Raw genomic sequence first — 56,920 nt, 5'->3', positions numbered from 1 at the left:
AAGCTGACGCTGATGTCTTCGAGGGTCAGGATGGTGCCGTGGCGGGTGTTCAGGCCCGGACCGGCGCGTTGGCCGAGGCCGATGACATCGCGGCTGGTGCCGGCGTCCTTGTTCGGCTCCACGGGGAAAAACGCCGGTTCGAGCATGAATTCAGCGGTCGCAGTGACTCTCATTGTTCACCTCTTTTCTTCAGCAAGCCGATCACGCCCTTGGGCAGGTACAGGGTCACGACGATGAACAGCGCGCCGAGGAAGAACAGCCAGTATTCCGGGAAGGCCACGGTGAACCAGCTCTTCATGCCATTGACCACGCCGGCGCCGAGCAACGGACCAATCAAGGTGCCGCGACCGCCGAGGGCGACCCATACAGCTGCTTCAATAGAGTTGGTCGGCGACATTTCACTTGGGTTGATGATGCCCACCTGCGGCACGTACAACGCACCGGCCAGGCCGCACAGCACCGCGCTCAACACCCACACGAACAGCTTGAATCCACGCGGGTCGTAGCCGCAGAACATCAGGCGGTTCTCCGCGTCGCGCAGGGCGGTCAGCACTCGGCCGAACTTGCTCTGCGCCAGGCGCCAACCGATGTACAGGCTGGCCACCAGCAGCAGCACCGTGGCGAAAAACAGCACCGCGCGGGTGCCAGGTTCAGTGATGCCAAAGCCGAGGATGGTGCGGAAGTTGGTGAAGCCGTTGTTGCCGCCAAACCCGGTTTCGTTGCGGAAGAACAGGAGCATGCCGGCGAAGGTCAGGGCCTGGGTCATGATCGAGAAATACACGCCCTTGATCCGCGAGCGGAAGGCGAAGAAGCCGAACACCAGCGCGAGCAATCCTGGCGCCAATACCACCAGACACATGGCCCAGAGAAAGCTGCTGGTGCCGGTCCAGTACCAGGGCAATTCGCTCCACGACAGGAACGTCATGAAGGCCGGCAAGCCATCGCCGGAGGCCTGGCGCATCAGGTACATGCCCATGGCATAACCGCCGAGGGCGAAAAACAGGCCGTGACCCAGGGACAGCAGGCCGGCATAACCCCAGACCAGGTCCAGCGCCAGGGCCACGATGGCGTAGCACAGGATCTTGCCCACCAGGGTCAGCGTGTAGGCGGAGACGTGCAGCGCACTGTCGGCTGGCAACAGCGAGAGCAGCGGCAACGCCAGCAGTAAAGCGAGGATTACAGCGCCGACGGCCATCGTGACTTTCGGGCCGGCTTTTTGTGTCGCGGTAACGAGCAGGGGCTGGTTCATCAGTCGATCACCCGTCCTTTCAGTGCGAAGAGGCCTTGCGGACGTTTCTGGATGAACAGAATGATCAGCGCGAGGATGAGGATCTTGCCGAGCACGGCACCGATTTGCGGTTCGAGAATCTTGTTGGCGATCCCAAGGCCGAACGCGGCCAGAACGCTACCGGCCAGTTGCCCGACACCGCCGAGCACCACCACCAGGAACGAGTCGATGATGTAGCTCTGACCGAGGTCCGGGCCGACGTTGCCGATCTGGCTGAGCGCCACGCCGCCGAGGCCGGCAATGCCCGAGCCGAGGCCGAAGGCGAGCATGTCGACGCGCCCGGTGGGCACGCCGCAGCAGGCCGCCATGTTGCGATTCTGGGTGACGGCGCGCACGTTCAGGCCCAGGCGCGTCCTGTTGAGCAGCAGCCAGGTCAGCACCACCACGAACAGCGCGAACGCGATGATCACAATGCGGTTGTACGGCAGCACGAGGTTGGGCAGCACCTGGATCCCGCCCGACAACCACGCCGGGTTGGCCACCTCGACGTTCTGCGCGCCGAAGACCAGGCGCACCAGCTGGATCAGCATCAGGCTGATGCCCCAGGTGGCGAGCAGGGTTTCCAGCGGGCGACCGTAGAGGTGGCGAATCACCGTACGCTCCAACGCCATGCCGATCGCTGCGGTGACGAAAAACGCCACCGGCAACGCAATCAGCGGATAGAACTCGATGGCCTGCGGGGCGAAGCGCTGGAACATCAACTGCACCACGTAGGTCGAGTAGGCACCGAGCATCAGCATCTCGCCATGGGCCATGTTGATCACACCGAGCAGGCCGAAGGTGATCGCCAGTCCCAAGGCGGCGAGCAGCAGGATCGAGCCTAGGGACATGCCGCTGAAGGCCTGGCCAAGGAGTTCGCCAACTAGCAATTTGCGTTTGACCTGGGCGAGGCTGGTTTCGGCGGCGGTGCGCACATTCGCGTCGGTTTCAACGCCCGGCTCCAGTAGATTTTCCAGGCGGGTACGGGCCAGCGGATCGCCGGTTTCGCCGAGTAAACGGATGGCGGCGAGTCGCACGGCCGGATCGGCGTCTACCAGTTGCAGATTGGCCAGGGCCAGGCTGAGGGCGGCGTGAACGCTCTCGTCCTTCTCGCCCGCCAATTGCTGGTCAAGGAATTTCAGCTGCGCGGGTTTGGCGCTTTTCTGCAATTGCTGCGCGGCGGCCAGACGGATTTTGGCGTCGGCGGCGAGCAATTGGTGGCTGGCCAATGCGGTGTCGATCAGACCTCGCAGGCGGTTGTTCAGGCGCAAGGTTTTCGGTTGGCCGTCGATGGTCAATTCGCCTTGTTGCAGGGCGTTGATCAGCTCGATTCGGGCCGGATCGGGCTGCGCGGCCCAGTTTTCCAATAGTTTGGCTTGCTGCACGGGATTGGCGGCGACGAAGACTTCGGCGTCACCGGCGTGGGAGGCCATCGGCAGCAAAAGTGCAATGGCAAGGATGAAGCGGTAAAGGGCGGTGGGCATATGTATGGCCTTGCGCGGACTAAATGTGGGAGCGGGCTTGCTCGCGAAAACGGTGTGTCAGTCACATTGATGTTGGATGTGCCGCCGTCTTCGCGAGCAAGCCCGCTCCCACAGGGATTTGTGCTGGCCTCAGGTACAGAAGCCAGCATCCAGCGATCAGTTGCTCTTCACCGCATACTCCGGCTTCTTGTCGTTGCCCGGAATGAACGGGCTCCACGGCTGGGCGCGGATCGGCCCTTCGGTCTGCCACACCACGTTGAACTGACCGTCGGCCTGGATCTCGCCGATCATCACCGGCTTGTGCAGGTGGTGGTTGGTCTTGTCCATGGTCAGGGTGTAGCCCGACGGCGCGGCAAAGGTCTGGCCGCCCAGGGCTTCGCGGACCTTGTCGACGTCGGTGGACTTGGCTTTTTCAGCGGCCTGCGCCCACATGTGGATGCCGACGTAAGTGGCTTCCATCGGGTCGTTGGTCACGGCTTTGTCGGCACCCGGCAGGTTGTGTTTCTTCGCGTAGGCTTTCCAGTCGGCGACGAATTTCTTGTTCGCCGGGTTCTCCACCGACTCGAAGTAGTTCCACGCCGCCAGGTTGCCCACCAGTGGCTTGGTGTCGATGCCGCGCAGTTCTTCTTCGCCCACCGAGAACGCCACGACCGGCACGTCGGTGGCTTTCAGGCCCTGGTTCGCCAGTTCCTTGTAGAACGGCACGTTGGAGTCGCCATTGACGGTCGAGATGACCGCGGTCTTGCCGCCGGCCGAGAACTTCTTGATGTTGGCGACGATGGTCTGGTAGTCGCTGTGACCGAACGGGGTATAGACCTCTTCGATGTCCTTGTCGGCCACGCCTTTGGAGTGCAGGAACGAACGCAGGATCTTGTTGGTGGTGCGCGGGTAGACGTAGTCGGTGCCCAGCAGGAAGTAGCGCTTGGCGCCGCCACCTTCTTCGCTCATCAGGTATTCAACCGCCGGGATCGCCTGCTGGTTTGGCGCGGCACCGGTGTAGAACACGTTCGGCGACATCTCTTCGCCTTCGTACTGCACCGGGTAGAACAGCAGGCCGTTGAGTTCTTCGAACACCGGCAACACCGATTTGCGCGAGACCGAAGTCCAGCATCCGAACACCACGGCGACCTTGTCCTGGGTCAGCAGCTGCCGGCCTTTCTCGGCGAACAACGGCCAGTTCGACGCCGGGTCCACCACCACCGCTTCGAGCATCTTGCCGTTCACGCCACCCTTGGCGTTGATCTCGTCGATGGTCATCAGCGCCATGTCCTTGAGCGACGTCTCGGAGATCGCCATGGTGCCGGACAACGAATGCAGGATACCGACCTTGATGGTCGCGGCGGCCTGGACTGTCCAGGTCATGCCCATCGCGGCAATGCTTGCCGTGAGTGTGAAAGCCTTGATCAAGCTGCGACGCTTCATTGTGCGATCTCCATGAACTTATGAATTTTTTGATTGGCAGATGCGGACTACTGAAGAGGCTTTAGCAAAGGCTGTGCCCGGTCGGAAAAAGGCAGGGAAATGTCGTGTTAGAGCGGTTGTGCGGATATTTTGCGCACCATCAAGGCACGCGGCGGACGTGCTGGTGCGTTGAGATGCGCCAGATTGGGGCGTGATGAGGAGGGAGGACGGGCAAGCACGGTTCGTTGCTTGCCCAGGTATCGCTCAGGCTGCCGAATCGGGTTCAGCTTGCCGGTTGAGGCGTCCCAACAGGAGCTTGTCCAGCACCCACACCACCACCAGTGATGCCCCCACCAAGGGGAAAGCTACGGCCAGGGCGAACATGATCACCATCGCGGTTTTCCATTTCGGCAGGTCGTGACGCAGCGGCGGCACACCGAATTTGCCTTGCGGACGACGCTTCCACCAGATCACCACGCCGCTGACCGCACTGAGCAGAATCATCAGGCAGATCAGCAGGACGATGATCTGGTTGAGCGTGCCGAACATCTTGCCTTCGTGCAGCATCACGCCGATTTCCGTGGCGCGGGCGACGGCGCCGTAGTGCTCGTAACGTACGTCGGCGAGCACGTTGCCAGTGTATTGATCGACATGCAGGGTGGCGTCGTTGCGTGGGTCATCGGCGAACACGGCGATGGTGAACACGCCGGTGGCCGTGGTCGGGAACGTGATGCTGTAGCCGGGCTCGACCTTGCGTTGCACGGCGATGTTCTGCACGTCCTGCAGGCTGATGGTCGGCGCGGCCGGACCGGATGGCGCTGCACCGTGGGCCATGTGTTCGGCGTGGTCGCCGGACATGGGCATCGGTGTATTTTCCATGGCCCACGGCACGGTCTGGCGGGTGGCGCTGTTTAGACTGCGCGCTTCGACGTCGGACTTGGGCACGTTATCCCACATCGCTGCCGGAAAGACGTTCCAGACGGCGGCGTACTGTTGGCCCCAGAAGCCGGTCCAGGTCATGCCGCTTAGCAGCATTACCAGCAGCAATGAGGCGCCCCAGAAACCGGTGACGGCGTGCAGGTCACGCCACAGCACCCGGCCTCGACTGCTCAGGCGTGGCCAGAGAATGCCCGCGGCCTGACCACGTGGCCACCACAGGAACACCCCGGACACCACCAGCACCACCCCCCAACCCGCGGCCAGTTCCACCAGTCGGTCACCGACGGTGCCGATCATCAGCTCGCCATGAATCGCCCGCGCGACCGCCTGCAGGTTCTTCTTGGCGTCTTGTTCGCCGAGGATGTCGCCGTGGTAAGGGTCGACGAACACGTTCAGCTCGGTACCTTCGTTGAGCACGACAAACTGGGCACTGCGCTCGGCGTTGATCGGCGGCAGGTACTGTTTGATCGTGCCTTGTGGATACGCGTCTTTCACCCGCTTGAGCAGGTCGTCGGCTGGAACGGTGTGGTGGCCGGCCGGGACGTTGAGCAGGCTGCTGTACATCAATGAATCGAGCTGCGGCTTGAACAGGTAGATGGTGCCGGTCAGCGCCAGCATCACCATGAATGGCGCAACGAACAATCCGGCATAGAAATGCCAGCGCCAGGCCAGGTTGTAGAAATTCACTTTGGGCTGTTTCATCACGTGTGCTCCGCTTGGCTTGGATCTTTTAGTTGTTTGTTTGCGGTTGCTGCGCAACCGATCGCGAGCAAGCTCGCTCCTACAGGGGAGCGGGCTTGCCTGCGGGGCTCTTAAAAGCTCATATCCACCTTCGTCCAGAGCGTGCGCCCCGGTTCCTTGATGGCTTGCGGGTCATTGGCCGGGTAGCCGAACCCGGCGTTGCCGGCCAGGTTCAAGTGTTCGGCGTAGGCCTTGCCGAACAGGTTGTCGATGCCGCTGCTGACCTTCCAGTGCTGGTTGATCCGATAGGCACCGTTGAGCGAGAACACGCCAAAACCCGGGGTCTTGTCGAAGTCCTTGCCGACCACGTTGCCTTTGTTCTGGTCGATGCGGTTTTGCGCGGCAACCACTCTCCACAGTGCGCCGGCGCTCCAGTTGTCTTCGCTGTAGGTCAGGCCGAAACGGGCATCCAGCGGCGGCATTTGCGGCAATGCACTGCCATCGCTGCTGTTCTTGCCCCAGGCGTAGGCCAGGGTGGCGTCGGCTTTCCAGTGTTCGGTAAGTTTGTAAGCAGCTCCCAGTTCGCCACCCATGATTCGCGCGTCGATGTTCTCGGCTTGCGAAGTCATCCCCATCATCCCGGGCGTGTAGTTGAACAGGATGTAATCGCGCACCTGGCCGACGTAAGCCGAGGCCCAGGCATCGAGGTCTTCGGTCTTGTACTGCAGGCCGAAGTCGAGCTGGGTGGTTTTCTCCGGCTTGATCGAATCGAAGGCATTCACCGATCCGGCGGGGCCTGAGTTGGGCGAAAACAGCTCCCAGTAATCCGGGAAGCGTTGGGTGTGACCGAGGCCCGCGTACAAAGTAGTCGGGCTGTCGGCGAGGTCGTGTTCGTAGCGAATGAAACCGCTGGGCAGCGTGTCGGCACGTGTGTCGTCAGCGGTTGGATTCGGGCGGGTCATCATCCCCGAACCGAGGGTTTGCCGATAATCCTTGGCCGAAGCGCGGTCCAGTCGTGCGCCGGTGATGAGTCGGTCGCGATCGGCGGCGTACCAGGTCAGTTCGCTGAACACCCCGTAGTTGTGGAAGTCGGCGTCCTTGGTGTACGGCTGGTCCTTGTAGGTGTCGATACCCATGGCGCTGCGTTGGCGGTGTTCGTTGGTCTGCGCATCGATGCCGCTGATCAACTGTACATCGGCCCAGCGCCAGGTGGCCTTGATTCGCGCGCCGAGGGTACGACGGTCGACGTTGGACGCCATGGGGCCGGCCATCATCCCTGTGCCAGACGGCGTGCGCAGGGTGTAGTTGTCCATCACATGGTCGGCGTAGTTGTAATAGACCTGCGCCTCGAGCTTTTCCAGCACGTCGCTGATGTTGGACTTCTCGAAGCGCAGCCCGAGGCTCTCGCGCTTGAACTGCGAACCGTCCATGCCGCGTCCGGCGTAACGCGCCTCGCCATCACCCTTGCCGGCGGTCAGCTCCAGCAAGGTATCGGCGTCCGGGGTCCAGCCAAGCGCGACGTCGCCGTTCCATTTGTCATAACGCGATGCCACGGTGTCGTTGTTGCCATCCTTGTAGTCGTCGGCCTGGGCGGTGTTGCCGATCACCCGCACGTAGCCCGACGGGCCGCCGGCAGCGGCGTCCACCACTTTGTCGAAACGGCCGTTGGAACCGGCCAGCACACTGGCGTTCACCCGCGTGCCGAGTTCGCCGAAACTTTCCGGTTCGCGATCGAAGAGGATGGTACCGGCCGAAGCCCCCGGTCCCCAGAGCACGGTTTGCGGGCCTTTGATGACGGTCAGCTTGTCGTAGGTTTCCGGGGAGATATATGAAGTCGGTGCATCCATCCGCCCAGGACAGGCGCCGAGCATCATGCCGCCGTTGGTGAGGATGTTCAGGCGCGAGCCAAACATGCCGCGCAACACCGGGTCGCCGTTGGTGCCGCCATTGCGCACCTGGGCGAAGCCCGGAATGGTTTTCAGGTAATCGGAACCGTCGCTGGCCGGCACAGGCTGGCGCGGGTCCTTGGGGTTGGTGACGATGGTCAGAGGCGAGCTCGGGGCAATGGCGGTAATGACCGTCGGGCTCAGTTCTTCACTATGACCTGCGTGTTCATCGGCCAGCGCGGAGGGCGCCAGCAAGGCACCGCACAGGAGGGCGGTGGCGTGCCTGAATCGAATGCTGGATTCGTTCAGGGCACGGGAGGCCTGGGCAACGCTCAGGCATGGGACAGCAGAAAACCTGGACATGACAATTTCCATCGAACAGTCGTAAACGACACGGCCGACAACCTGAAGCTGTTCGCTAAACCGTGTGAAATCAGAGGTGATTGTTTACGCGACGACGGGCGGGGCGCGGGTGCGGGCGCCGGGGAAGAAGGTTTGCCGGGCATGGCCCAGGCGCGGGGATGGGGTGGTGAAAGTGTTGGCGGGCGGGGTGTCGAACGCGGTGAACGAGCCGCCACCGGTGAGCGCCGGGCAGTTGAACAGCAGGCTGCAATAGCCGCATTTTTCCCAGAGTGCATGGTGCCCGGACGCAGGCGGGCAATGCTCGGCAGCCGCTGGTGCGCCGTGATCGGCGTGCTCCATCGCCGACATGTCCATGCTCATGTCCATCGACATGTTCATGGAGGTCGAGGCGTGCTGATCCATCGGCATCGACTGAGAAATCAGCGGACCGATAAAGATCATCAACATGGCGAACAGGCTGATCCAGCTGCCGCGCGTCAGGCTCAATGGCTGACGACGGTGGGCGGATGTCCTGGTGCCTGGCGGGCGCATGGGCGGCCTGAGCTCAGTGGGTTACTGAACGTGTGCGTGCTTTTGCGTGGCCTCGGGCGCCTGCTTCTGCACCGCCACTTCGACAGTCACGTCACCGGACTTCTCGAAATGCAGGGTAAGAGGGAAGCGCTTGCCATCGCTGAGCAGGCTGCGGTCTTTCAACCCCAGCAACATGACGTGGTAGGCCATCGGTGCAAAGGTGACGTCGCCGCCGGCGGGGATCTCCACGCTGGGCACCTGCTGCATTTTCATCAGGTCGTTTTGCATCAAGTGCTCATGCAGTTGCGCTTCGCCCGAGATCGGTGAGTCGACACTGAGCAGGCGGTCGGCTGTGTTACCCGCGTTATGGATCACGAAATACGCGGCGACGTTGGGTGCATTGGGCGGCAGCTCCTGCGACCACGGGTGAGCGATTTCCAGTGCGCCGACCTTGTATTCGTGGGCATTGGCAAAGCAGGCAGGCAGCAGCAACGCGGCCAGAACGATGAGTCTGTTCAACATGGCAGTTCTCCAGGTGATTCAAAACGCAGGTCAATTGCGAGAAGTCATCACACCAGAGGGGAGGCGCGGGGGTTGAGGCTGGGCCATTGCTGGCGGGGTGTCGGGGTGTTGAGGGATGGGGGCGGCAGGCTTCGATTTGACTCGAAGTGCGCGAAATACAGCTGCGGCTCATGCCCGGGCAACGCCACCAGTGGCGCGGAGCCAGAGCAGCACCAGCAATGCTGCATGTTGGAGTGATCGTCGCTTTGCGGTTTTTTCTGCTCGATGTCGCCGAGGGATATTGCCACCATCCTGGTGCCGCTGGACGAGCAGAAACTGCCCCACAACAATTGTTCGGCTGGCGACTTCGCCGCCTGCGCCAGCGCTCCGGTCATCGGCATGGCGAGCATGTTGAACAGCACTGCAAAGCAGGCGATCCAGGCAATTGCAAGCCGTTGTCGGGACATGGGACAAATCCGGTGGGTGGGCGATCAGGCGCGGCTATTTAGCCTGATCAGGGCCGATAAGTAAAAAGACTGCGTGCGGTGTGGTGTCGCAGCCCAATCAGACAGCGATGGCATGCAAACGCAGGCCCAAGGCTTTCATAACCTTCATGATAGTCGCGAATTCGGGATTGCCACTGCTGCTCAGCGCTTTGTAAAGGCTCTCGCGTCCAAGGCCGGCATCACGGGCAATTTGTGTCATACCCTTCGCTCGGGCTATATCGTTCAGCGCTGCACGTATCAACACACCGTCGCCAGCATCCTCTTCAAAGCAGGCGTCCAGATAAGCCGCCATTTCTTCCGGTGTTTTGAGAAACTCGGCGGCGTCAAAACGGGTGAATCGTTCGGCCATGATTTACTCCTCACTACCGATGTTTTGTGCCATTTGAATAGCACGTTTGATATCTCGTTTTTGAGTCGATTTGTCGCCCCCGATCAACAGTAAGTAAATCACTTCATCTTTGCGAGTGAAGTACAGCCTGTAGCCAGGGCCGTAATGAACACGCATTTCATGAACGCCAGCGCCTACGGATTCACAATCACCAAAATTTCCATGCTCGGAGGCTCGAAGTCTGGCGATTATCCGAGCTTTGCCGATGGTGTCCCTCAGTGAGTTGAGCCAATCGGCAAATATTCGGGATCGTTCAAACTCGATCATAGTGGATCGTATTCCTTGGGATACATTGTGGCAAGCAACTCTTTTCTCGAGGCGAACCCATTCATCCCTGTAAATGGTGGGTGCGCTTGATGGGATCAGGAGGAAAAGGACTATAGGGTTAGAGCCCTGATGTGGAAAGTCAGATCTGTCCGAGAGTTTTGCCGGCAAAATCGCAGGGTTCAGTAGCGCTCAGGAATTGTCTGACGTCGACAGGGCAACCAGCATATCTGGCACCGACCCAAACTCCCGCTCTACCACCGGCAACTCCGGCCGCTTCAATATCAGTACCGGCAAGCCACGCTCGCGCGCCACATCCAGTTTCGGTTCAGTAGCGCTACTGCCGCTGTTTTTGCTGATCAACACGTCGATGTTGCGACGTTCGAACAGCTCGCGTTCATCGTCGATCAGGAACGGTCCGCGTGCGCCGATCACTTCGCAGCGTTCATTGCCGGGATAAACGTCCAGCGCGCGCAGGGTCCAGAATTGCTCCGGTGGAATCTCGTCCAGATGTTGCAACGGCTCGCGGCCCAATGTGAACAGCGGTCGCCGGAAGGGCTTCAGCGCTTCGATCAGTCCGGCCCAATCGCTGACCTCACGCCAGTCATCACCGGCCTGTGGTTGCCAGGCCGGACGGCGTAGCGCCCAGCAGGCGATGCCGCTCAAACGGGCGGCCGTCGCGGCGTTTTGACTGATTTGGGCGGCGTAGGGATGAGTAGCATCGAGCAACAGATCAATCCGTTCATCGCGGACGAACTGAGCCAGGCCTTCGGCGCCGCCATAGCCACCCACGCGCACCTGGCAGTGCAAATCCGTCGGCACCCGACCGATACCGGCCAGGCTATAGATGTGTTGCGGCCCCAGGGTTCGGGCAATCGCCAGGGCCTCGGTCACGCCGCCGAGCAACAGAATGCGTTTCATTGAAAAGCTCCCGCATGGCCGACGATCCCGCCTTGGCGATCGATGGCAAACACTTCGACCTGAACCTGCGCCGGCACCACGCTGCGGGCAAAGTCCAGGGCGTGTTGGCACACGGCATCGCCGAGGGCGATACCTGCGGAGCTGGCCATGGCCAGGGCCTGTTGACTGGTGTTGGCTTCGCGGATGCCTTGCTGCAAGGCGGCATCGGCGCCGATTGCGGCGGCCCATTCGGCCAGTTGTGGCAGATCGATGCTCGAATGCCGACTGTGCAGGTCCATATGCCCCGCCGCCAGTTTGCTGATCTTGCCGAAGCCGCCGCAAATGCTCAGTTTATCCACGGGCACCTTGCGCAGATGCTTGAGCACTGCACCGACGAAATCGCCCATTTCGATCAGGGCGATTTCCGGCAGGTGGTAGACCCGGCGCATGGTGTCTTCGCTGGCGTTGCCGGTACAGGCGGCGATGTGCAGATAGCCGTTGGTCTTGGCGACATCGATGCCCTGGTGGATCGAGGCGATGTAGGCCGCGCAGGAAAACGGCCGGACGATGCCGCTGGTGCCGAGGATCGACAGGCCGCCGAGAATGCCCAGGCGCGGGTTCATGGTTTTCAACGCCAGGGCCTCGCCGTCCTCGACGTTCACCGTGACCTCGAAACCGCCGCTGTAGCCCAGCTCAACGGCGAGCAGCGTCAGGTGATCGCTGATCATCTTGCGCGGGACCGGATTGATTGCCGGCTCGCCGACGCCCAACACCAGTCCCGGGCGGGTGACCGTTCCGACACCTCGCCCGGCACTGAAGCGAACACCTGGCTCGTCCAGTAGACGCACCTGGCTATAGAGCAGTGCACCGTGGGTCACGTCTGGATCGTCCCCGGCATCCTTGATCGTCCCGGCCTCTGCGCCGTCATCGATCAAGCGGCAGAACTCCAGGCGCATCTGCACCTGCTTGCCTTTGGGCAGGACGATTTGCACGGCGTCCGAGCTTCCACCACCGAGCAACAGGCGAGCCGCCGCCAGGCTGGTCGCGGTGGCGCAGCTGCCGGTGGTCAGTCCGCTGCGCAGCGGGGCAGGTTGTTCGGCGGTTTCGTCACGCATCGAAAGGCTTCGTCACATCCAGCAAGGTAATGGGCAACGCCTGGCGCCAGGTATCGAAGTCTCCCAGTGGTTGCGCCTGGGCGATATGGATACGCGTCAGTTCGCCACCGTGTTGTTCGCGCCACGCCATCAGGGTCATTTCACTTTGCAGCGTGACCGCGTTGGCGATCAGCCGGCCGCCGGGTTTGAGCGCTGCCCAGCAAGTGTCGAGCACGCCTTCACGGGTGACCCCGCCACCGATGAAAATCGCATCCGGGCTTTCGAGGCCTGCCAGTGCTTGCGGCGCACTGCCGCGAATCAGTTGCAGGCCGGGCACGCCCAGAGCGTCTCTGTTGTGCTCGATCAGTTGTTGGCGCCCGGCGTCGGCCTCGATCGCCAGCGCACGGCAACCCGGATGGGTGCGCATCCATTCGATGCCGATCGAACCGCTGCCGGCGCCGACATCCCACAACAATTCACCGGGGACCGGTGCCAGGCGGGCGAGGGTGATGGCACGCACGTCGCGTTTGGTCAGCTGGCCGTCATGCTTGAATGCCGAGTCGGGCAAGCCGGCCAGGCGGGACAGGCGCGCAGTGGCGGGATCGGCAACGCAGTCGATGGCGATCAGGTTCAAGTCGGCGATCACCGGGTCGAGCCAGTCGTTGGCGATGCCGTCGATGCGACGCTCGGCTCCGCCGCCCAGATGTTCGAGGACGGTGATACGACTTGCGCCGAAACCGCGTTCACACAACAACCGGCAGATTTCACCCGGGCTTCGGCCATCGTTGCTCAGTACCAGCAGGCGAACACCGCTAGCCCAGTGCGCGTTAAGCGCGGCGACAGGGCGGGCGACGACAGAAAGCGTGACCACGTCCTGCAGGGCCCAGCCCATCCGCGCGGCGGCCAGCGAGCAAGACGAGGGGGCCGGCAGGATCAGCATCTCATCGACAGGCAGTTGTCGGGCGAAGCTGGCGCCGACGCCAAAGAACATCGGATCGCCACTGGCGAGGACGCAGACAGGCTCGCCGCGTCTGGTCAGTACCGGGTCGAGGGAAAACGGGCTGGGCCATGACTGCCGTTCACCCCGGATGCAAGCCGGCAACAGATCCAGCTGCCGTTGACCGCCAATGATCCGCGAAGCGCCCAATAGAGCATGTCGGGCGTTTTTACCCAGGCCCTTGAAGCCGTCTTCACCGATACCTACCACTGTCAGCCAGGGGGTCATGCTGTTCCTCATTTGCAAAGCGAAGCTGTCATCACCGCGCTCAGGCCTGTGTCGACCTGCACGGGTGCGCATCATAGCGCGGTGTTGATTGCCGTGGCCTGCGGTCAGTCGGTGAAATCGCTGCGCGGGGCGTCATCCTCTATTCCTTCGCAAGTCGAACTTGCTCATGAGGATTTCGCGACGTTTCTTGTCGATGAGTGCTCTTTTAGCGTCGAGTTTGTTTCTGTCCAGTTTCAGGTAAGCCCGTTGTTGAATGATTTTTGAAGCCTGCCCCTCCCAATCGAAGAACAGAAAAGCGCTTTTTTTTGCATAACTCACCAACTCCAGATTGAACACGGCAATTTCCAGGAAACCCTTGGCGTCGTAACGTGCAGGCATGACCTGAAATCGCTTTCCCATCAGGCTTTCCGTATCCAGGGAGTAGAGTGCCGGTTTATCCGGTTTCAATGCGTCGAGCGTGTCGATCATGGCGTTGCCCTGGCGGCTGTCCGGCATGGCCTGGGCGCTTTGTACCAGGAAGTCCGCGACACTATTGGAGACGTCGTGACGAATGCGGGTGGAAATGCTGTCCTCGAAGATCCACCAGCCGAGGAAATTCAGCGTTTTGACATATTCATCGAGCCATTGTGTCGAGTCGGTAAAACGACTGCAGATCATATCGGCGGATCGAGTGGCGATCTGTGTGCAATGGGTCATGTCGTCAAAGTCTTGCAGCGAGAGTTCTCCAATGCACGAAATCAAATTGGGGCCGGTTAACAGGCCCGCTGGGGTTTTATTATCCATATGCAACTCCTGACAAACATCCTTGTTGGTCACTGCAAAGTACAAGAGCCCCCGGGCAGTTGAAAATTTCTCGGCGTGTTAATTTGATTCTTTCTGTAAGTACTTGCGTTTCGTCGTCAATCCACTCGGTCTTTTCATCCGGCTGGATAAAGCAGGCATAATGCCGCTCTTCGTCCCGTTACCGGTCATCCCGTGAATTCACCTCAAGCCTCCAGTCCTTTGCGCCCTTCGGCCTGTCCCGGGTTGTTGCGTGTCGTCCAGGCGCTGGATGGCGGAATTTGCCGGATCAAACTCGACGGTGGCTCCCTGCGCGCGGACCAGGCCGTGGCTGTCGCTGACGCTGCCCGGCTGTATGCCGGTGGCGTCATCGAAGCGACCAACCGGGCGAATTTGCAAATCCGCGGGATTGGTCAGCAGACGCCGGCGTTGATCGAGAGCCTGCTGGCCGCTGGACTTGGCCCCACCACTGCCCTTGGCGACGACGTGCGCAATCTGATGCTGAGCCCCAGTGCCGGCATCGATCAGGACATGCTGATCGACACTCGGCCGCTGGCCCGGCAAATTCTAAACAGCTTGCAAACCCATCCGCGCTTCCATGAGTTATCGGCCAAGTTCGCTGTGCTGCTCGATGGCGGTGAAAGTCTGGCGATGCTCGAGCATCCACATGACCTGTGGTTGAGCGCGATTGAGCGCAACGGCGAGGCACTGCTGGTCTTCGGTCTTGCCGGGTGTCCTGTCGACACACCCGTCGGCGCGGTATTGCTGGGCGATGGACATCGCCTGGTGGTGGCCGTGCTGGAGTTGTTTCTGGAACTCGCGCGGCCGGACCAGACCCGAATGCGCCATCTGCTGGCCGAACATTCGCGCCCTTCGTTGCTGCAAACGCTGGCCGGGCGCGTACCCTTGCTCGACATCGGACAATGGCAAGCCCCGGCTCGCCGTTCCGGTCAACCCATCGGCAGTTTTCCACAACGTCAGGAAGGCCTGATGTACGTCGGAGCCATGCCACCGCTGGGGCGGCTCGACCCGACGATGCTCAAGGGGGCGGCCGAGCTCTGCGCAACTCTGGGTGACGCCAGCCTGCGCCTGACGCCGTGGCAAAGCCTGTTGCTGCCCAATATCCGTCACCAGGATGCCGCGCTCGTCATCCAACAGTTGCAGGCGCTGGGTTTCCTGGTCGACCCCCGTGAGCCCCTGTGCTCTGTGGTGGCCTGCACCGGCTCGGCCGGTTGTGGCAAAGGGTTGGCGGATACCAAGGGCGATGCGCGGCAACTGGCGGCACGGCTGCACGATCAGCCGGAGCGGCAGCAGGTGCACTTGTCGGGTTGCCCGCGCTCCTGTGCATGCGCCCATACGGCGCCCGTCACACTGCTGGCGACCGGTACCGGTCACTACGATCTTTATTTTCGCGATGCAGCGTTGCCGGGTTTCGGCGCGCTGCAAGCACGCAATCTCACAATTGAAGCGGCTGGCGCATGGCTTGATGCCCGCCCACGGAGTCCCCTTGATGCTTGATTACATCCGCGACGGTCAGGAGATCTATCGCAACTCTTTCGCGATCATTCGCGCCGAGGCCAACCTGGAGCGAATCCCGGCTGATCTGGAAAAACTCGCGGTCCGGGTGATCCACGCCTGCGGTATGGTCGAGGCGATCGATGGCCTGCAGTTTTCCGCAGGCGCGGGCAAGGCCGGGCGCGATGCGTTAGCCGCGGGGGCGCCGATTCTGTGCGATGCGCGAATGGTCTCCGAGGGCGTGACCCGCGCGCGCTTGCCGGCGAACAACGAAGTGATCTGCACCCTGCGCGATGACAGCGTGCCGGACCTGGCCCGTGAGCTGGGCAACACCCGCTCGGCCGTGGCGCTGGAGCTGTGGCGTCCCTACCTGGAAGGCAGCGTGGTGGTAATCGGCAATGCGCCGACTGCCTTGTTCTACCTGCTGGAAATGCTCGACGCCGGTGCCCCCAAGCCTGCCCTGATCCTCGGTTTCCCGGTGGGATTTGTCGGCGCCGCCGAGTCCAAGGCGATGCTCGCGGCGAACAGTCGCGGCGTGCCCTTTGTGATCATGCAAGGCCGCCTGGGTGGTAGCGCCATGGCTGCCGCCGCCGTCAATGCCCTCGCCACGGAGATCGAATGATGCAGCAACCAGGACGTTTGATCGGCCTTGGCGTCGGCCCCGGTGATCCGGAACTGATTACCGTCAAGGCCCTGCGCCTGCTGCGCGAATCGCCGGTGGTGGCGTATTTCGTTGCCAAAGGCAAAAAGGGCAATGCCTTCGGCATCATCGAAGCGCATCTGCAGGATGCGCAGACACTGCTGCCACTGGTCTACCCGGTCACCACCGAGGCCTTGCCGGCGCCGCTGTCCTACGAGCAGGTGATCAGCGATTTCTACGATACCGCTGGCGAACAACTGGCCGCGCATCTCGATGCCGGTCGTGATGTGGCCGTGATCTGCGAAGGCGATCCGTTCTTCTACGGCTCCTACATGTACCTGCACGACCGCCTGGCCGAGCGCTATGAGGCCGAAGTCGTGCCGGGTGTCTGCTCGATGCTGGGCGGCGCCTCGGTGCTCGGTGCGCCACTGGTGTACCGCAACCAGAGCCTGTCGGTGTTGTCCGGCGTGCTGCCGCACGAAGAGCTCAAGCGCCGGTTGGCCGATGCCGACGCCGCGGTGGTCATGAAGCTGGGGCGCAATTTCCCCAAAGTCCGCCAGGTGCTGGAAGAACTGGGCCTGGCCGGGCGAGCGCTGTACGTCGAGCGCGCGACCATGGCCAACCAGAAGATCGTGCCGCTGGATCAGGTCGATCCGCTGTCTTCGCCGTATTTCTCGCTGATCATCGTTCCCGGTGAAAGGTGGCAAGGCTGATGACTCGTCCCGTCCCGGCGATTGTCATTCTCGGCAATGGCAGCCTCGCTACCGCACGCAAGATCCAGCAGTTGTACCCGGGCGCCCTGATCCACGGCCTGGCCGAACGGGTCGACGGTGCTGACCGCCTCTACCAGGAGTTCGGCGCAACCCTGCGTGAGCTCTATCAACAGGACACGCCGATCATCGCACTGTGCGCGGCCGGCATCGTGATTCGCACCCTGGCGCCGCTGCTGCTGGAAAAGGGCGCGGAGCCGCCGGTCCTGGCGGTTGCCGAAGATGGCAGCGCGGTGGTGCCGCTGTTGGGCGGCCTGGGCGGCGTCAATCTGCTGGCCCGGGAAATTGCCCAAGGGCTGGGCGTGGCGGCGGCGATCACCACCAGTGGCGAGCTGCGCTTCGGCACCTGTTTGCTCAACCCGCCAAGCGGCTATGCATTGGCTGACCTGGAGCTCGGCAAACGTTTTGTGTCCGACCTGCTCGGCGGCGAACCTGTACGGATCGAAGGTGAGGCACCTTGGCTCGCGCAAGCACAGTTGCCCCAGGATCAGCAGGCGAATCTGTCGATTCATGTCAGCACCGCCGAGCGCGAACCTGCGGCCAATGAGTTGCTGATCTATCCAAAAAGCGTCGTAGCGCTGGTGAGCGACGACGTTGCAGACCTGCCCGAGGCCATTCGCCAGGCTTTGCGCCGGGCGAAAATTGCGCAGCAATCCCTGGCGTGCCTGTTGGCCAGCGATCAGATGATGGGTAATCCGACGCTGCATGATGTGGCGCTGGAGTTGGGTGTCGCGCTGCGGTTTACGGCAGCGAACAGCGTCGAGGAGGTGATCGGGCTCCCCGTGGTTCTGCACACCGATAACGGAATTACCCTGGCGGTCGCCGAACAGCCGCTGGACGTCACGCTGATCGGTCGTCCCCGCGGGCGCCTTGCCGTCATCGGCATCGGTCCGGGTGCTGTCGAGTTGATGGTGCCGGCGGTCAAGGCTGAACTGGCGCGTGCCAACGACGTGCTCGGTTATGAAACCTATGTGCGCATGGCGGGCCCTTATCGGCCAGACCAGGTGTTGCACTGCACCGACAACCGTGAAGAAATGCAGCGCGCCCGGCATGCCTTTGAGCTCGCTGTGCAAGGCCGCAGCGTGGTGGTTGTGTCTTCCGGGGATCCCGGCGTATTTGCCATGGCGGCGGCGGTGCTCGAAGCACTGCATGAATCCGGCGACCCGGCCTGGCATCAGGTCGACCTGGAGATCCTGCCGGGTGTCTCGGCCTCACTGGCGACAGCCGCCCAGGCGGGAGCACCGCTGGGGCATGACTTCTGTGTGCTGTCGCTGTCGGACAACCTCAAGCCATGGGAAATCATCGAGAAACGCCTGGACCTGGCGGCGCAGGCTGATCTGGCGATGGCGTTCTATAACCCGATCTCACGGTCACGGCCGTGGCAGTTGGGGCGCGCACTGGAGGTCGTCGCCCGGCACCGTGCAGCCGATACACCGGTGGTGCTGGGGCGCGATATCGCCCGTCCGGGACAGACTTTGCGGGTAACGACCCTCGGTCAATTGACGCCGGATCAGGTCGACATGCGAACCATGGTGTTGATCGGTTCATCCACGACTCGAGTGTTTCCACGCTTGCATGGGGTGTCATGGGTGTACACGCCACGAAGTTATGGTGACAAGTTGATCGACATCAAATAGGCATTTCTGTTTTCAAATTGAATAACATTGGATCGCCCGAGTCGTTGGCTCGGGCGATTTTTTGTCTGGCTTCAAGTTATACACATATGGTCATTAGTGCAGTTTGTAGGCGGCGGTGCAGTGGGTTAGATTCGTTTTGCCCAGGAGGGCGCTAAACGAAACTAATAAGGATTGTTTGATATGTTAAATAATGAAGGTTCTCTGAGTGTAGAAGAAAGTAATGACTTGGTCGGCTGGCGTATTGCGCGGCGCCAGTCCCTGATGCCGAATGTTGCCCGAATGCAAAAGCTGGCCACCGTGGAAGTTTCGAGTCCTACCAAGGAGCTCGATGCTGTTGTCCTTGGGAATACACTTGTCGGTTACGGCGACAATGTGTCACTCGAGAACATGGAGATTATCGAAAACATCATCAAGTTTTCGAAGATGGAGGCGACCCTGGAAGTCCCGGGTGATAAAAAGCCTAAGGAGTGGCATCGTGCATTTCTAAATTGCATGGAAGATCTGGGCTGCTACGTTCCCGACAGCGGTTATGTCGAGCACAGTCGCAGTGCTGTGCAGCTGACGATGGCCAACATCGTCACAGACATTATCAAGTCGGGTATCGATGCGGCAAAAGCGGCCATTCCTGGTGCGACGGTATTGGGCGCGGTCGCGGATTCCACCCTGGATGCGCTGAAGAAGGAGCCCGAAACCATCAAGGTTTTCAACTATGAAGTCACGAAGACCAAAGGTGTCAAACTGGCGATATTGCCCTGCGAGCAACTGAAGAATGGTCTGGTACTGATCATGTTGTCGTCCATCGACAGCAATGCCGACAAAGACGATGGCAAGGTGGTTTTTTTAGACTGGAAGACATCGGACCTGAATACTTTTCGCGCCGCCTCTTTTGTCACTTTCAACCCGCTTCGTTATTCTCACGTCAAACAAGAAATTGAAGCAGTGCTCGGTCTGCACCAGAGCACGCAGTTGGTAAAACGGTTTCAACGCCGTAAACGCACACAATAATCAGCAGGCCCAGAGGTTACTGACCTCTGGGTGTGCTGGAGCATTCAGGGCACCAGGTAACCCTTCACGCCCGTGAATATAATCTGCGCCGCCAGCGCACACACAAACAGCCCCATCAATCGGCTGACTATCTGCAAGCCTTGGTCGCCGAGTATGCGTTCAATACGGTTGGACAGGTACAGCACCACCCCCACGGTAAAGCTGGCCAGGGCAATACTGACGATGGCCGTGAGTTTGTCGTCCCAGTGCGGCTGACTCACGCCCATCACCAGCAAGGCGCCAATGGTGCCGGGGCCGACGGTCAGCGGGATGGTCAGGGGGACTATGGTCACGTCCTGTTGCACGTTGTCGGTCTGCACCGCCGATTTGCCTTGGGCCATGCCCAGCGCCGAGATGAACAGCACACTGCCGGCACCGATGCGGAAGGCGTCCACGGTGATGCCGAACACGCTGAAAATTACCCGCCCGAACAGGTACAGCAAGACGCTGGAGACCAAGGTGGCAATGGCCACTTTCCAGGCCAGTCGACGTTGTTCCTTGCGCGAATAACCGCGGGTCAGGCTGATGAAGCAGGACAACACGAAGAACGGGCTGTAGAGCACCAGCATCTTCAAGTAAACGCTGAACAACACGTGGAGCATGGGGCAGGCTCACTGGCGAGGGAAGTCGAGTGGGAGTCTAACAGGCGCCGTGGAGTCTGTCGGCTCAGGACGTTGGCGTCGTCGTGCGGTTCTGATCGCGCTGGGCAACCCAGTGTTCGATCAATTCGCGCAACTGCGAGAGCTCGACCGGCTTGGCCATGTGTCCGTCCATTCCGGCCTGGCGTGCCCGCTCCTTATGCTCGGCGAGGATGTGTGCGGTCAACGCGACCACCGGGGTGCGGGTCCGCTGATTGCCGACTTCCCAGGCACGCAGCTGCTGGGTCGCTGAAAAGCCGTCGAGGATCGGCATTTCGCAGTCCATCAGCACCAGGTCGTAACGCTGCGCCTTCATCGCCACCAAGGCTTCTTCGCCATTGCTGGCGGTGTCCGGTTGCAGGTTGAGCTTGCCCAGCATGCCGCGGATGACCTTGGTCGAAATGCTGTTGTCTTCGGCCACCAGAATGCGGAAATCGCTGGGCACCTTGATCGGCAACGGCGGGCCGGATGGCGAGTGTTGCGGGACCGCGAGCCCTTTGTTGCGCTGGTTCAGTTCGTCGGCCAGGGTGGTCTTGAGGGTATAGCCGGCCACGGGTTTGGCCAGGATGCGTTTGATCCCCGAGTTGCGCGCGATGATCTTGCTCGGCGCATTGCTGATGCCGGTCAGCATGATGAGCAGGATGTCGTGGTTCAGGCTCGGGTCTTCCTTGATCTTGGCAGCCAGTTGCATGCCGGTCATGCCGGGCATGTTCTGGTCCAGCAGGACCACATCGAAGTAGTCACGCAGGTGCGCCTTGGTGCGCAACAACGCCAACGCTTCCTTGCCCGAGGGTACGGCGCTCACGTTCAAGCCCCAGGCGGTGCACTGCTGCACCAGCACCTTGCGGCAGGTGTCGTTGTCATCCACCACCAGTACCCGTGCACCCTGCAGCGGGCCATCGAGGTCCGAGGTCGGATGCTCCAGGCGGTCAGGGTCCAGCGGCAAGGTCAGCCACAAGGTACTGCCCTGGTTGTTGCCACTCTTGATGCCGAATTCGCCTTGCATCAGGCGAATCAGTTGACGGGCGATCACCAGCCCCAGATTACCGCCCAGGTGGTTGGTCGAGAGGAAATGCTTGCTGTGCAGTTCGGCGTGCATCAGCGCGTCGCGCTCTTCGGCGTCCATCGGTTCGCCGCTGTCTTGTACGGCGATGCGCAGGCGTGGATGGCTGCTGCGTTCGTCGAGGGCGACGACGATCAGGATCTCGCCTTCGTCGGTTTTCTTCAGGGCGTTTTCCAAAAGGCTCAGCAACGTCTGGCGCAAGCGCGTCGGGTCGCCACTGATCACGCGCGGTACTTGTGGCTGGATGAAGCTGATCAGCTCGACGTTCTGCTGCTCGGCCTTGGCGCGGAAGATGCTCAGGCAGTCTTCGATCAGGGCGTTGAGATCGAACTGCACATCATCCAGTTCGATCTGTCCGGACTCGAGTTTGGAAATGTCGAGAATTTCGTTGATCAATGTCAGCAGTTCGTTGCCGGCACTGTGGATGGTCTGCACATAATCGCGCTGCTTGACCGACAGCGGCGTGCCCAGCAGTAACTCGGTCATGCCCAGCACGCCATTCATCGGCGTGCGGATCTCATGGCTGATCTTTGCCAGGAACTCGGCCTTGGCATTGACCTCGGCGTTGCTGGCCGCCAGGTCGCGACTGATACTGAAACGAGCTTCGGTAATACTGCGCTGGCGTTCGCTCAGGGCAATGCTCATCAACAGGCCACTGATGCAGATGAACACCAGCAGGGTGGTGATCAGGTCATGGGGTTCGATCAGGGTCAGCCCCAGCAAGGCGGGCAGGATGATCAGGGTGCCAAGGTTGAATACCACCATGGCCGCCACGAACAGCCGCGCCGGGCGATAGCCTTTTTGCCAGTGATAGGCGCTGACGAACAACATGCTCAGGCCGGCCAGTGCGACCAGTGCGTAGGTGATGATGTTCAGCGGCAGCGTGTTGACGAACAACAGCAGCAGGCTGCAGATCATGATGAACAGGATGTCGCCCACCAGCAGCTTGTTCAGCGGATGCGGGCCGAGGGGCTTGAAGAAACGATAGGCAAATATCAGGCCGCTGGGGGCCGTCAGCAGCAAGGCGAGGTAGGCACCGGGGGTTTGCACGGCTTGCCAATCCGGGATCCAGGGGCCCGCCAGGTTCAACAACAGCACCAGGCTGAGCATCAACAAGGCTTCGCACACCGCCAGCCAGACACTGCTGGTCGAACGGGTATAGGCATAGCGGATGAGGTTGTGCAGGATCAGCATGGCAATGCAACCCAACAGCAGCCCGTAGACCAGCGTCTGGTTCTGATTGGCCGCGGTGATGACCGCCGATTGCAAGGTGATGTAGGGCCTCAACTGGTGTTCGGAAACCAGTCGCAGGTAAACGTCCAGGGTCTTTTCGCTTTGCGGCAACGGCAGCATGAAGTCGCTGCTGGGCAATGGGCGGTCTGCCAGCGGTTGCTCGTTGCCTGTATGGGATTGCTCGATCAGCTTGTCGCCGTCAAACACATACAGGTTGAAGTGCAGCAGATCGGGTGCGAACACCCGCAGCAATTGTTCATGCTTGCCCGGCGCAAGCTTGAAACGCAGCCATAGCGCACCCTCGGGCTCGGCCGCCGTGAGGTGGTCGAGTTCGATGGGGCTGAATTGATTGGTGTAGCGGGCGGAGCGGATATCGCTCAGCTGCAGGTCGCCCTGTTCGTCGAGCAATACCGCCCAGCCACTGCCTTGCGCGGCCTGGGCCGGGAGCATGCAGAGCAAGGTCAGCATTGTGACGGTTAGAGTTATGGCAATCCTGAGCCAGCGCACGGCGAAATCCTTTCGTAGGTTAATGCCAGAATATAACTATGCGCGGCGCCGCAATAGCCAGGCAAGGGCTGCAAGCCCCTGCCTGTCGTTATGTTGCTTATTCCTGTTCGCCACGCTCGCGGGCAATGGCGCGGTAGCCAATGTCCTTGCGATAGAAACAGCCTTCCCAATCGATCTTGGCCGCCAGTTTGTAAGCCTGCTGCTGGGCGGCATCGACGCTGGCGCCCATGGCCGTGGCGCAAAGCACGCGGCCACCGGCGGTCACGACTTGACCGTCCTTGAGCGCGGTACCGGCGTGGAATACTTTGCCTTCCACTGCCGCGGCTGCATCCAGGCCATTGATGGCCACACCCTTGGCGTAGTCACCAGGATAGCCGCCTGCCGCCAGGACGATGCCGACGCTCGGACGTGGATCCCATTGCGCTTCGACCTTGTCCAGTGCCTGCGCCAGGGCGGCTTCGACCAGCAAAACCAGGCTCGACTGCAAACGCAGCATGACCGGCTGGGTCTCCGGGTCACCGAAACGGCAGTTGAACTCGATGACTTTCGGGTTGCCCGCCTTGTCGATCATCAGGCCGGCATACAGGAAACCGGTGTAGACATTGCCTTCCTCGGCCATGCCGCGCACGGTCGGCCAGATCACCAGGTCCATGACGCGCTGGTGCACTTCGCTGGTCACCACCGGGGCAGGGGAGTAGGCGCCCATGCCGCCAGTGTTCGGGCCGGTGTCGCCGTCGCCGACGCGCTTGTGGTCCTGGCTGGTGGCCATCGGCAAGACGTTCTTGCCGTCGACCATGACGATGAAGCTGGCTTCTTCGCCGTCGAGGAACTCTTCGATCACTACGCGCGAACCGGCATCGCCGAACGCATTGCCCGCGAGCATGTCACGCACCGCGTCTTCGGCTTCGGCCAGGGTCATGGCAACGATCACGCCTTTACCGGCGGCCAGGCCGTCGGCCTTGATCACGATCGGCGCGCCTTTTTCACGCAGGTAAGCCAGGGCTGGCTCGATCTCGGTGAAGTTCTGGTAGTCGGCGGTCGGGATCTTGTGGCGAGCCAGGAAGTCCTTGGTGAAGGCTTTCGAGCCTTCCAGCTGGGCAGCACCGGCGGTCGGACCGAAGCAGTCCAGGCCACGGGAGCGGAACAGATCGACTACACCGGCGACCAGCGGCACTTCCGGGCCGACGATGGTCAGGGAAACGTTTTTCTCGGCAAAATCCGCCAGTTGCTCAAGGGCCAGTACGTCGATGGCGACGTTCTCGCACTTGGCTTCGATGGCGGTGCCGGCGTTGCCCGGTGCCACGAACACTTTCTGCACCCGTGGATCCTGGGCTACTTTCCAGGCCAGGGCGTGTTCACGGCCACCGCTGCCAATGATCAAGACATTCATTTCAAAAACCTCGGATGACGCTAATTCTGTTGAGCGCCGCTGGGACGCTTTCCTGTGGGAGCTGGCCTGCCGGCGATGCAGACAACTCGGTTTATCCACTAAACCGAGGGGATGCTATCGCTGGCAGGCCAGCTCCTACAGTGGGTCGTGAGCTTAGTGACGGAAGTGGCGCATGCCAGTAAAGACCATCGCGATGCCGGCTTCATCCGCCGCAGCAATCACTTCAGCATCACGCATCGAGCCACCTGGCTGGATCACCGCGGTGATGCCAACCTTGGCCGCATTGTCCAGGCCGTCGCGGAACGGGAAGAATGCATCGGAAGCCATCACCGAACCGGCTACCTGCAAACCAGCATGTTCTGCCTTGATCGCAGCAATACGCGCGGAGTTCACGCGGCTCATCTGGCCTGCGCCGACACCGATGGTCTGACGGTTCTTGGCGTAGACGATGGCGTTGGACTTCACGTACTTGGCGACTTTCCAGGCGAAGATCAGGTCGTTGATTTCCTGCTCGGTCGGTGCGCGCTTGGTGACGACCTTGAGGTCATCGGCGCCAATCATGCCGATATCGCGGCTCTGTACCAGCAGGCCACCATTGACGCGCTTGTAGTCCCAGGCAGCGGCGCGATCGGCCGACCACTCGCCACAGGCCAGCAGGCGTACGTTGGCCTTGGCAGCGACAATGGCACGGGCTTCTTCGCTGACGCTCGGGGCGATGATCACTTCGACGAACTGACGCTCGACGATGGCCTTGGCGGTCTCGGCGTCCAGTTCGCGGTTGAAGGCAATGATGCCGCCGAACGCGGATTCGGTGTCAGTGGCATAAGCCAGGTCGTAGGCCTTGCGGATGCCGCCTTCGGCGTCCGGGCTGACGGCCACGCCGCACGGGTTGGCGTGCTTGACGATCACACACGCCGGCTTGACGAAGCTCTTCACGCATTCCAGCGCGGCATCGGTGTCGGCCACGTTGTTGTACGACAGTTCCTTGCCTTGCAGCTGGGTCGCGGTGGCAATGCCAACTTCGGCAGGCTTGGCTTCCACGTAGAACGCCGCGCTCTGGTGCGGGTTCTCGCCGTAGCGCATTTCCTGGGCCTTGATGAACTGGCTGTTGAAGGTGCGCGGGAACTCGCTGCGACCTTCCGTGCTGAGGGTGTCAGCAGCCTGGTTCACGGTGCCCATGTAGTTGGCGATCATGCCGTCATAGGCGGCAGTGTGTTCGAAGGCCTTGAGCATCAGGTCGAAACGCTGGGCGTAGGTCAGGCCGCCGGCTTTGAGGTTCTCGAGGACGCTGGCGTAGTCGCTGGCGTTGACCACGATGGCCACGTCCTTGTGGTTCTTGGCCGCCGAACGCACCATGGTCGGGCCGCCGATGTCGATGTTCTCGATGGCGGTCGGCAGGTCGCAGCCAGGCTTGTTGATGGTGGCTTCAAACGGGTACAGGTTGACCGCTACCAGGTCGATCGGCTTGATGCCGTGTTCGTTCATGATGGCGTCGTCGATACCGCGACGACCGAGGATCCCGCCGTGGATTTTCGGGTGCAGGGTTTTCACCCGACCGTCCATCATTTCGGCGAAGCCGGTGTAATCCGCGACTTCCACTGCGGCAACGCCGTTGTCCTGCAGCAGCTTGAACGTCCCGCCGGTGGAGAGGATCTCGACACCCAGGGCTTCAAGCTCCTTGGCGAATTCGAGGATCCCGGTCTTGTCGGAAACGCTGATCAAGGCGCGGCGGATCGGCAGGCGGGTAGTCTGGTCGGTCATCTCAATTTCCATCAAAAGCAAAGGAAGTCAGCAAAAAAGGCGACCGGTCTTACGCGGGCGCCTTTCTGGTTTGATTGAATGCTTACAGCAAATCGTACTGCTTGAGTTTCTTGCGCAGCGTGCCCCGGTTCAGTCCGAGCATCTCGCTGGCCTTGGTCTGGTTGCCCTTGACGTAGTTCATCACGCACTCGAGCAGGGGAGCCTCGACTTCGGAGAGCACCAGGTTGTACACGTCCGTGACGGCAGCGCCCTCAAGGTGGGCGAAATAATTGTGCAGCGCCTTCTCGACACTCCCGCGAAGGGTCTGGCCTTCTTCGCTTGGCGTATTGAGGTGCTGTTTCAAATTCACGTTGTCGCTCACGGGTGCAGTTCCACTCACTAAAGTCTCGGTCATCATCGTCATGCGGCCACCCCTTTTGCGTCCCCTGTCAGGCTCTTGAACCGTCCGGCAAAGAAGCCCTGGACGTTGGCGCATTGTGCTTCCGTATCTTCCAAACGATTGAAGTGGGCGCGAAACTCCCTGGCGCCCGGCAAGGTTGCGAGATACCAGCCCACATGCTTTCGAGCAATGCGTACGCCCATCACGTCTCCATAGAAGGCGTGCAGCGCAGCCAGATGCTCTAGCAGAATGCGTTCCACCTCGATCAGGTCCAGCGCCGGGAGCTTCTCGCCGGTGCGCAGGAAATGGTCGATCTCGCGAAAAATCCATGGCCGCCCCTGGGCGGCCCGGCCCACCAGCAGGCCGTCGGCACCGGTCGCGTCGAGCACGTACCGGGCCTTCTCTGGCGAATCGATATCGCCGTTGGCGAAGACCGGCATCGACACCGCCTGCTTGATCGCGGCAATGGTGTCGTACTCGGCCTCGCCGGTGTACAGGTCGGCACGGGTGCGGCCATGCACCGCCAGCGCCGTAATACCGGCCTGCTCGGCGATCTTCGCCACCGTCAGGCCGTTCTTGTTGTCCCGGTCCCAGCCGGTACGGATCTTCAGGGTAACCGGCACATCGACCGCAGCCACGACGGCCTGCAGGATCTCGGTGACCAATGCTTCATCCTTCAACAGTGCGGACCCGGCGGCCTTGTTGCAGACCTTCTTGGCCGGGCAGCCCATGTTGATATCAATGATCTGCGCGCCCAGCTCGACGTTGGCCCGGGCCGCATCCGCCAGCATCTGTGCGTCACCACCGGCGATCTGTACCGAGCGTGGCTCGGGATCACCTTCGTGGATCATGCGCATGCGAGACTTGCGGGTGTTCCACAGACTCATGTCGCTGGTGACCATTTCCGAGACTACTAGCCCCGCGCCCAATCGCTTGCACAGCTGACGAAAGGGTTGGTCGGTGACACCCGCCATCGGGGCGAGAATCAAGCCGTTGTGTAATGTGTATGGACCGATGCGTACCGCCGACATAGGACTTCCCTGTTGTGGGGCCGGATCATGAGAGTTCGAAAAAGGGTTGGCATGATACCCGCTCTCGATGACTGGATAAAGGCTGAATTGAACAAAATCTGAACAGTTATTCTGTTATCGCCAGCGGTTTGGTCCGCGCGGGCAAAGTCAGAAAGCCGTCGTCAATCGCCGGCCAGTGAATCGATTCACTCGGGCGAATGGAAGCTCAGGCTGTAATTCACCGCCTTGGCGCCTGGGTCGAGGATGTCCAGAGCGATGTGAATGGGCGTTTGCGGAGGCATTTCCACCCGGCCTTCGAGGTCGCCATTGAGGTACTCGCCGGGTTTGAAGCGGCGGCTGGCGATCAGGTGGCCATTGAGGTCGGCAAAACGCAGCTCCAGCAACGGGAAGGGCTGCGAGAAGGTGGCACGGTTGTAGATGATCGCATCGACCACCAGGGCGCCACTGAACTCCGGGTGGCTTCGGACCACCAGGTTACTGCTCTTGATTTTCGCGATGTCGACCTTGGAGGGCACCGTGCAGCCGATTTGCGGGCACAGTTGCTGGAACCAGGGGCGGTACTGGTCCTGGCGCGCCAGTTCGTCGAAATGATAGGCGACATACTGGCCGACGAGTGCGCCGGCGCCCAGCAGTACCAACAATAGCCAGAGCAGCCGGCGACCCCAGGGTGAGCGACGTTTTTGCCAGTCCAGTTGCAATGGGTCGTCGGTCAGGTCCTGCAGCACTTCTGCACGAACCCCGGGTTCGCTGCGCTTGCGTGGCGGCTCGATCGACGGCAGGTCGTCGTCGATCGCTTCGGTTGCTGTCAGGCGTGGGTGATGCGCTGGGGTGTCGAGCGGATCGTTCAGGCGCAGTTGCGGGGGCTGCGGTTCATCGTCCAGATCCACTGGTTCCAGTGACAGCGACGGCTCGGTGCGCTCGGTTTTGCTCGGCTCGCTCGGTGGCTCCGGGGTATCCAGTGCGTCGAGCGTCTCGAGGGTATCAAGTGTGTCGGCCGCTTGGGCGCGATCGGCAGCCGATTCGCTGAACAGGCTGTCGGGCCAGGAGGCTTCGTCGTGCTCGGCGCTGTCGCGGCGAGCACTGAGCGTGTCTTCGCGGTGCCGGCCGAACTCGGTGGTCGGCTGGATTTCCCGCTGTTCAAGCCGGGCGAGTTCCTCGTCCAGGTCGAGGCTGTCCAGGTCCAGCTCGGCGGCGCTCCATTGTTTTTGACTGATGGCGCGCGGCTGTGGCGGTTCGACAGTCTCCCGGGGTGCCGGCGTCGGCACGGGGGCTTCCTTGCCGGCCTGCTCCAGCAGTTGCTTGGCGGCGTTGAACACCTGCAGGCATGAGCCACAGCGAACAACCCCGCGCGCCACGCTCAATTGGGCATGGTTGACGCGGAAGCTGGTTTGGCAATGCGGACACTGGGTGACGAAGCTGTCGGTCATGCGGCAATCCGGTAGATGCAGACGCCCATTCTAGCGCCGACGGCCAGTGATGCGCACCCAGCCATCGCGATTGGCGATCGGGTCCAGATCGAAGTCCTTGGCGTAGGCGGCGGCCACTTCGTCGCCTTGCTCGGCGAGGATGCCCGACAGCGCCAGTCGACCACCCGGCTTGACCAGTCCCGACAGCTGCGGCGCCAGGGAAACCAGCGGGCCGGCGAGAATGTTGGCCACCAGCACATCGGCCTGGACCTGCGGCAAATCTTGCGGCAGATACAGAGGGAACAATTCATCGGCGATGTTATTGCGCCCGGCGTTGTCGCGGGAGGCTTCCAGTGCCTGGACGTCGATGTCGGTACCCACGGCCTCTTTGGCACCCAGCAGCAGGGCGGCAATGGCCAGGATCCCCGAGCCGCAGCCGAAATCCAGCACGTTGCAGCCTTTGAGGTCCTGGCCGTCGAGCCATTCCAGGCACAGTGCGGTGGTCGGGTGGGTGCCGGTGCCGAAGGCCAGGCCCGGATCCAGCAGCAGGTTTACCGCGTCTGGCTCGGGGGCGGCGTGCCAGCTCGGCACGATCCACAGGCGCTGACCGAAACGCATCGGCTGGAAACCGTCCATCCAGCTGCGTTCCCAGTCCTGGTCTTCGATCACTTCGCTGTGATGCTCGGGCAGCGGGCCGCCAGTCAGCAACTCAAGGTGGGCCAGTACCGGGCCAGGCTCGGTACCACCTTCGAACAGCGCCAGCAGGTGGGTGTGGGACCACAGCGGCGTGGTGTTGAGTTCAGGCTCGAAGATCGGCTGGTCCTCGGCGTCCATGAAGGTCACCGACACGGCGCCCACTTCAAGGAAAGCGTCTTCGTAGGTTTCGGCTTGTTCTGGGCTGATGGCGAGGCGTACTTGCAGCCAAGGCATGGCGGGCACCTTTGAAAAATATTGATTGCAGCCTAGCGGGCTGCGAGAAGCGCGCAAGTTTACGCGAGCGCGGGGCTTTTGTGGGAGTGGCTTGGTCCCAAGCATCAACACATACCCTGTGGGAGCGGGCTTGCTCGCGAAAGCGGTGGGTCAGTCGGCATCCATGTTGGATGTGCTACCGCATTCGCGAGCAAGCCCGCTCCCACAGGGGATGTGTGTTGCTTGATGAAACGTTCAGAAACAACAAAGCCGCCCGAAGGCGGCCTTGTCGATCGGGTCGAAGCTTAGTGCTTCTCGCCAGCCAGCTTGTGCTCGAGGTAGTGAATGTTCACGCCCCCTTTGCAGAAGCCTTCGTCGCGGGTCAGGTCGCGGTGCAGCGGGATGTTGGTCTTGATCCCGTCGACCACGATCTCGTCCAGCGCATTGCGCATGCGCGCCATGGCTTCGTCACGGGTTGCGCCGTAGGTGATCAGCTTGCCGATCAACGAGTCGTAGTTCGGCGGAACGGCATAACCACTGTACAGGTGCGAATCGACGCGAACGCCGTTGCCGCCTGGAGCGTGGAAGTGCTTGACCGTGCCTGGGCTCGGCATGAAGGTTTTCGGGTCTTCGGCGTTGATCCGGCATTCCAGCGCGTGACCGCGGATGACCACGTCATCCTGGGTGAACGACAGCTTGTTGCCGGCGGCGATGCTGAGCATCTCCTTGACGATGTCGATACCGGTGACCATTTCCGAAACCGGGTGCTCTACCTGGACACGAGTGTTCATCTCGATGAAGTAGAAGCGACCGTTCTCGTACAGGAACTCGAAAGTACCTGCGCCACGGTAACCGATGTCGATGCACGCCTTGACGCAGCGGGCGAAGACTTCCTGGCGAGCCTTCTCGTCGATGCCCGGTGCCGGCGCTTCTTCGAGAACTTTCTGGTGACGGCGTTGCAACGAGCAGTCGCGGTCGCCCAGGTGGATGGCGTGGCCCTGGCCATCGGACAGGACCTGGACTTCCACGTGGCGCGGGTTGGTCAGGAATTTTTCCAGATAGACCATCGGGTTGCCGAACGCTGCGCCCGCTTCGGAGCGGGTCAGTTTCGCCGAGGAAATCAGGTCTTCTTCCTTGTGCACGACGCGCATGCCGCGACCACCACCGCCGCCAGCGGCCTTGATGATCACCGGATAACCCACTTCGCGACCGATGCGCAGAGCGGTTTCCTCGTCTTCCGGCAGCGGGCCGTCGGAACCCGGAACGGTTGGAACGCCAGCGGCGATCATCGCGTGCTTGGCCGAAACCTTGTCGCCCATCAGGCGGATGGTTTCAGCTTTCGGGCCGATGAAGGCGAAGCCGGAGTTCTCGACCTGTTCGGCGAAGTCGGCGTTTTCCGCGAGGAAACCGTAGCCTGGGTGAATGGCGGTAGCGCCAGTCACTTCCGCCGCGGCGATGATGGCCGGGATGTGCAGGTAGGAGTGGGCGGCCGATGCCGGACCGATGCAGACGGACTCGTCTGCCAGGCCCAGGTGCATCAGTTCCTTGTCAGCCTTGGAATAAACGGCGACGGTCTTGATGCCCATCTCTTTGCAGGCGCGCAGAATCCGCAGTGCGATCTCACCGCGGTTGGCGATCAGAACTTTTTCCAACTTCGCAGTCATCAAAGGCTCTCCGCGGTTCAAACGATGGTGAACAGCGGTTGGTCGTACTCAACCGGCTGGCCGTCTTCGACGAGGATGGATTCGATCACACCGCTGGTTTCAGCTTCGATGTGGTTCATCATCTTCATGGCTTCAACGATGCACAGGGTGTCGCCTTTCTTCACGGTCTGGCCGACTTCCACGAAGGACGGCGAGGTTGGCGAAGACTTGCGATAGAACGTACCGACCATTGGCGAACGGGCAACGGTGCCGTTCAGCACTGGCGCGGCCGGGGCAGCAGGGGCGGCAGCGGCAGCCGGAGCGGCGGCAGCGACAGGCGCGGCAGCTGGAGCAGGCATTGGAGCCGGTGCGTAGTACTGCTGAGCCGGGGTCTTGCTATGACGGCTGATGCGTACGGACTCTTCGCCTTCCTTGATCTCGAGCTCGTCGATGCCGGACTCTTCCAGCAATTCGATCAGTTTCTTAACTTTACGGATATCCATGAATCATCAACTCCCAAGGGTCGGTCAGGGGCGTTTAACGCTTGTAGTTCAAGCTGTAGCCTGTTTTTCAAGCTGCTCTAGTGCAGCCTCCAGGGCCAGTCGGTAACCGCTGGCGCCAAGGCCGCAGATCACTCCCACCGCTACGTCGGAGAAGTAGGAGTGATGGCGGAAAGGTTCGCGTTTGTGCACGTTAGACAAATGCACTTCGATGAATGGGATGCTCACCGCCAGCAGCGCGTCACGTAATGCGACACTTGTATGCGTAAAAGCTGCTGGGTTGATCAGAATGAAGTCCACGCCTTCGCTGCGGGCGGCATGGATGCGGTCGATCAATTCGTACTCGGCATTGCTTTGCAGGTGCAGCAAATGGTGGCCGGCTTCGCGGGCGCGGCGTTCCAGGTCCTGGTTGATCTGCGCCAGCGTCGTGGCGCCATAGGTGCCCGGTTCGCGGGTGCCGAGCAGGTTCAGGTTGGGTCCGTGCAATACGAGTAGCGTGGCCATCGACTGTTCCTTGGTTATCCGTGTGCATTTGTCAGAACCCGGCGACTATGCCGCAAAGCCTTTGTGACTGTCCAGTTCTCTGCAATAGCCAGCACGATGACCGATGTTTGCGCGAAATATATGACCGCGTGATTAAATCCGGTCATTCGCCCTGGCGACACGTTCGGCGAAGTCCGCCGCATTGATTTCGCCGATCACTCGCACATCGGCGCGTTCGACACCGTCCTTGCCGAAAAACATCAACGCCGGAGGGCCGAACAGCTTGTAGCGATCCAGCAGGGCGCGTTGTTCGGTGTTGCTGGCGGTGATGTCGAAGCGCACCAGGCGATAGCCCTTGAGGCGTTCGACGACGATCGCGTCGTCAAGCACCTGGCGTTCGATGACTTTGCAGCTGATGCACCAGTCGGCGTACCAGTCGAGCAGCAGCGGGGTCCCGGACGCCTGGGCTTGTGCGAGCACGCGGTCGAGTTCTGCCGGGGTAGTGATGCTTTGCCAGGCGCTGGGCTGTTGCGTGGGCTCGTTGCCAACCACCATGGACGGCTGGGCGATCGGGTTGAACGGGTCGGTCTGACCGCTGAAGGCGCCGTACCAACAGGACAGCGCATAAAACAGCAGGAACATCCCGAGCAACTGCCCCAGGCGCTTTCGCGGCGGTTTATAGACGAACTCCAGTGCGCCCAGGAACAAGCCGACGCCAGCGGCCAGCAGGCCGATGAGCAGCAAGGTGATCTGCCCCGGCAAGACCCGGCTGAGCAAGCCGATCGCCAGCCCCAGCAACAGCACGCCTATCGCATTTTTCACGTAGATCAGCCAGGGCCCGCTTTTCGGCAGCCAGGCGGCGCCGCCGGTGGCTACCAGCAACAGCGGGGCGCCCATGCCCAGGCCGAGCATGAACAGCTTCAGGCCGCCCCCCAGCGCATCGCCACTGGCGCTGATGTAAAGCAGGGCACCGGCCAGCGGTGCCGAGACGCAAGGCGAAACCAGCAGGCTGGAGACCACGCCCAATACTGCAGCGCCCCACAGCGAACCGCCTTCGGTGCGGCCGGCAATGCGGTCCAGCCGACTGCTGATGGCGTGGGGCAGTTTCAGTTCGAAGACGCCGAACATGGCCAGGGCGAACAGCGCAAAAAACATCGCGAACGGCACCAGCACCCAGGCCGATTGCAGGCGCGCCTGCAGGTTTAGCTGGGCGCCGAACAGGCCCATGAGTGCGCCCAGCAAGGCAAAACAGGCGGCCATCGGCAACACATAGGCCAACGACAGATTGAAACCACGCCAGCCGCCGACCTGACCACGCAACACCACCCCGGAAAGGATCGGCAGCATGGGCAGCACGCAGGGGGTGAAGGTCAGGCCCAGGCCGGCCAGGAAAAACAGCGCCAGTTCGCGCCAGCTCCAGGCCTGGTTGGTGCTCTGGCCGCTGCCGTCGATGCTCAGGCGTTCGGTTTCGGGTGGATAACACAGGCCTTTGTCGGCGCAGCCCTGGTAGGTCACGATCAGCGTGAAGGCGCGTTGGTCGGTGCGCGGCAGTTCCACATCGAGCACGCCGTGGTAGACCTCGACGTCGCCGAAGTACTCATCGTGTTTCTGTTCGCCCTTGGGCAATTGTGCCGGGCCGAGGCTGACATCGGCCGGGTCGGCGCGGAACTGGAAGCGATGCCGGTAAAGGTAATAACCCTCGGTGGCGACGAAGCGCAATTTGATCGATTGCGGTGTGCTGTCCACCAGGCTCAACTGAAAGGCTTCGCGCACCGGCAGGAAGTCGGCGCTGTTGTTGATCGAGCCCAGGGTCGAACTGGGGCGACTCTCCAGCAACCCGGCGGCGGTGGCCGGCAGGGCGAGCACTAGAAGCAGCAGGCAAAGCAAACGGCGCATGACGATCTCGCGTATCGGAATTGGGGGGATGATAGCGGACAGTGGACGGGTGTGCAGTGCGGGTAATCCTATGGTGCATGTTCCGACGCTATCGCCGGCAGGCCAGCTCCCACAAATATTGATAGTGCCCAAAAGATCTGTGGACGGCCCTTATCCTGTGGGAGCCAGCCAGCCTGCTGGCGATGGCGGCCTGTCAGACGCGGAAAGCCTGGACGGCTGTATGCAATCGCCCACCCAACACCAACAGATTCTCCCCTTGCTCGCGCCCCTGGCCGATACGCAGCAGGTTATCCCCACCCAGTTGGTGAATACGCTCACTGTGATCGCGAATCTCGCTGACGGCACCGCTCTGCTGGGCGGTGACATCGGCGATGCGCACCGCGGTGTCGGAGATGGTCTGGATCGCCCCGACGATCTTATCCAATGCACCGTCCGCCGCCTGGGCCTGGTTGGCGGTGGCTTCGGCGTGTTCGACCTGGGCGCGCATGCCTTCGACCGATTGACGCGCTGCGCTCTGCAGGCCGGCGATCAGGGTCTGGATCTCGGCCGTGGCCCCGGCGGTGCGTTGTGCCAGCGAGCGCACCTCTTCGGCCACGACGGCAAAGCCGCGGCCCATTTCCCCGGCCCGGGCCGCCTCGATGGCGGCGTTCAGGGCCAGCAGGTTGGTCTGGTCGGCAATCGAGCGGATCACCGTCAGCACGCCACCGATGGTCGCGGACTCTTCGGCCAGGTGCTCGATCATCTGCGCATTGCCTTGCACCTCTCCCACCAGCGCATGCAGGCCGGTGAGGCTCAGGCCAATGACTCGCTGGCCGTGTTCGACCGCCTGGCCGGCATGGCGACTGGCATCGGCGGCCTGGCTGGCGTCGCCGGCCACTTGCTGGATGGTCGCTTCCAGTTCGCCCAGGGAGTCGCGGATCATCGCTGTGTCACCGGCCTGGTGTTCGGCGCCGCTGTGCAGGTCATTGCTCAGCTCGGCCAGGGTTCGGCTGCTGCCGGCGACCTGTTCGGCGTTGAGACGAATGGTCCCCACCAGGTCCACCAGATAGGCGCGCAGGCGATTGAGCGAGGCTTCGATGTCATGCAGTTCGCGGTTGGTATTGCCCAGCTGAATGTCGCGGCTGAAGTCGCCTTCGGCCCAGGTCGACAGGGCCGGGGAGAGTCTGGTCAGGGTTCGCGCCAGTTTGCGTTGCAGGGTGTCGATCAGCAGGGCGATCAGCAGAATCAGGCCGATCATCACCCCCTGCATCAGCCGCACTTCACTCTGGATCTGCCCGTGCTGGGCGCGCACCACCGGTTCCAGCCCGGCGATGGCCTGTTGCACGGCGGCGATTTTCAAGTGTGTCGCGGCGCTGAGTTCGGCACGTTTGTGGATTTGCTCGCGAGTGCGCGCCAGTTCCGCCGGGTAACGGCTGAGCAGGCTGTTGAGCTCACGCTTGAAGCCGACGCCGGCATCTTCGGCCGCGGCTTTCTCGGTGTTTTCCAGGCCCATCATCGCAGCGAAATCATCGGTGTTCGATTCACCGCTGGCCGCCACGCCCAACAACGGCAGGGCGTCCAGTTGTTCGGCCTGGCTGCGGATGTTGGCGACTTCGCGCTCGACATCGGCGGCCAGTTCGCTGCGACCGCTGCTGACCAGTTTGTCCCGAGCCAGCGACAGCTTGCCCAGGTGCTGGGAAGCCATGAGCAGTGGGGTCAGGTAGCTCGCGTTGCCACTGGCGTACTGGCTGAGTTGATCAAGGCTGGCGCCCAGCTCTCGTTCAGCCTGCAGGAGCAGGGCCTGCGGATCGCCCGCGAGCTTGCCGGCGGCCAGCAGATCGGTTTTGCCGAATTCGTCCAGGTTGGTCAGGCTCGGGCGCAAGGTGTCCGCCAGGGCCGGTGGCAACTCGTCGAGTTCCTTGTGCAGTGTGTCGATGGCCTGGCTGGCGCTGCTCAAGCGCAGCGCATCGCCGCTGGCGAGGTAATCGACAATGTTGCGCGCCACGTCACTCTGGAACTGTTGGGACAACCCCAAGTAGCGCTCCATCAACAGATAGGGGCGTTCGAGGGCCTTTTGCGACCACCAGAGTGTCGCTCCAAGGGCCACGCACACGGCCACCAAAAGAAGGGTGTTGAGATTGGTCAACAGTTTCAGGCGCATCAAGGACTACCAAAGGCGGAATGGTAAGTGCCTGAAGTTATTGCGTTTCTGTTACAGGGTTGTGACCGTATCGGTCTCTTCCGATAAAAAAGTGGCACTTTGCCTTGAAGGCCGGGCGGCCTGCACCCGGTTGCGTCCCGCGCCTTTGGCACGGTACAGCGCCTCGTCCGCCTGGCTGGCCATCAGCAGGCTGTCAGAGTCTTCGCACAGATCCACCACCCCGGCGCTGAACGTGCACCAGAGATCCTGGGGTTGCGCGGGATAATGAATTTCGGCAAAACGCTGACGGATTTCGTCGAGCACTTTGCAGGCCGCTTCGAGGTCGGTGTCGGGCATGACAATAGCGAACTCTTCACCACCGTAGCGGCCGATGAAGTCGGTCTTGCGCAAGCGTTGCTTGAGGAACAGCGCCAGGCTCTTGATCACCCGGTCGCCCATGGGGTGGCCGTGGCTGTCGTTGACGCGCTTGAAGTGGTCGATGTCGAGCATCGCAAAGCTCAGCGGCTTGCCCTCGCGGCGAGCGCGAAAGCTGCAGTCTTCAAGCAATTGCAGGATATGCGTGTGGTTGTACAGGCCGGTGAGGCTGTCGCGTACCATTCGCGCCTTGAGGTTGCGAGCCCGTGCCGCCCGGTTGCGCACGGTGGTGATCAGGTGCCGTGGCTTGATCGGTTTGGTGAGGAAGTCGTCGCCGCCCTCGCTCATGGCGTCGAGTTGCTTGTCGAGGTCGTCCTCGGCCGAGAGGTAAATGATCGGCACGCTGACATAACGGTCGTTATGGCGAATCACCTTGGCCAGTTCGGTACCGGTGCAGGCCGGCATGTACATGTCGAGGATGATCAGGTCCGGTTGAAAGTCCGCCAGCTCGGCCATGGCCTGGATCGGCTCGATCAGGGTCCGGGTAATGATCCCCGCACTGTTGAGCAGGCGTTCGGTGTGCAAGGCCTGGGCGCGTGAATCGTCGATGATCAGCACTTTATACGGCTCGTACTGGGCGACGCAGGTCAGGACTTCGATTTTTTCCAGCAGGCTCGACGCTTCAAGGGTGCCGGTGAGGAACTCCTGGCCGCCGGCGCGCACGGCGGCGAGGCGGGTCGGGGTGTCGGTTTCATGCAGGCTGAAAAACAGCAGCGGCAAACGCTGGTCGAGACCTTCCTGGGCTTCGGCCGCCAGTTTCAGGCCGACGCCGGGGCCGCTGAAGTCGACGTCCATGACGATGGCCGCTGGCAGGCGCTCGACCATCGAGGAGCGGAAGGCCGCCACGCTCTCCAGGGACTGGGCGCTGAGCCCGAAAAACTCCAGCTGCTTGGCCAGTCGCTCGGCACGGTCATGATCCTGCAGCATGACGTAGATCGGTTTGCGTAACGGCGGCAGGAACGTCTGGTCGAGCTGGTCGCCATGGCGCAGGCCGGTGCGCGACAGGCGTTGCATCAACCGGTTGAGGTCGCTGATCAGGCCGCTGCTGAGGCGTCCGCGATTGGCGTCGACAGCCTCCAGGGACTGGCCGATGTGGCGCGCCAGCTGTGAGTGTTCCGGTTGTTCGAAGCGTTCGGCGAAACGCAGCAGGCGCAGGTTGGCCTCGCTCAGTTCCGCCAGTTCCTGGGTCGACCATTCAGTGCGCTGCAGGCGCTGCCATATCTCAAGAACCTGACGTGCTTGATGAATTACCCGCTGGGCAAAGTGGTGCTTGAGGCGCTCGCGGCTGGGCTCTTCTGGCTCGGTCATATCCTGACTACTAGTTAGGGGGCAAGCTGAGGTCGACTGGTGGCTCTATGCTAGCATCTCTTTTCTGTTACATGAGTGTCGTACGTTAATAATCTTGGGCATCCATCTATTTAGTTTCTGACTGGTCGGTCGCCAATTGGCTGCTGATACTTGCAAAGGTCCCGTCAGCCACGGGTTTGGCCGGCTTCGAGTTGAGTCCTGAGGTTGTTGGCACCGGGCTGCGCGGGTCACGTATCCGTTGCTGGAAGCCAGGCAGTTTTTCGTCTTTTATGGGCTAAGGGATTCCCTTAGAAGGCATTGGATAAATTTCGCTGTAAAGCCATCCGCGGGTGCCGGGCAAAGGCACGTTGTTGTATGGTTGTGGTCGAAACGATGAACTCAAGTAATTGAAAGGATATCGCCATGCTGGACTGGAAAAACCGCGCCGGTAGCGCGCCTGAACGTGCCGCTGAACCGAAGTCGGCTACCCGCAGTTATCTGGGCGGCCTGTTTTTCAGCCGGGCGCTGGCCACACTGATTGGTATCTACCTGCTGGTGACGATTGCTCTGGGTTGGTACTGGAGCGCGGAACCTGACCTGTTTCCGGTACAGCAGAATGCGCAACTTGCTGCCGAACGGGACGGCAAGCAGATGGTGGTCGGCTACACCACGGTGGAAACCCTCAAGAGCGTCGCCGGTACCCTGCTGAACAAGCCAGGCGGCTACATTTCCAACGACCGCCTGCCGCCGGGCCTGTGGATGGACAACATGCCGAGCTGGGAATATGGCGTGCTGGTGCAGGTGCGCGACCTGAGCCGTGCGCTGCGTAAAGACTTCGCCCGCTCGCAGTCGCAGTCCACCGAGGACGCCGACCTGGCCAAGGCCGAGCCGCGTTTCAACTTCGACAATAAAAGCTGGGTGCTGCCTTCCAGTGAGTCCGAGTTCCAGGAAGGGATCAACTCCCTGACCCGTTATCAGACTCGCCTGTCCGATCCGAACCAGAAGAGCGCGTTGTTCTTTGCCCGTGCCGACAACCTGAACAACTGGCTGGGTGACGTCGGTACCCGCCTGGGTTCGCTGTCGCAACGGCTGTCGGCCAGCGTTGGTCGGGTCAAGCTCAACACCGCGCTGAAAACCGAGGTCATTACGCCGGGGCAGGTGCCGCAGGTCGACGAAGAAATCGTCGAAACCCCATGGCTGCAGATCGACAACGTGTTCTACGAAGCCCGCGGCCAGGCCTGGGCCTTGTCCCACCTGCTGCGCGCCATCGAAGTCGACTTCGCCGATGTGCTGGCCAAGAAGAACGCCACGGTCAGCGTGCGCCAGATCATTCGTGAGCTGGAAGCGTCGCAGGAAGCGGTCTGGAGCCCGATGATCCTCAATGGCAGCGGCTTCGGCGTGCTGGCAAACCACTCGCTGGTAATGGCCAACTACATTTCCCGGGCCAACGCCGCCGTGATCGATTTGCGTCAATTGCTGAATCAGGGCTGAGCCATGGCCGATAGCTCCATCGATAACGCGCTCGAGGCCGCCCATCGGGCGGCCTCGGATGCCGAGCAGATCGCCTGGGTCGACGAGCAGGACAACCTGCTCGGCGCACTGGTGCGTTCCGACCTGCGCGAGCGGGGGCTGATCGGGCGCGGCACCTACATCATGTTGTTCAACTCCACCGGTGAGCTCTGCGTGCACCGGCGCACCCTGAGCAAGGCGATCTACCCGGGTTACTGGGACGTGGCGGCGGGCGGCATGGTGCTCGCCAGCGAAACCTACGCGGAGTCGGCCGCTCGGGAGCTTGAAGAAGAGCTGGGCGTGAGCGGGGTGGAGTTGACCGTGCATGACCACTTTTTCTTCGAGGACACTGGCAATCGACTCTGGTGTTCGGCGTTTTCGGCCGTGTGGGACGGCCCGCTGGTCCTGCAACCGGAAGAGGTGCTGGAAGCGTGCTTCATGCCCGTTGAGCAAGTGCTGCGCGATATCGAGCAAAAGCCTTACTGCCCGGACTCTTTGGCCGCCTTGAAGCGCTATCTTCGTGCCCGTGGCGAAGACGTCGCAAAAGAGGCATAAATTGGCGCCGATTGGCTCTTAGCAATCGGCGTTTTTGCCGTTACACTGCGCGACCTTTTCAAACTGAACCGGTATTGCTGGTTGTTGTTGTAGGAGCGAGCTTGCTCGCGAAGAACGCAAGGACGACGCGTAACCCGATTACCCGCATTATCGTTGACGTCCATTGCGAGCAAGCTCGCTCCTACAGTTGGCGTCATCGTTCGTGAGCAATTGCGTTTCAGCAATGTTGTACCGTTTCAGTAGCGCTGCCCCTGCCTGAGTGGGGCTTCGCGGTCGATGGCACCTGCCCAGGTTGCCGCGACCAGTCTTTGTCCTCCCAAGAGGATTGCCGGTGGCCAAAAAAGCCGCATCCTTCGCCGCCCTTGGTGGCCTGGTATTTTCCACCGACGCAGGTCGTCATTGCCCGGACTGCAGTAAACCGGTGGACGCCTGCATCTGCAAACAGACCGTTATCCCGGCCGGCGACGGCATCGCTCGCGTGCGTCGCGAAAGCAAGGGCCGTGGCGGCAAGACGGTGACCACCATCACCGGCGTGCCGTTGACGGAAGACGCGCTCAAGGAACTGGCCACGACGTTGAAAAAGCGCTGTGGTACCGGTGGAGCGTTGAAAGACGGGATCATTGAAATCCAGGGCGATCATGTCGAGCTACTCTTGGCTGAACTGATCAAGCACGGTTTCAAGGCGAAGAAGTCCGGCGGCTAGCAGCCTCTGTGAAAACCACCCGCGGCTTGATCCAGACCTGCCCACCTGCAGGTCTGGCGTCGTCACCATGGTTTTCACAGAGCCTGTTCATGACCGGTTTCTAAACTCACTGCGGTCGGCGAGGTCTATCCCTTCGTTGACGAACCGTCATTTTCATTCTTTAGACTGCGCCGGCCTGAATCCAGGCGACGCACTATGACTTCTTTATAGGGGACTTCAATGTCCGTACGACGCACACGCAAAGACGATGGCAGCCAATGGACAGTTGCGGACAGCCGCAGTGTTTACGGGATTCGCCATTGGGGGGCCGGGTATTTCGCGATCAATGACGCCGGTCGCGTCGAAGTTCGTCCCAACGGTCCGAGCAGTTCACCCATCGATCTGTTCGAGCAAGTGGACCAGTTGCGCAAGAGCGGCCTGTCCTTGCCATTGCTGGTCCGTTTCCCGGACATCCTGCAAGACCGCGTGCGTCAGCTGACCGGTGCGTTCGACGCCAACATCGAGCGCCTGGAATACCAGAGCAAGTACACCGCGCTGTACCCGATCAAGGTGAACCAGCAGGAAGCGGTGATCGAGAACATCATCGCCACCCAGAACGTCTCCATCGGCCTGGAAGCCGGTTCCAAGCCTGAGCTGCTGGCGGTGCTGGCGCTGGCGCCGAAGGGCGGCACCATCGTCTGCAACGGCTACAAGGACCGCGAGTTCATCCGTCTGGCACTGATGGGCCAGAAGCTTGGCCACAACGTGTTCATCGTGATCGAGAAAGAATCCGAAGTCGGCCTGGTGATCGAAGAAGCCGCCTCGCTCAAGGTCAAGCCACAGGTCGGCCTGCGAGTGCGCCTGTCGTCCCTGGCGTCGAGCAAGTGGGCGGACACCGGTGGCGAGAAATCCAAGTTCGGCCTGTCGGCGGCGCAACTGCTGTCGGTGGTCGAGCGCTTCCGCACCGCCGGCCTGGACCAGGGCATTCGCCTGCTGCACTTCCACATGGGTTCGCAGATCGCCAACCTGGCCGACTACCAGCACGGTTTCAAGGAAGCGATCCGTTACTACGGCGAGCTGCGCAACCTCGGCCTGCCGGTGGATCACATCGACGTCGGCGGTGGCCTGGGCGTGGACTACGATGGTACGCACTCGCGTAACGCCAGCTCGATCAACTACGACATGGACGATTACGCCGGTGTCGTGGTCGGGATGCTCAAGGAGTTCTGCGACGCGCAGAGCCTGCCGCACCCGAACATCTTCTCCGAAAGCGGCCGCTCCCTGACCGCCCACCACGCCATGCTGGTGATCCAGGTGACCGACGTCGAGAAGCACAACGACGACGTGCCGCAGATCGAGAACAAGGAAGCGCTGCCGGAAACCGTGCAGTGGCTGGTGGACCTGCTGGGCCCGACCGACATCGAGATGGTCACCGAAACCTACTGGCGCGCCACGCACTACATGAGCGACGTGGCTGCCCAGTACGCCGACGGCAAACTGACCCTGGCCGAAAAAGCCCTGGCCGAGCAATGCTACTTCGCCGTGTGCCGTCGCCTGCACAACTCGTTGAAGGCGCGCCAGCGTTCCCACCGCCAGGTGCTGGACGAACTCAACGACAAGCTGGCCGACAAGTACATCTGCAACTTCTCGGTGTTCCAGAGCCTGCCGGACACCTGGGCCATCGACCAGGTACTGCCGATCATCCCGTTGCACCGCCTCGACGAAGAGCCTCTGCGCCGCGCGGTGCTGCAGGACCTGACCTGCGACTCCGACGGCAAGATCAACCAGTACGTCGACGAGCAGAGCATCGAGACCAGCCTGCCGGTGCACTCGTTGAACGAGGGCGAGGACTACCTGCTGGGCGTGTTCCTGGTCGGCGCCTACCAGGAAATTCTCGGCGACATGCACAACCTGTTCGGTGACACCGACTCGGTGAACATCTACCAGAATGCCGACGGCAGCATCTATCACGCCGGTATCGAGACCCACGACACCATCGAAGACATGCTGCGTTACGTGCACTTGTCGCCGGAAGAACTGATGACCCACTACCGCGACAAGTGCGCCAGTGCCCGCATCAGTGCCAGCGAGCGCACCCAGTTCCTCGATGCGCTGCGCCTGGGCCTGACCCGTTCGTCTTACCTGTCTTCCTGAGGTAAGCACTGCTCTCATCAGGCTGTCTGAAAATTTACCGTTTGCGTCGGAAATTTCAGATGGCCTGGTGCGACATTTCTCTTTTTTCCAGCGAAAAGGACCGCGTCTCGGCTATCCAAGCTATTTCGTCCTCTTTTCGCGTAGGCCTTTTCCTAAGTTGTATTTCGCCTCTCTACTCGGCCATGTCTCTCGGCGAGAATCCCCGGCTGTCCCTCCTGTAGAGAAACGCCCATGGTCGATCCAGTCAACGAGCCGTCATTTCGTCTGGACGTAGCAGGTCTGTCCAATGCCTTCGAAGTTCTGTCCTTTGCCGGTAGAGAATCCATCAGCGAACCTTTCGTGTTCGACGTGGACCTGCTGATCGAAGACCCGACGCTCGACCTCGCCGGCTTGCTGTACCGCTCGGCCTCCTTGCTTTTCGGTCCGGCGGGAAACGCCATCCATGGACAGTTGCATGAGCTGGTCCAGCGCGATCACGGCCCGGGGATCAGGCTCTGTCAGGTGCGGCTGGGGCCGAAACTCGCCTGCCTTGCCCAGCGCTTCAGCCAGCGTATTTTCAGCGACCGCTCGGTGCCGCAGATTCTTGATCAGGTACTCAGGGAGCACGGCATCGTCGATCAGGATCGGCGCTTTGAACTGGTTGGCGATTACCCGCCGCGGGATTTCTGCACGCAGTACCGGGAATCGGACCTGCAGTTTGTTCAGCGCTTGTGCGCCCAGGAGCGATTGCACTATCACTTCGAACACCGGGCTGACAGGCATTGCGTGGTGTTTGGCGAGGGTTCGGGGGATTTTCAGTTCGCTGAAGCGGCGCTTTTCAGTGTGGAGTGTGGGGAACCGGCAGTGCGTCGTTTTGAGCTCAAGCGCTGCACCGATGCCGCGGTGCAGCGCGTGGCGTGTGGCACTGACCTGTCAACGCTGCGCAGCGGCCAGTACATGCCGCTGTCCGGGCATCCGGTTGCCGAATGGAACCGGCCGTGGCTGGTGACCCATATCGAGCATCAAGGCGCCCAGGGCGCGAGCCAGACCTACAGCAACCAGGTACGGGCGCAGCATCGGGTATTGCCCTTTGAATCGCCCCTCAGTGCGGTGAAGCCAAGGATGCACAGCCTGCAACGGGCATGGGTCGTGGAAGTCGACATGCCGCCCCCTGATCCATCCAGGCCAGTGGCGGTGCAGTTTGACTGGCTTTATCAAGGGGAGGGCGCGGCGCCCAGCCATTGCTGGTTGCCATTGGCTGCTGCGAGTGGCGCCCGGTTGGCGCAAGGCACGGAGGTGGTGGTGAGCTTCACGGAAGGTGATCCGGACCAACCGTTGATTACCGGGTTCCTGCAAGGTCCCGCCAGTGTCGAGGCAGTCGAGGAACAGGATACGGTAGCCGCCACCACGGTTGTCGAAGATTGTTCGCTCGACGGCGTGCAGCAGTGGCTGGGTTCGGGCGAGCCGCTGATGCTGCTGTGCCTGCTGCCCGGTGGTGGCAGTTTCAATCATTGCGCGCAGGCGCTGTGCATCTGCCGCACGGCGACACGCCTTGGCCAGAGCGGTGCGGCATGACGGTGGTCCAGGCGCCCGATGCGAGCCCGCAATGGCTATTGCTGGACATGCCCGGCGCGCCGCAGGCCGGTGTGGCCCTGCAAGAGACGTTTGCCGATGCCAGGCGATTGCGCTTGTTCGAAGACACGGAGTGGCAGGCATTGCAGGAGCAGGGGCCGCTACTCATCGATCTGCGGACCTGCCCGGCCCTGGCCGACCTGTACCGCGTCGACGGGCAGCGCTGGCGCGGCTTGCTGATATCCAGCGAAGCGCCGGCGTCGACATTGCTGGCGCATTTAAGGCGCATGCTCACGGTCTCGTTCGACCTGCATCACCGGGCCTTGCTGAGTTATTACAACCCGAACACCGCCAGTTATTTTTTTGATGCCTGCGATGCCGAGGAACTCAGTCGCTGGTTGGGGCCGATCAGCCAATTGCGCTGGTTCGGCGGCACCTGGGCGGATCGCGCGCTTGGCTGTCAGGGCTGGCAGCAGTTGCTCAACCCGGGGCTGGCCGTGCGCCCTCTGGCGGTCGAGGAGGATCTGAGCCCATGGCAGCGGGAAAAACTGCAGACCTGCCTGCTGGAGCAGCATGCCTGGCGCTGGAGTCAATCCACGGGGACTGATTTCATGCGGTTGTGGGGCCATCTGGAAGAGGGCCTGGCATTGGGTTTCAGCGAACGTCCGGTGCTCGATGGCTGGATGTGGCTGCGCTTGCAGTACCCCGATGCCTTGCCGGTGCAGCCATTATCGGGGGCTACCCAGCAAGAGCGCCTCGAAAGCCTGCGCAAGCGATGGCAGAACGATTCACCCTGAGTTGGCACGGTTAAGGACTCCGGTTCAGTGAGCGCGGGCGAACCAGCCATCGTTCTCGCGCAGGCGCCAGGCAATCAAGCCGAGCGTCAGGCTGCGCAGCAACATGAACAGCAAAAAGGTTATCCACAAGCCATGGTTGCCATAGCCCTGCAGCGCCCAGGCGAACGGCACCAGCAAGGCCACCGTCAACAGCATGCCATTGCGCATTTCCCTGGCGCGGGTGGCGCCGATGAACAGCCCGTCGAGCAGGTAGCTCCAGACCGCGATCAGCGGCAGCACGGCAAGGTAGGGCAGGTACAGGAACGCGGTGTCGCGCACGCTGGTGATGTCGGTCTGCATTTCGATGAACAGGTGTCCGGCAAACATGAACAAGCCGGCAAAGCCCAGGCTTGCCAACAACGACCAGCCACAGGCAACCACCAGGGAGCGGCGCAGGGCATCGCGGTCGCGCGCGCCGATGGCGTGTCCGCACAGGGCTTCCACGGCATGGGCCAGGCCGTCGAGCGCGTGGGCGGTCAGCAGCAGGCCGTTGAGCAGCAGGGCGTTGGCGGCGACGGTTGCATCACCCAGCCGGGCGCCTTGCACGGTGATCAGGAAAAACACCGATTGCAGCGCCAGGCTGCGGATGAAAATGTCCCGATTGACCGCCAGCAGCGGTCGCCAACTCTGCCAAAGCGCCAAGGCGGCCCAGACGATATGCCCGGGATAGGCGCGCAGGGCGTGGCGGGTCAGCAACAGGCCGATCAGCGCACCGGTCCACTCGGCGATCACCGAAGCCCGGGCCGCACCCACCACCCCCCATTCCAGGCCAAGGACAAACCACAGGTTCAGGGCAATGTTGACCAGGTTGGTCGTCAGCAGAATCACCAGCGGCGCGCGGGCGTTCTGCGTGCCGAGAAACCAGCCGACCAGCGCATAACTGGCCAGTGCCGCCGGCAGGCCGAACAGCCGCGTGTGGAAAAACTCGCGGGTCATCTGGTCCAGTTCCGCCGACGGTTGCATGAAGTGCAGCGCCACCCCGCTCAATGGCACGCCCAGCGCGCCCAAAACCACTGCCAGCCCCATAGCCAGCAATAGACCCTGCAACAGAATCTGCCGTAGCGCCGCGCCATCCCCGCGCCCTGCGGCCTGGGCGGCAAAACCGGTGGAGCCCATGCGCAGAAAACCCATGGCCCAGGCGAGGAAGGTATAGAGGCTGGCCCCGACCGCCACGGCTCCGAGCTGATGGGCATGGGGCAGGTGGCCAATAACGGTGCTGTCGACCAGTGCCACCAGCGGTACGGAAATGTTCGAGAGAATCATCGGCGCAGCCAGCGCCCAGACCCTACGATGGGTTGGGCGGTCGCGCCAGTCGGCGATCAGGTTGGACATGCAGGCTCCTTGGGGAGCGGGCATTGTAGCGACCCCTGCAGAATCTGCAGCGATCCGTTGCCGGGGTCAGTGCATGATCCAGCTAAGCAACCACAACCCCAGCATCAACCAGATGATCCCCATGATGATCGAGGCGTTCATGAACGCGCGGATCGCCGACCACAACAGCACCAACCCGAGGATCAGGGTGACGATGCTGATGATCGAGGTGTCCATGCCCAGCGCCTCGGACAAGCCTTCGACAAAATGGCTGCTGGCGCGACTCACCAGTTGGAACAGACCGCTGAGGGCGTCAACGATGAAACGGATGGCTGTGCCCAGGATCTGGCCAAGCCACTCAAAGAAACCTTCTACCTGCATGGAATGAACGTCCTGTCTTCTGTAGGAGCTGGCTTGCCAGCGAATTTTTACAGGCGCCGCCGAAACACGCCATCGACTGATTATGGTGCAAAGACTGTCACCGCTGCCAGGCACTTGCCTTCCCCCGTCATCCCCTTGAAGCTATACGCCTTCAGGAGAGCCCGATGAACCTTGTTGAACTGACCGAACGCCTGCACGCCATCCGTGATCGCAATGACTGGCGGCAATTTCACAGCCCGAAAAACCTGGCCATGGCCGCCAGTGTCGAAATGTCCGAGCTGGTGGAGATTTTCCAGTGGCTGAGCGAAGACCAGTCACGGCAGCTGCCGGCCGACAAGCTGGCCCATGCTGGGCAGGAAATCGGCGATATCGTGCTCTATCTGTTGTTGCTGTGCAGCGAATTGGGCCTGGACATGAATGACGTCGTGCGCAGCAAGCTGGCGGACAGCGAGCGGAGGTTCAGCTGATGAGCGACCGTCATTTCGATCAACTGGCGACGCGCTTCGCCGAAAAAATATACGGCGGCGCCAAAGGCGCGATTCGCCTGGCGGTGCTGCAGGCCGACTTGGCCGAGGCCCTGCCGGATCGGCCGCTGCGGGTGCTGGATATCGGCGCCGGCCTTGGCCACATGTCGTTGTGGCTGGCCGAGCGTGGCCACCAGGTGACCCTGGCCGAACCCGCCGAACCCATGCTCGAAGGCGCCCGCCAGCGCTTTGCCGACGCGGGACAGACTGCCACCTTCATCCAGGCGCCCTGGCAGGAACTGCTCGGTCAGCTCACCGAACCCTACGACCTGGTGCTGTGTCATGCCGTGCTGGAATGGCTGGCCGAACCGCACGCCATCCTGCCGGTGCTGCATCAGCTGACCAAGGCCGACGGCTGGCTGTCCCTGGCCTTCTACAACCGCGACGCGCTGATTTACCGCAACTTGCTCAAGGGCCATTTCCGCAAGATGCGAAAAAACGACATGGCCGGTGAAAAGCAGAGCCTGACCCCGCAACAGCCGCTGGACCCACGGGAGTTGGCGGCGCAACTTGACGGCCTGTGGCAGGTCGAAAGCCAGAGTGGCGTGCGGGTTTTTCACGATTACATGCCGGTGGAGTTCCAGGCCCGCGCCGAACTGGTGGATCTGCTCGAAATGGAGTTGGCCCACCGTCGCCATCCAAGCTTTGCCGGGCTTGGGCGATATTTGCACTGGATCTGTCGGCCGGTCTGATCGGAGCTCGAAATGAAAAGTCGTTCAGGGTTGCTGTTGATCTGCCTGGGCCTGGCTGCCTGCCAGGGCAGCAATCCGTACGTGGCAAGTTCCAGGCCCTTGCCGCCTGCCCCGCCTCAAGCGGCCACTACCTTCGATCGCAGCGCCTACCCGGCGCCACCGCGAGACTACGGGCGGTATCGCAGCTGGGCCTGGCTCAACGGGCAGCTGCCGCCGGGCACTACCTGGGCGGATTCGGCGCAGGTCGCCGAAGCGGTCAGCAACGCCCTGGACCAACGCGGCCTGCGGCCCCTGCATGACAATCGGCCGGCGGACCTGTTCGTCAGCGCTGACCTGCGCCTGGAAACCCGCTTGCGTCAGGTCCAGGACGATTACGGCTACTACGGCGGTTACGGCGGCTACAATCGATATGGTTATGGGCCGGGTTACGGCATGTACGGCAGCATGCCAATTGTGCGCACTTACGAGGAACAGGTCGTGGTGGTTCATGTCGACCTGTTCGACGCGCAAGACGGTCAATCGGTCTGGAGTTCCAGTGCGGAAACCAGCAACCGGGGGAGCCAGGGCGAGCGGGTCGACGCCATACGGGAGGCTGTAGAAAAGGCAATGTCGGCGTATCCTCCCAGTTAGCTTCCTGTGGTCAAGAAGCATTTCGCAGGTTCATGTCTTCTACCGGAGAATCATCATGTTCCGCCGTCTCGCTTTACTGGCAGTGGCCGTATTGCTCAGTGCCTGCGCTGCCAATCAGGTCAATCATGACTTCGACGCCAGCCGCGATTTTGCCGCGTATCACAGCTGGAGCTGGAAAGAACCCGCGCTGCAATACCGTCCCGATGACCCCAGGATCAAGAGCGACCTGACCGAACAGCGCGTGCGCGAATCGGTAGTCGACCAGCTCGACCAACGTGGCCTGCGCCAGGCAGGCGCTGGCGCCAAGGGCGACTTGAGTGTGCAGACCTACCTGGTAGTCGAGGAACGCCAGCAACAGGTGACGACCAACTACGGCGGCGGTTGGGGTAACCCCTGGTACGGCTACTATGGCGCGCCGATGTACAACGAAACCCGCCTGGTGTCCTACAAGGTCGCGACCATCCAGATCGACCTGCTCGACGGCAAGGACGGCAAGCTGGTGTGGCGCGGCAGTGACGAGCAAATCCTCAGCCGCACCCCCAAGCCGACGGACCGCAGCACTGCGATACACGAAACGGTCACGCGGATTTTGGCGAACTATCCCCCGCACCGATAAAACACCCTGTAAACATCCCCTGTAGGAGCTGGCTTGCCAGCGAAGAGGCCCTCAAGTTCTACGGTGTTCTGAAGGCCCTCATCGCTGGCAAGCCAGCTCCTACAGGGGATTTGTTGTTGCTGGGGGTGGCGAGTTGCCAGCAGTCGCGCCATCCCTTGTCTACACTGCCTTTACCCACGGAGGTCACGTTCGGCAGTGCGCCGGCAAAGGAGTGCGTGATGTCGCCCCGCAAGCAGTTTCGCGGCCCGGCCCGGCAAAGGGGGGCGATTGGCTTGATGGCGGCGGTGACGCTGGCGCTGGCGCTGGCATTCACGCTGCTGGTCATCGACAGCGGGCGGCTGTACCTGGAAAAACGCAACCTGCAGCGCATCGCCGACATGGCCGCCCTCGAAGCCGCCACACGGGGCGGTGATTGTTCCACCGGCGCAACCGCCACCAGCTACGCCACTGCCAGCGCCCAGCGCAACGGCTTCACCCTGCCCGGCGACGGGCGTGCACTGGCGGTCAGCTGCGGCGCGCTGTCCCTGGATGCCGACGGCCTTCGGGTGTTTGCCGTCGACCCTGCTAAAAGCGAAGCGATCCAGGTCATCGCCAGCCATGTCGTGCCGCAAAGTCTTGTCGGCGGCATCGGCGCACTGTTTGGTGGTGCCGCTGCGGGCTCGACCCTGACCCTGAAGGCCACAGCTGTCGCCGCGCTGCCGCCGCCTTTGGCCGCATTGACCATCCGCAGCACCGCCCTGGCATTCGATACCAGCAAGGCAGCCATCACCAGCTTGCTGTTCGGGGGCTTGCTGGGCGGCAACGTGACGATCAATGCCGCCGGCTGGAATGGCCTGGTCAATAGCAACATCAGCCTGCTCGGCTACCTCAATCGCCTGAAAATCGACCTCGGCCTGACCGCCGCAGGTTATGACCAGGTGCTGGCCAACAGCATCAACGTCAGCCAGTTGATCCAGGCCGCCATCAATGTCCTGGACCCCAACGGAACTCTGGCGGCGAGTGCCACGATCGTCAGCCTGAAGGCGCTGAAGGTGGCGGCCGGTACCACCAGCGTGGTGCTGGGCGATTTGCTGCACGTCGAAAGCGGCAGTGACATCTCGGCCCTGGCAGTGAACCTCAAAGCCTTCGACCTGATTGAAGGCGTCGTGCAGTTGGCCAACAAGCAAACCGGCCTGGTGGCGACCCTGCCGATCAACCTCGCGGGCCTGGCGCAGATCACCGCGCGGGTGCAGGTCATGCAGCCGCCGCAACTGTCGGCCGTGGGCAATCCGAAAAACGCCGCGCTGGCGCCGTTGGGGCCCAACCGCATCCATGTTCGAACGGCCCAGGTGAAGACGTTGTTGTCGATCAACCTGCCGGTGCTGGACGCCATCACGCCCCTGGCCAATGCCGTACTGGACCTTGCGACGTCGCTGACCAGCTTCCTCCAGGACCTGTTGGGACTGCGTGTGGACAAGTTGCTGACCTGCGGCTTGGGCGCGCCGTGTGACACGCCGGAAACCAAGCTCCTGCCACCACCGATACGGCTCGATGTCGCCCTGGAGGCGGGCGGTGCTTGGAGTTATGTCACGGCCTACAGCTGCATCAGCGCGACCAACAAAAGCCTGACGACCAACACCACGACCACGCTGATCGGATTGAAAGTCGGGCAGATCGACCCGGCCGATGTGTTTGGCTCCGCTTTGGTCCCGCCGACCAATGACGTGAACCCGCTACAGCTCATCTATGTCGGCGTGCAGACCTGCCAACGGCTGCTGTTTTTACCAGCGGTCTGCTACAACCACCGGCCCACCGGCGGCATCGGCATCCGGGTCAACACCTCGGTGGCGCAAAACCCCAACATGCTCCACGTGTATTCCGCGCCAGCCGCCGCCAACCTGCCGGAAATCAACCAGCCGCCGTTTTTCTTCGCCTATACCACCAACAACATCGTCAACAGCCTGAGCACCACCGTCAGCGACCTCGGGGTGAGCATGTATGGGCCGTCGGGCAGCATCATCGGTGGCCTGGGCAGCCTTTTGAACGACGTCACCACCGCGCTGGGCAATGCGATCAACAGCGTGCTCAGCCCGCTGCTCGATACCCTCATCAACACCTTGCTGGCGAGCCTGGGCATCGACTTGAACAAGGTCGAAGTCGGCGCCAACCTCAGCTGTCACGCCGGTCGAGCGTCGCTGGTGATCTGATCGTCGGGCACGATCGGCAGCTCGATGCAAAACCGCGCGCCCTCGGTCGAGTTGCTGGCGCTGAGCGTTCCGCCCATGTTCTGCACGATGCCGTAGCTCACCGACAACCCCAAGCCGGTGCCAACGCCCACCGGCTTGGTGGTGAAGAAGGGTTCGAAGATCCGCTCCAGCAGACGCGGATCGATGCCGCCGCCGTTGTCTTCAACCCACAGGCGCACCGCGTGTTGATCGCGCTCGGCGTACAGCGCGATCCACGGCTTGAACTGCTGGTCGCTCTCACACTTGCCGAGCAGCGCGTCGCGGGCGTTGACCATCAGGTTGATCAACACCTGTTCAAGTTGATCGACATGCCCGCGCACCTGCACCGAAAATCCGCTTTCGCTGACCCGCAGTTCCACCCCTTTACCGCGCATTCCTTCGGCCAATAACGACAACGTGCCTTCGATGGCCTGGGCCGGGTTGAACGGGTGCTGCTCGATCTCCGAGCGCCGGCCGAACACGCGCATATGGTCCACCACCCGCGCCGCGCGCTGGACTTGTGTGTCGATGCGGTTGAGTTTGTCGGTCAGGTAATCGATCTGCAGATTGCCATTGTCCAGGCGCTTGAGCACATTGACGATCGCCATGCGCATCACGTTCAGCGGCTGGTTGATTTCATGGGCCAGGCCGGTGGCCATCTCGCCCAGCGTGGCCATCTTCGCGCTTTGGGTCAGTTGTTGCTGGGCGCGTCGAACCTCGGTGTTGTCGCGGCCCACGGCCTGGATTTCCAGCAGGCGACCTTCCTCGTCGAACACCCCGCGATCCGACCAGACCCACCAGGCGTGTTCGCGGCCGGGCAACTGCAGGTTGATTTCCGCCGTGCTCACCGGGAACTCCGGGCTCAATAGGCTCAGGCGCTGGAGGAAGGACTCGCGCTGCTGCGCCGACATCCAGCTGCCCAGGTTCACTCCCGGCAAGCCCTCGGGCGAACATTCCAGATAGGTCGCCAGCGGCCGGTTGCCGAAGGTCAGGGTCAGGTCCGGGCGGTAGCGGCAGATCATCGCCGGCGAGTCCTCTACCAACATCCGGTAACGCTCCTCGCTCTGTTTGACGTGCTCGGCTGCCAGCGTCGCTTCGGTGACGTCCAGCCACAGGCCGACGGCCTCCACCGGCAGACCCAGGTCATCGCGCAGCAACCGGGCTTCGTCGAGCAGCCAGTGGTAATCGCCACGACTGTCGCGCAGGCGATAGCGTGCCCGTGTCGAACCTTCGCGCAGCAGCAGGCGGGTGCGTTCGAAATAGCGCTCGCGATCCTCGGGGTGAACACGTTCGATCAACGCCGCACCGGCACACTCGGCGAGCGTCCAGCCCAGCAACGGTTGCAGGCTGTCGCTGAAGAAGGTCGGTTGCAGCGCGCCTTCGACATAACGCTGCACATAAATTACCGCGGGCGAACTGGCGATCAGATTGTCCAGTCGCGCATGGGCGGCGGCGGCCAGTTGCTCCTGGTTCTTGATGTCGCTGATGTCGAGCATGAATCCTACCAGGCGCTGCTGGCTGCCCACGCCCAGGGCCTGGCCCTGCAAGCGATACCAGGTCGCCGGGGCGTTGCCGTCGGCGCGGTACAGGCGTACGCACAACAGCAGTGGCGTGCTTTCGTGCTGCAAATCCTGCAGGCGGCTGCGCAACTCTTCGCGGTCGGCGGGGTGCACTTGCGCGAGCCAGTCCTGCAGCGGCAAACGCTCTTGCTGAAGATTCAGGGCGCGGGTCAGCGAGGGAGCCAATTGCACCTCGGCGCTGTCGCTGAAGACTTCCCACCAGCCGGTGCCGAGCAAGGCCTGCAACGCCTCCAGGCGCTCCAACTGCAGATGGTGGCGATGTTCGCGCAAGCGTTCCAGCAAGGGGCCGGCGAGGGCGGCGGCGAACTGCAACCAGTCACGCTCGCTGACATCCGGGGCCTGCTGCTGGACCGGGTAACAGCCGCAAAGCAACCAGGCCACCACGCCTTGGGCATCGTGATAGGGCACGGCGAACCCCTCCGTGCTGGCAAAGATGCCTTGCAGGCGCGGATGTTCGCCCAGGTTCAGGTGATGCGGCGTGGAGCCGTTCAAGCTATCGAGGCCGGTGCCCAGGCGCTGACCGGTGCGCCACAGGCAGGGCGTATCGAAGCCGGCGTAGTGCTGGTGAATCTGCCAGCCCTGCTCTTGCTCATCGAGCAACGCCAGGGCGATACAGGGAATGTGAAAGCGTTGGGCCAGTGCCTGTAATTGGTCGATCAATACCTCGGGCAGGCGCATCAGGCTACACAGGCGCAACTGCTCGCCGATCTGTGCCGCGAGCAACTGGCACTGCTCGCGCAGGCGCGCTTGCCGGCGTTCCAGCAGCAAGTCGCCGATGTCCAGCAACTGCAGCAGCCAGGCGTCCGCCATCGGCTGCACCCAGCCACGCAGGTGCAGGGGTGGCCCGTTGAGGCTGTAGAAATCCAGGTCCAGGAGCTGGCCCTGCCAATCGGCGGGAGCGCCCTCGATGGCGAGGCTGCAATGGGGCAAGAGAAAATCCAGCAGGTGCGGCAGCTGTGCCGTGGGGACCTGCTGGGCTAGCTGATGCCGCAACGGGCCGGTCAGGAGCAGCACGCGTCCTTGGGCATTGAGCTGCATCTGCAGGCCGACGCCGAGCACACTCAAGGGCTCCGGGATTTCCTGGGGCGCGGGCGGATGGCGATTGAGCAGACGCCCGAAGAGTTTGTCCCCGGCACTCAAAACTGCAGACTCGAACTGGCGGTGAGCGTCACCGGTAAACTCGGCACGGAGCCAATCCCCGGCAGGCTCAGAAACGGAATCACCGCGTTCAACTTTTGCGAGGGATAGTGGATGACGACCTTCAACACGCCACCTGTGTAAGTGGTGGTCGTGTCAGTGGCGACATCGAAATTCAGCCCGGCGGGAATCCAGGCCAACTGACGGGTCAGTTCCAGCTTGACGACGTTTTTCAGCGCGGCCTCGTAACCGGGCGTGTTCGGGTCCAGCGCCACGCTACGACGCACGGCTTCGGCCGTCGACTGGTTGAACGACTGCATCAGCAGCAGCGGCAGGCTGTAAGCGACGATGGCGTAGAACACCGCGAAAAAAATCACGAACACCAAGGCAAATTCAATCGCGACGGCACCTTTTTGCTTACGTGGGAGGCTGCTTTTCATGAGTGCGTCTACCCTGACAACTCGAGGTAATGTCAGCATAGAATCATTCAGCCAAAACGGACGTTTTTTACCGGATGCAGAGCTTTGTACTACTGATCTGGCTGACGCTATGCGCAGCGCAGGATGCCCGGGAACGGCACATCGCCAATCGCCTGACCCTGGGCGTCGGGGCGCTGGCTTTGGCGTATCTGTTATGGAGCGGCACCACCTGGATCGGCGCGCCGGCCGAGCAGGGCGGCTGGGCTGCGCTGCTGGCATTGGCGTTTACCTTGCCCGGCTATGGGATGCGCCGACTGGGCGCCGGGGACGTCAAACTCATGACCGCCCTGGGGCTGGCGACCGATGGTCGGCATGTGTTGGGGGTATTGATCGGCGCGGGTCTCGCCAGTGCGTGTTGGTGGCTGCTGGCGCCAAGAGTCTGGCTTCATATCGGTCAAGGGCTTAGAGGCCACCTGGTTTACCTGGAGCCTGGTCTGTCAAAGAAACAACCCTTTGCCCCTTTCCTCCTGGTGGGTCTGATGCTGACATTGGCCTGGTTCGGCTAGTCATCCGTTTTTGTACAGCGGCCAAAGAGCGACTACTTTCATTCAGAGGTTGTACAGCCTCAGGCTGTCGATAAAGGGACGGTCAGTCCTTGGCCTTGCAGGGAGTTGCACGTGAACAAGCGTACTTCGGCAGTAAAAGTCCTTGTGGTCGACGATCAGCCCCAGATCGTTGCAGAACTTTGCGAATTTCTTGAGAACAGCGGCTACCGTTGCGTTGCCTGCGAATCCAGCCATCAGGCGATCGAACGTTTCAACCAGGACACGGAAATCGGCCTGGTGCTCTGCGATTTGCATATGCCTGGCCTGGACGGCATCCAGATGGTCCAGGAGCTGCAACAGCTGTCCGGCAAACACCGGGCTTTCGAGGCGATCATGCTCACCGGGCAGGCGGGCAAGCAGGATGTGATCAAGGCACTGCGCGCCGGCTTTGCCGATTACTACCAGAAGCCGATTGATCTGAATGAATTGCTCGAAGGCGTGCAACGCCAGGAAGTGGTACTGCAGGAGCGGCACAAGGCGTTGCAGTTGGGGCATCTGAATCAGAAGCTGCAATACCTGTCCGAGTCGCTGGATGATTTGTACCAGGACCTCGACCGGGTCAGGCGCACACCGTCTGCACCGGGTACGGATGATGGCGCTGTCAGCGATGCCGGACGGGCCGAGATTCCGGCGATTTTCAATCAACTGTCGCCACGTCAGTTGGATGTGGCGCGCCTGGTGGGCAAGGGGCAGACCAACTACCAGATTGCCTGCGAGTTGGGCATTACCGAGAACACGGTGAAGTTGTACGTGTCGCAGGTGCTGCGGTTGACCCATATGCACAACCGCACGCAACTGGCGTTGGCGTTGACGCCGAGTAACTCGGGCGGGCGCCATCGGTTAACTGCGAACTGATCACCGCACCTGAATCTGTCGGATGTACTCGCCCTACTTGTAGGAGCCGGCTTGCTGGCGATGGCGTCGGTGAGGTCGGCGCCAGGCTTGAGGGCCAATCGCGGGCAAGCCAGCTCCTACAGGTTTGGCGGTGATCTCGATTCTTTGTAGGGGCCGGCTTGCTGGCGATGGCGTCGGTGAGTTTGGCGCTCGGCTTGAGGGCCA

Annotated in this window: 51 protein-coding genes (1 of these 51 cut by a window edge); 18 read left to right on the top strand and 33 right to left on the bottom strand. The window is 61.8% G+C overall.

Annotation, left to right across the window (positions count from 1 at the left end):
* The 15 genes from urtD to ACM6I6_RS20620 form a co-directional block, all read right to left on the bottom strand.
* A protein-coding gene (gene urtD, locus ACM6I6_RS20690; RefSeq protein ID WP_274077508.1) for an urea ABC transporter ATP-binding protein UrtD crosses the window boundary here: on the bottom strand, positions 1-173 show its start. The gene continues 697 nt to the left of window position 1, outside the view; 173 of the gene's 870 nt are visible here — the first part of the coding sequence; its start codon is at positions 171-173; its stop codon lies beyond the left edge, outside the window.
* Positions 170-1,249: an urea ABC transporter permease subunit UrtC gene (gene urtC / locus ACM6I6_RS20685; RefSeq protein WP_406591819.1), complete on the bottom strand. Its 1,080-nt coding sequence runs from the start codon at positions 1,247-1,249 to the stop codon at positions 170-172. The genes urtD and urtC overlap by 4 nt, the downstream gene beginning before the upstream one ends.
* A complete protein-coding gene (gene urtB, locus ACM6I6_RS20680; RefSeq protein ID WP_414920656.1) occupies positions 1,249-2,751 on the bottom strand; it encodes an urea ABC transporter permease subunit UrtB in 1,503 nt (500 codons plus the stop codon). Before urtB ends, urtC begins: the two co-directional genes overlap by 1 nt.
* A gap of 156 nt (positions 2,752-2,907) precedes the next feature.
* The gene (gene urtA / locus ACM6I6_RS20675; protein WP_414920655.1) at positions 2,908-4,173 is read right to left on the bottom strand and encodes an urea ABC transporter substrate-binding protein; all 1,266 of its coding nucleotides are present in this window, start codon (positions 4,171-4,173) and stop codon (positions 2,908-2,910) included.
* Positions 4,174-4,416: 243 nt separating this feature from the next.
* Positions 4,417-5,793, bottom strand: coding sequence for a PepSY-associated TM helix domain-containing protein (locus ACM6I6_RS20670; RefSeq protein WP_274077505.1), 1,377 nt, complete (start codon positions 5,791-5,793; stop codon positions 4,417-4,419).
* A 110-nt stretch (positions 5,794-5,903) separates the two neighbouring features.
* A complete protein-coding gene (locus ACM6I6_RS20665; RefSeq protein WP_323607429.1) occupies positions 5,904-8,021 on the bottom strand; it encodes a TonB-dependent copper receptor in 2,118 nt (705 codons plus the stop codon).
* Between the two features lie 84 nt (positions 8,022-8,105).
* On the bottom strand, positions 8,106-8,552 hold the full coding sequence (locus ACM6I6_RS20660; RefSeq protein ID WP_274077503.1) for a DUF2946 domain-containing protein: 447 nt from the start codon (positions 8,550-8,552) through the stop codon (positions 8,106-8,108).
* Positions 8,553-8,573: 21 nt separating this feature from the next.
* A complete protein-coding gene (locus ACM6I6_RS20655) occupies positions 8,574-9,053 on the bottom strand; it encodes a copper chaperone PCu(A)C (RefSeq protein WP_274077502.1) in 480 nt (159 codons plus the stop codon).
* Positions 9,054-9,100: 47 nt separating this feature from the next.
* A complete protein-coding gene (locus tag ACM6I6_RS20650) occupies positions 9,101-9,499 on the bottom strand; it encodes a DUF2946 domain-containing protein (protein WP_414920654.1) in 399 nt (132 codons plus the stop codon).
* Between the two features lie 97 nt (positions 9,500-9,596).
* Positions 9,597-9,887 (bottom strand): addiction module antidote protein, encoded by a 291-nt coding sequence (locus ACM6I6_RS20645; protein ID WP_274077500.1) that lies wholly within the window; start codon positions 9,885-9,887, stop codon positions 9,597-9,599.
* A gap of 3 nt (positions 9,888-9,890) precedes the next feature.
* The gene (locus ACM6I6_RS20640; RefSeq protein WP_408599627.1) at positions 9,891-10,193 is read right to left on the bottom strand and encodes a type II toxin-antitoxin system RelE/ParE family toxin; all 303 of its coding nucleotides are present in this window, start codon (positions 10,191-10,193) and stop codon (positions 9,891-9,893) included.
* A 189-nt stretch (positions 10,194-10,382) separates the two neighbouring features.
* Positions 10,383-11,111: a cobalt-precorrin-6A reductase gene (locus tag ACM6I6_RS20635; protein WP_274077498.1), complete on the bottom strand. Its 729-nt coding sequence runs from the start codon at positions 11,109-11,111 to the stop codon at positions 10,383-10,385.
* Positions 11,108-12,205, bottom strand: a complete 1,098-nt coding sequence (locus ACM6I6_RS20630) for a cobalt-precorrin-5B (C(1))-methyltransferase (protein WP_274077497.1) — start codon at positions 12,203-12,205, stop codon at positions 11,108-11,110. Before ACM6I6_RS20630 ends, ACM6I6_RS20635 begins: the two co-directional genes overlap by 4 nt.
* Positions 12,198-13,409, bottom strand: a complete 1,212-nt coding sequence (gene cbiE, locus ACM6I6_RS20625; protein WP_414920653.1) for a precorrin-6y C5,15-methyltransferase (decarboxylating) subunit CbiE — start codon at positions 13,407-13,409, stop codon at positions 12,198-12,200. The genes ACM6I6_RS20630 and cbiE overlap by 8 nt, the downstream gene beginning before the upstream one ends.
* 132 nt (positions 13,410-13,541) lie before the next feature.
* Entirely contained in the window at positions 13,542-14,192 is a 651-nt protein-coding gene (locus ACM6I6_RS20620) for a hypothetical protein (protein ID WP_274077495.1), read from the bottom strand.
* A gap of 192 nt (positions 14,193-14,384) precedes the next feature.
* On the opposite strand from ACM6I6_RS20620, the gene cobG reads away from it, so the two are divergent.
* The 5 genes from cobG to ACM6I6_RS20595 all read left to right on the top strand — a co-directional run bounded on the left by cobG (position 14,385) and on the right by ACM6I6_RS20595 (position 19,756).
* Positions 14,385-15,707 (top strand): precorrin-3B synthase, encoded by a 1,323-nt coding sequence (cobG, locus tag ACM6I6_RS20615; RefSeq protein WP_414920652.1) that lies wholly within the window; start codon positions 14,385-14,387, stop codon positions 15,705-15,707.
* Positions 15,700-16,326 (top strand): precorrin-8X methylmutase, encoded by a 627-nt coding sequence (locus ACM6I6_RS20610; protein ID WP_274077493.1) that lies wholly within the window; start codon positions 15,700-15,702, stop codon positions 16,324-16,326. Before cobG ends, ACM6I6_RS20610 begins: the two co-directional genes overlap by 8 nt.
* Positions 16,326-17,057 (top strand): precorrin-2 C(20)-methyltransferase, encoded by a 732-nt coding sequence (locus ACM6I6_RS20605; RefSeq protein WP_274077514.1) that lies wholly within the window; start codon positions 16,326-16,328, stop codon positions 17,055-17,057. The genes ACM6I6_RS20610 and ACM6I6_RS20605 overlap by 1 nt, the downstream gene beginning before the upstream one ends.
* On the top strand, positions 17,057-18,751 hold the full coding sequence (gene cobJ / locus ACM6I6_RS20600) for a precorrin-3B C(17)-methyltransferase (protein ID WP_414920651.1): 1,695 nt from the start codon (positions 17,057-17,059) through the stop codon (positions 18,749-18,751). Before ACM6I6_RS20605 ends, cobJ begins: the two co-directional genes overlap by 1 nt.
* Positions 18,752-18,931: 180 nt before the next feature.
* The gene (locus tag ACM6I6_RS20595; RefSeq protein ID WP_274077491.1) at positions 18,932-19,756 is read left to right on the top strand and encodes a hypothetical protein; all 825 of its coding nucleotides are present in this window, start codon (positions 18,932-18,934) and stop codon (positions 19,754-19,756) included.
* A gap of 44 nt (positions 19,757-19,800) precedes the next feature.
* Here ACM6I6_RS20595 and ACM6I6_RS20590 read toward each other — a convergent pair whose 3' ends face one another.
* The 14 genes from ACM6I6_RS20590 to ACM6I6_RS20525 form a co-directional block, all read right to left on the bottom strand.
* Positions 19,801-20,397, bottom strand: coding sequence for a MarC family protein (locus tag ACM6I6_RS20590; RefSeq protein WP_008058841.1), 597 nt, complete (start codon positions 20,395-20,397; stop codon positions 19,801-19,803).
* A 64-nt stretch (positions 20,398-20,461) separates the two neighbouring features.
* On the bottom strand, positions 20,462-23,236 hold the full coding sequence (locus tag ACM6I6_RS20585) for a hybrid sensor histidine kinase/response regulator (RefSeq protein WP_274077490.1): 2,775 nt from the start codon (positions 23,234-23,236) through the stop codon (positions 20,462-20,464).
* A 97-nt stretch (positions 23,237-23,333) separates the two neighbouring features.
* On the bottom strand, positions 23,334-24,626 hold the full coding sequence (gene purD, locus ACM6I6_RS20580; RefSeq protein WP_414920650.1) for a phosphoribosylamine--glycine ligase: 1,293 nt from the start codon (positions 24,624-24,626) through the stop codon (positions 23,334-23,336).
* A 153-nt stretch (positions 24,627-24,779) separates the two neighbouring features.
* Entirely contained in the window at positions 24,780-26,387 is a 1,608-nt protein-coding gene (gene purH, locus ACM6I6_RS20575) for a bifunctional phosphoribosylaminoimidazolecarboxamide formyltransferase/IMP cyclohydrolase (protein WP_034149712.1), read from the bottom strand.
* 82 nt (positions 26,388-26,469) lie between these two features.
* Complete coding sequence (fis, locus tag ACM6I6_RS20570) at positions 26,470-26,790, bottom strand: DNA-binding transcriptional regulator Fis (RefSeq protein ID WP_046819701.1); 321 nt, start codon at positions 26,788-26,790, stop codon at positions 26,470-26,472.
* Positions 26,787-27,797 carry a tRNA dihydrouridine synthase DusB gene (gene dusB / locus ACM6I6_RS20565; RefSeq protein ID WP_046819700.1) on the bottom strand — a complete coding sequence of 337 codons (1,011 nt, stop codon included), beginning with the start codon at positions 27,795-27,797 and terminating at the stop codon, positions 26,787-26,789. The genes fis and dusB overlap by 4 nt, the downstream gene beginning before the upstream one ends.
* A 185-nt stretch (positions 27,798-27,982) precedes the next feature.
* Positions 27,983-29,224, bottom strand: coding sequence for a DUF3426 domain-containing protein (locus ACM6I6_RS20560; protein ID WP_414920649.1), 1,242 nt, complete (start codon positions 29,222-29,224; stop codon positions 27,983-27,985).
* Positions 29,225-29,254: 30 nt separating this feature from the next.
* Complete coding sequence (gene prmA / locus ACM6I6_RS20555; RefSeq protein ID WP_274077486.1) at positions 29,255-30,133, bottom strand: 50S ribosomal protein L11 methyltransferase; 879 nt, start codon at positions 30,131-30,133, stop codon at positions 29,255-29,257.
* Positions 30,134-30,417: 284 nt separating this feature from the next.
* Positions 30,418-31,776 (bottom strand): acetyl-CoA carboxylase biotin carboxylase subunit, encoded by a 1,359-nt coding sequence (gene accC, locus ACM6I6_RS20550; protein ID WP_034149716.1) that lies wholly within the window; start codon positions 31,774-31,776, stop codon positions 30,418-30,420.
* A gap of 17 nt (positions 31,777-31,793) precedes the next feature.
* Positions 31,794-32,258, bottom strand: a complete 465-nt coding sequence (accB, locus tag ACM6I6_RS20545; protein WP_034149717.1) for an acetyl-CoA carboxylase biotin carboxyl carrier protein — start codon at positions 32,256-32,258, stop codon at positions 31,794-31,796.
* Positions 32,259-32,306: 48 nt separating this feature from the next.
* Positions 32,307-32,759: a type II 3-dehydroquinate dehydratase gene (aroQ, locus tag ACM6I6_RS20540; protein WP_274077485.1), complete on the bottom strand. Its 453-nt coding sequence runs from the start codon at positions 32,757-32,759 to the stop codon at positions 32,307-32,309.
* Positions 32,760-32,891: 132 nt separating this feature from the next.
* Positions 32,892-34,634 carry a protein-disulfide reductase DsbD gene (locus ACM6I6_RS20535; protein WP_414920648.1) on the bottom strand — a complete coding sequence of 581 codons (1,743 nt, stop codon included), beginning with the start codon at positions 34,632-34,634 and terminating at the stop codon, positions 32,892-32,894.
* 193 nt (positions 34,635-34,827) lie between these two features.
* A complete protein-coding gene (locus tag ACM6I6_RS20530) occupies positions 34,828-35,556 on the bottom strand; it encodes a methyl-accepting chemotaxis protein (protein WP_406591829.1) in 729 nt (242 codons plus the stop codon).
* A 1,269-nt stretch (positions 35,557-36,825) separates the two neighbouring features.
* Positions 36,826-38,496 carry a response regulator gene (locus ACM6I6_RS20525; RefSeq protein ID WP_274077482.1) on the bottom strand — a complete coding sequence of 557 codons (1,671 nt, stop codon included), beginning with the start codon at positions 38,494-38,496 and terminating at the stop codon, positions 36,826-36,828.
* Positions 38,497-38,898: 402 nt separating this feature from the next.
* Between ACM6I6_RS20525 and ACM6I6_RS20520 the strand changes: the two genes are divergently transcribed.
* The 6 genes from ACM6I6_RS20520 to ACM6I6_RS20495 all read left to right on the top strand — a co-directional run bounded on the left by ACM6I6_RS20520 (position 38,899) and on the right by ACM6I6_RS20495 (position 45,723).
* A complete protein-coding gene (locus ACM6I6_RS20520; protein ID WP_274077481.1) occupies positions 38,899-39,966 on the top strand; it encodes a DUF2333 family protein in 1,068 nt (355 codons plus the stop codon).
* Between the two features lie 3 nt (positions 39,967-39,969).
* Positions 39,970-40,539, top strand: a complete 570-nt coding sequence (locus ACM6I6_RS20515) for an NUDIX hydrolase (RefSeq protein ID WP_414920647.1) — start codon at positions 39,970-39,972, stop codon at positions 40,537-40,539.
* Between the two features lie 331 nt (positions 40,540-40,870).
* Positions 40,871-41,242, top strand: coding sequence for a translation initiation factor Sui1 (locus ACM6I6_RS20510; RefSeq protein WP_414920646.1), 372 nt, complete (start codon positions 40,871-40,873; stop codon positions 41,240-41,242).
* Between the two features lie 219 nt (positions 41,243-41,461).
* The gene (speA, locus tag ACM6I6_RS20505) at positions 41,462-43,375 is read left to right on the top strand and encodes an arginine decarboxylase (protein WP_414920645.1); all 1,914 of its coding nucleotides are present in this window, start codon (positions 41,462-41,464) and stop codon (positions 43,373-43,375) included.
* Positions 43,376-43,606: 231 nt separating this feature from the next.
* Entirely contained in the window at positions 43,607-44,929 is a 1,323-nt protein-coding gene (locus ACM6I6_RS20500) for a contractile injection system protein, VgrG/Pvc8 family (protein WP_414920644.1), read from the top strand.
* Positions 44,926-45,723: a DUF4123 domain-containing protein gene (locus ACM6I6_RS20495; protein ID WP_408599642.1), complete on the top strand. Its 798-nt coding sequence runs from the start codon at positions 44,926-44,928 to the stop codon at positions 45,721-45,723. The genes ACM6I6_RS20500 and ACM6I6_RS20495 overlap by 4 nt, the downstream gene beginning before the upstream one ends.
* A gap of 24 nt (positions 45,724-45,747) precedes the next feature.
* Here the strand turns inward: ACM6I6_RS20495 and ACM6I6_RS20490 are convergent, their stop codons facing one another.
* The gene (locus tag ACM6I6_RS20490) at positions 45,748-47,094 is read right to left on the bottom strand and encodes an MATE family efflux transporter (protein WP_274077476.1); all 1,347 of its coding nucleotides are present in this window, start codon (positions 47,092-47,094) and stop codon (positions 45,748-45,750) included.
* A 66-nt stretch (positions 47,095-47,160) separates the two neighbouring features.
* On the bottom strand, positions 47,161-47,454 hold the full coding sequence (locus ACM6I6_RS20485; RefSeq protein ID WP_274077475.1) for a hypothetical protein: 294 nt from the start codon (positions 47,452-47,454) through the stop codon (positions 47,161-47,163).
* Between the two features lie 164 nt (positions 47,455-47,618).
* Here ACM6I6_RS20485 and ACM6I6_RS20480 point away from each other — a divergent pair, with 164 nt between their 5' ends.
* The 5 genes from ACM6I6_RS20480 (at position 47,619) to ACM6I6_RS20460 (ending at position 52,102) form a co-directional block, all read left to right on the top strand.
* Positions 47,619-47,921, top strand: coding sequence for a MazG-like family protein (locus ACM6I6_RS20480; protein WP_030128233.1), 303 nt, complete (start codon positions 47,619-47,621; stop codon positions 47,919-47,921).
* Positions 47,921-48,670 carry a methyltransferase domain-containing protein gene (locus tag ACM6I6_RS20475; RefSeq protein ID WP_274077474.1) on the top strand — a complete coding sequence of 250 codons (750 nt, stop codon included), beginning with the start codon at positions 47,921-47,923 and terminating at the stop codon, positions 48,668-48,670. Before ACM6I6_RS20480 ends, ACM6I6_RS20475 begins: the two co-directional genes overlap by 1 nt.
* Positions 48,671-48,682: 12 nt before the next feature.
* The gene (locus tag ACM6I6_RS20470) at positions 48,683-49,300 is read left to right on the top strand and encodes a DUF4136 domain-containing protein (RefSeq protein WP_274077473.1); all 618 of its coding nucleotides are present in this window, start codon (positions 48,683-48,685) and stop codon (positions 49,298-49,300) included.
* Positions 49,301-49,355: 55 nt separating this feature from the next.
* Positions 49,356-49,916, top strand: a complete 561-nt coding sequence (locus tag ACM6I6_RS20465) for a DUF4136 domain-containing protein (protein WP_414920643.1) — start codon at positions 49,356-49,358, stop codon at positions 49,914-49,916.
* A gap of 218 nt (positions 49,917-50,134) precedes the next feature.
* Positions 50,135-52,102 (top strand): pilus assembly protein TadG-related protein, encoded by a 1,968-nt coding sequence (locus tag ACM6I6_RS20460; RefSeq protein WP_414920642.1) that lies wholly within the window; start codon positions 50,135-50,137, stop codon positions 52,100-52,102.
* Here the strand turns inward: ACM6I6_RS20460 and ACM6I6_RS20455 are convergent.
* Together ACM6I6_RS20455 and ACM6I6_RS20450 are read right to left on the bottom strand one after the other, a co-directional pair.
* Complete coding sequence (locus ACM6I6_RS20455) at positions 52,072-54,840, bottom strand: ATP-binding protein (protein WP_414920641.1); 2,769 nt, start codon at positions 54,838-54,840, stop codon at positions 52,072-52,074. The genes ACM6I6_RS20460 and ACM6I6_RS20455 overlap by 31 nt on opposite strands.
* Positions 54,837-55,277, bottom strand: a complete 441-nt coding sequence (locus tag ACM6I6_RS20450; RefSeq protein ID WP_274077469.1) for a TadE/TadG family type IV pilus assembly protein — start codon at positions 55,275-55,277, stop codon at positions 54,837-54,839. The genes ACM6I6_RS20455 and ACM6I6_RS20450 overlap by 4 nt, the downstream gene beginning before the upstream one ends.
* Positions 55,278-55,351: 74 nt before the next feature.
* Between ACM6I6_RS20450 and ACM6I6_RS20445 the strand changes: the two genes are divergently transcribed.
* Entirely contained in the window at positions 55,352-55,822 is a 471-nt protein-coding gene (locus tag ACM6I6_RS20445; protein WP_414920640.1) for a prepilin peptidase, read from the top strand.
* 111 nt (positions 55,823-55,933) lie between these two features.
* Positions 55,934-56,716, top strand: coding sequence for a response regulator transcription factor (locus ACM6I6_RS20440; protein ID WP_323628512.1), 783 nt, complete (start codon positions 55,934-55,936; stop codon positions 56,714-56,716).
* Positions 56,717-56,920 lie beyond the last annotated feature (204 nt).

Origin of the sequence: Pseudomonas sp. IT-P218 (genome assembly GCF_949767605.1) — a bacterium.
In the GTDB taxonomy this organism is placed as follows: Bacteria; Pseudomonadota; Gammaproteobacteria; order Pseudomonadales; family Pseudomonadaceae; genus Aquipseudomonas; species Aquipseudomonas putida_AE.
The sequence above is the reverse complement of the archived record's forward strand: the minus strand, read 5'-3'. Positions and strand labels throughout refer to the sequence as shown.

What these genes read in the sequence shown, in the direction of transcription:
- urtA (WP_414920655.1), bottom strand. Translation starts at nt 4,173, where the DNA reads ATGAAGCGTCGCAGCTTGATCAAGGCTTTCACACTCACGGCAAGCATT.
- purH (WP_034149712.1), bottom strand. Translation starts at nt 26,387, where the DNA reads ATGACCGACCAGACTACCCGCCTGCCGATCCGCCGCGCCTTGATCAGC.
- ACM6I6_RS20465 (WP_414920643.1), top strand. Translation starts at nt 49,356, where the DNA reads ATGTTCCGCCGTCTCGCTTTACTGGCAGTGGCCGTATTGCTCAGTGCC.
- ACM6I6_RS20535 (WP_414920648.1), bottom strand. Translation starts at nt 34,634, where the DNA reads ATGCGCCGTTTGCTTTGCCTGCTGCTTCTAGTGCTCGCCCTGCCGGCC.
- ACM6I6_RS20655 (WP_274077502.1), bottom strand. Translation starts at nt 9,053, where the DNA reads ATGTTGAACAGACTCATCGTTCTGGCCGCGTTGCTGCTGCCTGCCTGC.
- urtB (WP_414920656.1), bottom strand. Translation starts at nt 2,751, where the DNA reads ATGCCCACCGCCCTTTACCGCTTCATCCTTGCCATTGCACTTTTGCTG.
- ACM6I6_RS20640 (WP_408599627.1), bottom strand. Translation starts at nt 10,193, where the DNA reads ATGATCGAGTTTGAACGATCCCGAATATTTGCCGATTGGCTCAACTCA.
- ACM6I6_RS20590 (WP_008058841.1), bottom strand. Translation starts at nt 20,397, where the DNA reads ATGCTCCACGTGTTGTTCAGCGTTTACTTGAAGATGCTGGTGCTCTAC.
- ACM6I6_RS20645 (WP_274077500.1), bottom strand. Translation starts at nt 9,887, where the DNA reads ATGGCCGAACGATTCACCCGTTTTGACGCCGCCGAGTTTCTCAAAACA.
- accC (WP_034149716.1), bottom strand. Translation starts at nt 31,776, where the DNA reads ATGACTGCGAAGTTGGAAAAAGTTCTGATCGCCAACCGCGGTGAGATC.
- ACM6I6_RS20635 (WP_274077498.1), bottom strand. Translation starts at nt 11,111, where the DNA reads ATGAAACGCATTCTGTTGCTCGGCGGCGTGACCGAGGCCCTGGCGATT.
- ACM6I6_RS20495 (WP_408599642.1), top strand. Translation starts at nt 44,926, where the DNA reads ATGACGGTGGTCCAGGCGCCCGATGCGAGCCCGCAATGGCTATTGCTG.
- ACM6I6_RS20470 (WP_274077473.1), top strand. Translation starts at nt 48,683, where the DNA reads ATGAAAAGTCGTTCAGGGTTGCTGTTGATCTGCCTGGGCCTGGCTGCC.
- ACM6I6_RS20445 (WP_414920640.1), top strand. Translation starts at nt 55,352, where the DNA reads ATGCAGAGCTTTGTACTACTGATCTGGCTGACGCTATGCGCAGCGCAG.
- ACM6I6_RS20560 (WP_414920649.1), bottom strand. Translation starts at nt 29,224, where the DNA reads ATGACCGACAGCTTCGTCACCCAGTGTCCGCATTGCCAAACCAGCTTC.
- ACM6I6_RS20630 (WP_274077497.1), bottom strand. Translation starts at nt 12,205, where the DNA reads ATGCGTGACGAAACCGCCGAACAACCTGCCCCGCTGCGCAGCGGACTG.
- ACM6I6_RS20530 (WP_406591829.1), bottom strand. Translation starts at nt 35,556, where the DNA reads ATGATCCGCGACTCCCTGGGCGAACTGGAAGCGACCATCCAGCAAGTG.
- ACM6I6_RS20665 (WP_323607429.1), bottom strand. Translation starts at nt 8,021, where the DNA reads ATGTCCAGGTTTTCTGCTGTCCCATGCCTGAGCGTTGCCCAGGCCTCC.
- ACM6I6_RS20620 (WP_274077495.1), bottom strand. Translation starts at nt 14,192, where the DNA reads ATGGATAATAAAACCCCAGCGGGCCTGTTAACCGGCCCCAATTTGATT.
- speA (WP_414920645.1), top strand. Translation starts at nt 41,462, where the DNA reads ATGTCCGTACGACGCACACGCAAAGACGATGGCAGCCAATGGACAGTT.
- fis (WP_046819701.1), bottom strand. Translation starts at nt 26,790, where the DNA reads ATGACGATGATGACCGAGACTTTAGTGAGTGGAACTGCACCCGTGAGC.
- ACM6I6_RS20500 (WP_414920644.1), top strand. Translation starts at nt 43,607, where the DNA reads ATGGTCGATCCAGTCAACGAGCCGTCATTTCGTCTGGACGTAGCAGGT.
- ACM6I6_RS20475 (WP_274077474.1), top strand. Translation starts at nt 47,921, where the DNA reads ATGAGCGACCGTCATTTCGATCAACTGGCGACGCGCTTCGCCGAAAAA.
- aroQ (WP_274077485.1), bottom strand. Translation starts at nt 32,759, where the DNA reads ATGGCCACGCTACTCGTATTGCACGGACCCAACCTGAACCTGCTCGGC.
- purD (WP_414920650.1), bottom strand. Translation starts at nt 24,626, where the DNA reads ATGAATGTCTTGATCATTGGCAGCGGTGGCCGTGAACACGCCCTGGCC.
- ACM6I6_RS20595 (WP_274077491.1), top strand. Translation starts at nt 18,932, where the DNA reads ATGTTAAATAATGAAGGTTCTCTGAGTGTAGAAGAAAGTAATGACTTG.
- ACM6I6_RS20460 (WP_414920642.1), top strand. Translation starts at nt 50,135, where the DNA reads ATGTCGCCCCGCAAGCAGTTTCGCGGCCCGGCCCGGCAAAGGGGGGCG.
- ACM6I6_RS20450 (WP_274077469.1), bottom strand. Translation starts at nt 55,277, where the DNA reads ATGAAAAGCAGCCTCCCACGTAAGCAAAAAGGTGCCGTCGCGATTGAA.
- ACM6I6_RS20650 (WP_414920654.1), bottom strand. Translation starts at nt 9,499, where the DNA reads ATGTCCCGACAACGGCTTGCAATTGCCTGGATCGCCTGCTTTGCAGTG.
- ACM6I6_RS20660 (WP_274077503.1), bottom strand. Translation starts at nt 8,552, where the DNA reads ATGCGCCCGCCAGGCACCAGGACATCCGCCCACCGTCGTCAGCCATTG.
- ACM6I6_RS20670 (WP_274077505.1), bottom strand. Translation starts at nt 5,793, where the DNA reads ATGAAACAGCCCAAAGTGAATTTCTACAACCTGGCCTGGCGCTGGCAT.
- ACM6I6_RS20480 (WP_030128233.1), top strand. Translation starts at nt 47,619, where the DNA reads ATGAACCTTGTTGAACTGACCGAACGCCTGCACGCCATCCGTGATCGC.
- dusB (WP_046819700.1), bottom strand. Translation starts at nt 27,797, where the DNA reads ATGTCGGCGGTACGCATCGGTCCATACACATTACACAACGGCTTGATT.
- ACM6I6_RS20610 (WP_274077493.1), top strand. Translation starts at nt 15,700, where the DNA reads ATGCTTGATTACATCCGCGACGGTCAGGAGATCTATCGCAACTCTTTC.
- urtC (WP_406591819.1), bottom strand. Translation starts at nt 1,249, where the DNA reads ATGAACCAGCCCCTGCTCGTTACCGCGACACAAAAAGCCGGCCCGAAA.
- ACM6I6_RS20485 (WP_274077475.1), bottom strand. Translation starts at nt 47,454, where the DNA reads ATGCAGGTAGAAGGTTTCTTTGAGTGGCTTGGCCAGATCCTGGGCACA.
- ACM6I6_RS20605 (WP_274077514.1), top strand. Translation starts at nt 16,326, where the DNA reads ATGCAGCAACCAGGACGTTTGATCGGCCTTGGCGTCGGCCCCGGTGAT.
- ACM6I6_RS20520 (WP_274077481.1), top strand. Translation starts at nt 38,899, where the DNA reads ATGCTGGACTGGAAAAACCGCGCCGGTAGCGCGCCTGAACGTGCCGCT.
- cobJ (WP_414920651.1), top strand. Translation starts at nt 17,057, where the DNA reads ATGACTCGTCCCGTCCCGGCGATTGTCATTCTCGGCAATGGCAGCCTC.
- prmA (WP_274077486.1), bottom strand. Translation starts at nt 30,133, where the DNA reads ATGCCTTGGCTGCAAGTACGCCTCGCCATCAGCCCAGAACAAGCCGAA.
- cbiE (WP_414920653.1), bottom strand. Translation starts at nt 13,409, where the DNA reads ATGACCCCCTGGCTGACAGTGGTAGGTATCGGTGAAGACGGCTTCAAG.
- accB (WP_034149717.1), bottom strand. Translation starts at nt 32,258, where the DNA reads ATGGATATCCGTAAAGTTAAGAAACTGATCGAATTGCTGGAAGAGTCC.
- ACM6I6_RS20515 (WP_414920647.1), top strand. Translation starts at nt 39,970, where the DNA reads ATGGCCGATAGCTCCATCGATAACGCGCTCGAGGCCGCCCATCGGGCG.
- ACM6I6_RS20490 (WP_274077476.1), bottom strand. Translation starts at nt 47,094, where the DNA reads ATGTCCAACCTGATCGCCGACTGGCGCGACCGCCCAACCCATCGTAGG.
- ACM6I6_RS20525 (WP_274077482.1), bottom strand. Translation starts at nt 38,496, where the DNA reads ATGACCGAGCCAGAAGAGCCCAGCCGCGAGCGCCTCAAGCACCACTTT.